The sequence below is a fragment of the Shewanella sp. genome, assembly GCF_047975355.1.
In the GTDB taxonomy this organism is placed as follows: Bacteria; Pseudomonadota; Gammaproteobacteria; order Enterobacterales; family Shewanellaceae; genus Shewanella.
On the sequence record NZ_JBKEDJ010000011.1, the window covers coordinates 1 to 57671 of the forward strand.

A 57671-nucleotide genomic window follows, 5' to 3' on the forward strand; every position below is an offset into this window, starting at 1 on the left:
AGTGAAGAACTTGCGGCTCTTCATGCATTTCTTGGCCGATCCCAGGGCCGCAATAATCTTTGACTATGCTATAACCAAAGGAGTGTGCATATTGTTGAATCGCATGGCCAATATCGCCCAATGTGGCTCCGGGCTTAACCTGTTTGATCCCTTGCCACATGGCTAAATAGGTGACATCTGCCAGCTTTCGGGCCGGGGCGGGCGCCTGTGGCATCACATACATTTTACTGGAGTCGGCAATATAGCCGTCTTTCTCGAGGGTAATATCTAAGTTAATGATATCTGTGCTTTTGATGATCTCATTCGCTGAGGGCACACCATGGCAGACCACCTCGTTAATGGACGAATTCAACACATATTGATAGCCATACTGACCTTTACTCGCGGGACGCGATTTTAGCTCATTGACTATAAAGGCTTCGACCGTATCGTTGATGTCCATGGTGGTGATGCCTGGGCTTACATAGGTATCAAGCATTTGAAATACTTGAGATAATAATTGTCCCGCATTACGCATCAGCGCAATTTCTTCGGCAGATTTAATCTTCACCTGATTATTCATCGGTCATGTCCTTCACCTGAGTGACGTTGGCTAGGTTCACATCCGCAGATTTCATCAGATCGGCCACTAACTGATTAAAGGAGAGTTGCGGGTGCAGTTCTGCCAGCATACCAATTCTTATCCAGAACTCCGCCTGCGAGTTGATTGAACGTGACATGACCGAACTGGCTTTTCTCAGCTCATCATGCAGTTCTTCGGAAATTTTAACTATGCCCATAAGTATACTTTATATATGTTTCGTATATTTATTGTATTCGATCTATACGGTGATTCGTCAATAATAAATCGACATTGGTTTGCAAAAATGACAGCCGAGCCTCTTCTGAAGCAGTAGCTGCAAGCACAATACAGGCGCAAGATAAGTGGCTAGAAGGCTATGGTTTTAAATTGACGCACTTCATATTTGTGCGGCGCGAGTTGAGGCTATTTAGCTGATTTAACGAAATAAGGTGAGTAAAAAAGCCCAGCGAACCACAGTGATCCAACGGGCATCATTCATAGAAGTGACTAACAGTGATGCAGTGTGCTCGCTTATCGGCGAGCACACTAGCGCATTACGCTAAGGGCTAAAGAAGCCGGTTTCTTGGCTAACGCTTTGTTTAGGCTCGCTGACATCTGTGACCGAAAATTCGATAATCTTGCGTCCCGCAGGGATTGCATCCTTGTCGGCTAAGACTGTCACAGGGTAATCCGATTGCTCGCCTGGTGCGAGGGTGATAACCGGGTCGGCAATTAAGCTAAAGGGCATTTCGCTATTGACTGCGAGCTGATATTGCTTGGTTTGCTGAGTCTTATTACGGATCTTCAGCTGGTAGGTATTTTCAACTTTGTTATCGGCGGTTTCACGGTACAGGCTCTGTCTGTCGCGGATCACGTTAAGCTGAATTTCACTGCGACTGGAGAGATCTAAACTTATCACAATCAACATGATAACCACCGCTGCGCCATAACCTAAAAAGCGTGGTGAGCGCCAGTTGGAATGGCTGATGCCCTTTAATTCATTCTCGCTGACATAGCTGATCAGGTTTTGTTTGTAGTCGAATTTTTGCATGGTTTCATTACAGGCATCGACACAGGCGCCGCAGTTAATGCACTCGTATTGGAGGCCTTGACGGATATCAATACCTGTAGGGCAGACTTCGACACATAAATTACAGTCGACACAATCACCTAGTTCGGTTTCTTGCTTGCGTTTACGTGGACCGCGTGCTTCACCACGCGCGGCATCATAGGTCACGGTTTTGGTATTAGCATCGAACATCACGGCCTGAAAACGCGCATAGGGGCAGCAGTGCAAACACATTTGCTCGCGCATCCAGCCGGCATTTAAGTAAGTACAAATCGCGAAAAACCATACCCAGCAGGTTGTCCAAAAGCCGGCATTGCCGGTAAAAATATCCAAGTAGAGTTCGCGTGCGGGGATGAAATAACCGATAAATCCACAACCAGTGATCAAGGCTGCTAAGCCCCACAGGCTGTGTTTGAGGCTTCTTTTACCGATTTTATCGGCAGACCATGGTGCCTTATCGAGCAACTTACGTTTATTGCTGTTGCCCTCAATCCGGCTTTCGATCCAGACAAACATAAAGGTCCACGCGGTTTGTGGGCAAAGATAGCCACACCAGACGCGCCCCCAAAACACGGTAATGAAAAACAACCCGAAGGCGGCGGCAATAAATACCCAAGCGAGTAAGGTGAAATCCTGTGGCCAGAGCGTGAGGCCAAAAAAGAAGAACTGTTGCTGACTTACATCCAGTAATATCGCTTGCCGACCATCGAAGGAGATAAAGGGCAGGGCAAAAAACAGTAGCACTAACAGGCTATTCATCGTGGTTCTAAGGCGTTGAAAATAGCCCTTCTGTTCTCGGAAATGAATCTGGCCACTGCTTTTTTGTGCTGGCTTATCGCCTACCTGGATATTTTTAATGGGGATAAATTGCTCGGCAGAGGGACGTTTTGCGTTCTCACTCTGTAGGGTGTCACTCTTGGGCATATGCTGTCCTAACGGCTTAAAATAGATTCGGCTCCCTATAGCAAGCATTAGGCCAAGATAATTTATATTTAACTGATTGATATTTAATGGTTAAAATTATTTGTAATTTTATTCAGGTCGCGATATATCGCTAATTGGTGATATGTCGCGTTTTTTGAGTCTATCAATCATTAGTAGTTTGACGTGAAATCCCTAACTTTTTCATCCGTGATCTGAGTGTGCTTGGGGGGACTCCGAGCACATGGGCTGCGCCATTGGGACCCGAAATACGCCAGTTGAGCTGCTTTAATGTTTGTTCGATATGTTGCGCTTCCGCCTCGGCCAAGGTTTGTAATGGTGAGGCCGCAGTCTGAGTCTGTAGGTGATTCGTGGGCATGGCATGGATTTGCAAAATGTCCGTTTGGGATAAAATGGCCTCCCGCTCGAGGATATTTTGTAATTCGCGCACATTTCCCGGCCAGCTGTAGGCCATCAGTTTTTGTAGGCCTTTTTGGCTCACACCGCGCAGTTTCTTCCCTAGTTTGCGGTTTAGGGAATGCAAAATGTGGCTGACAAGCTCGGGCATGTCCTCAAGCCTTGCCCTTAGTGGTGGCACTTGAATTGGGAACACATTCAAGCGGTAATAGAGATCCATCCTGAATAAGCCCTGTTCAACGCGCTTGAGTAAATCATGGTGACTGGCGGCGACTAAGCGAATATCGACCTTAATGGTTTCACTGCCACCAAGCCGTTCGAAGGATTGCTCCTGTATCACCCGCAGTAACTTGGATTGCGCCTCTAAACTTAATTCGGCCACCTCATCGAGAAACAGTGTGCCTCGATGGGCGAGTTCGAAGCGGCCTTTGCGCTGCTGAGTCGCGCCAGTAAAGGCGCCTTTTTCATGACCAAAGAGTTCACTTTCTAACAAAGAGGCGGAAAACGCCGCGCAGTTAACGCTGATCATGGGTTTATCTTTACGACGACTCCGTTGATGTAAGTTGCGGGCAACCAGTTCTTTGCCTGTACCATTCTCGCCACAAATCAATACAGTACTGTCGGTATTGGCCACCATATGCAGTTGCTGGATCATATGGCGGATCACCGCACTACTGCCCGAAATATCCACGTCGCCGGTCTTATCGGCTAACTCGGCTTGGAGATAGTGATTCTCGCTGGCAAGTTGTTCCGATAGCGCCTGAACCTGTGCTAAGGCTTGACGTAGCGATTGCTCGGTTTGTTTTTGAATGCTGATATCACGAAATATCGCGACTACGCCGATAAGTTTGTTGTCTCTATAGACGGGCGTAGAGCTGTAATGTACTGGAAAGCTGCTGCCGTCCTTGCGCCAAAACACATCGTGGGTGATTTCTCTTGCAATCCCATCCTTTAGCGTGTTGTAGATGGGGCAATCCTCCTGAGGATAATGACTGCCATCCGCATGGCTGTGATGGTGGCAATTATGGATATTTTTGCCGAGTAATTCTTCATTTTTCCAGCCCGTCATGCGTTCGGCTGCGGGATTGATAAAGACAGCATTACCATTTAAATCGAACCCATAAATGCCTTCACCCACGGCATTGAGCAGTAATTGGTTTTCTGGCAGAAAATGTTTATCTAAGGGCATTGCGGTGGGTTCCGTTGATGTCATTCAGTAGAGTCCTTAAAACGAATGAGTTGCTAGAGTATAACTTGCCAAGGACTGTCGCGATATATCGTGAGTTAAGTTGTGATGATTGAATTGAATGCTTTAAAGATGAGCTTAGAGGTCTGACTATTAAGCTGTTGATAATAAAAAGCTTATATTCTAATCGACCGAAAGTTGTATTTAGTGCTGGCTTAAAATATTAAATTGTTATAAAAATGTTTCATAAATATCTTTGGCTAAGTTGACATGAAATAAGAAGTCTTGCCCTTAATACTGGGAAATTCACGGCAACGCAAGGATGTTTATTTAAGAAAAGTGGTAATGATAAAAGCGCTTTGGGGTTAGACGGCTGTTAAGAGTACGGAGTGATTTTCTGCCCACCTTTCCGGAAGATTGCTTTCTACTGATTTGAAGTGTGCAAAAAGGCTGCGATGCAGCCTTTTTTATTGCGCGAGTGTTTTACCTTTACCACTTCGTCTTTTAAGGTTTAATCCAATTAAATAAAATGCTTATAGTGCTTTAGCTTGGGCTAAGCCATTAAGCACGGCATCTATGGTGAGTGTTGAAGGCAGCACTATGCCGTTAGGTGCCCTTGGGCCATAGACCTTATTGTAAGGCGTGCCCGGTACGCCTTCATGCTTCATGTAACCCGCAATAGTGGAATCGGCTTCGCTCCAATTTCCCTGCATCAAAATAACCTTGTCGGCCATCAGTGCATTCACCACTTGTTCCCTATGCGTGACTTCAGCCTTGTTGGTTTGGCAAATGCTGCACCAGTCTGAAGTGATATCCACAAACACTGTGTAACCCTGTGCAACCAGTGGCGCGATTTTTTCAGGGGCTAGCGTGTGCCACTGCAGCTTTTGATAGGCTTGATAATCTTCGCCTTTGTGTACAAAACCGATAATTCCGCCTAGGCCGACGGCGAAAAATCCTAAGACAAAAATCACCGCCAGTGGAATGCGTTTACCTTTGCTACGTTGCCAGATTAGCAGGCCAATCGCGCCCAGGAGTAATGCGAGAATGACCAGACTGATGAGAGTGATAGTGCCCATAAATGCCTACATAAGTTTCCGATAATCCATTCTATCTTAGCGGCTAACAGCTTAAATCTGCGTGAATTTATGCTTTAAAAGTCGATTAAACCTTTGAAGCATTCAGTTGCAATTGTGCTTTTGCGCCTAGAGAGCACTCTTTGTAAGCTGGTGCACCGATACGAATACGACAAAATTAGTACAACAGAAGGGAAGGAAAATCGATGCGAGCGCTAAGAGAAAAGCAAACACCCATAAGGCTGACATGGGCAAGTGTGTTGCTGCCCTTGTTATTCACAGTGTCCATGGCCGGTCACGCTGAGCCTGCTAAAAAAAGTGAAGGTAAAGTGGATAAGCTGGTGCCAGAAGTGGTGACCACTAAGCAGAGAATAACGATTCAAAATCAGAAGATCAGTTATCAAGCCATTAGTGGGGAAACCATTTTAGAGGATGATAAGGGTGAGCCTCAGGCGAGCATCTTTTCTATTACGTATTTACGGGATGATGTGCAGGACAGCAGTAAACGTCCTGTCACGTTTATTTTCAACGGTGGCCCAGGTTCTGCCTCACTGTGGCTGCACATGGGCCTCTTTGGGCCAAAACGCGTGATTGTTCCCGGTGATGCCAAAGATGATGGCGCAGCGCCTTATCGGATTGAGGCCAACGATTATTCATTGCTCGATGAGTCTGATCTGGTGTTTATCGACCCTGTTGGTACCGGTTTTAGCCGCGCCCTCGGTGAGAAGAAGGGCACCGATTTTTGGGGCGTGAAAGAAGATGCCCAATCCATTGCCGAGTTTATGCGCCGCTGGTTGATTGAACATAAGCGTTGGAATTCGCCTAAATATCTTGCTGGTGAAAGCTATGGTACGACGCGAGCGGCAGCATTAGTGGATGAACTTCAAGGCGGTTGGACCGATATTTCAGTCAATGGCGTGATGCTGATTTCATCGATTCTCGATTTTAGCCACGCTCGCTATCAACCGGGTAATAACCAACCCTATATTGGTTTTTTACCGACTATGGCGGCAACCGCGTTTTATCATAATAAAGTCAGCGATGCCGACAAGGAATTAGGACTCGAGGTGTTTGTCGAGCAGGCACGTCAATTTGCCATCAAGGATTATGCCTTAGCCCTATTGCAAGGCAGCCGTTTAGCACCGAGTGACTATCAAGCCGTGCGCAAACAGTTAGCACGTTTTATAGGCCTGAGTGAGTCTTACCTCGACCGAGTGAATTTACGGGTGAGTGCTAGCCGCTATACCAAGGAGTTACTCAGGGATCAGGATCTCACGGTTGGGCGTTTAGACAGTCGCTATACAGGAAAAGATTACGATAGTGGCGGTGACTCAACCGGTAATGACCCTTCAGGTTATGGTATCGATGGCGCTTATACGGCGGCTATCCATCAATATTTATACGAAGATTTAGGGGTTAAATTATCGCGTCCATTCAACGTGCTCTCCACCGATGTGAACCGTGGCTGGAACTGGAATATCAGCGGTAAACAAATGCATTATGTGAATGTGGCGCCCTATTTAGGACAGGCGCAACGCGAGAATAAAGATCTGCGTATTTTTGTCGGTAACGGTTATTTTGATTTTGCGACTCCCTTCTTTGCGACCGAAAATACCTTTGCCGATAATGGCATAGATAATAGCCGCGTCACCATGCATTACTACAAGGCGGGCCACATGATGTATGTAGAGCCAGCGTCGCTTGCGCAACTGGTGCAAGATATCCGCGCTTTTTATCATCCTAACGCGGCTAAATGAGAGTGACCGTATTGTTTGGCCAGTGTTAAACTGCCACACCTGTGAAGGCCCTATAGAGGGCCTTTTTATGCTTTAAAGGGTTAAAAATGAGCTTTAGTACTTGGTTAGGACTATTGGCGATTTGTTGCTTGGGCGCTATGTCTCCCGGGCCGAGTTTGGCTATGGTCGTGCGTCATACCTTGGGCGGTGGTCGTGGCAAGGGGATTGTTTGCGCTTGGGCGCACTCGATTGGCATAGGTGTTTATGCGTTAGTGACACTACTCGGCCTAGCCGTTGTATTGAAAAAAGCACCGTTGATTTTTAATGGGATCGCGATTTTAGGCGCGCTCTATCTGGCATGGATGGGGATCCAAGCACTGCGTTCAAATGGCGGCATGCAGGCAAAGCTTGCGGCAGGGGAGGCTACGGATACGCTTACGGCTGCGCGCGATGGTATCGCGATTTCCCTCTTTAATCCTAAGATTATGCTGTTTTTTTTAGCGTTATTTAGCCAGTTTGTGATGGTGGCCGATAGCTTAACGGGTCAAGCCCTTATCGTGCTAACGCCGTTAGTGGTTGATGGACTCTGGTACACTCTAATTGCCTTAGTGTTGTCCCATTCGAGTATATTACCTAAGCTACGGGAAAAAGCGGGGCTTATCGATAAACTCTCTGGTGTGGTATTGATTCTGTTAGCAATACGAGTGGTGTATACCCTCTAACTTATCGCTATGCACAGAGATAAATGCGCAGAGATAAAAAACGCCATCACAGGATGGCGTTTTTTATGGGATGTTGGCGGGCGATGTTTGGCCTTTAATGCAGACTCAGTCTTTAACGCGTCGCCTGTAGAGATCAGCCTTTAAAAATTTGTACCGAATCATCCACTGCGGCTGTTTCTTCCTGCACCACTGGTGGATTGGCGATATGGTCGTCTAAGTTGTCACTCAGCATTTCGCGGTATTCGGCGCTAAACCATTCGAGCGCATTGTCCTTTTCGGCCCCTAAATCGGCTGATTTGATCGCGGCTTCAAAGGCGTTAAAACGGGCCGCGGCAAAACGCAGGGCTGTGCCTACTTTACCGACATCACCTTCTTGCTGGCTTAGCTGATTGGCTAAGGCAATAAATTGATCGGCAAGTTCAAAAATCGTGGTGTTGCTGGTATCAGTCATAGCGCTTACTCAAAATAATTTATTGGTGGGCGATTCTATCCTAAATTAAGCAGGAAGGAATCGTTAACGCTTAACTATTGAGATCTAAATCTGTTGTAACGGACTCAATTGTTAGCGCGTTATCTATGGCTTACGGTTAGCTAGCGTATTTATTGATGGGCTTTTTATCTGCGATTCAGCTATATGGTGAGCATTCACAACAGAAGCAGAGACTCTTAACCGAGTCCTGCCGAATATTAAGTTGATGCTGATTTATTGATGCGGGTATTTTGCCTAAAAAGTGTCTGTATGACAGTGTAAAGCGAATTAAAAAACCAATGCAGCCCTCTGCGATAATTCATCTTCTGTTCAGTTAGCGACTCGCATACTGCCTCCATCAACAGGAGAAAAGCCATGAAAGCTATTAAACTCACTCTGTCAGCCTTACTACTCACAGCAGCTTCATCTTCGGCCATTGCGGCAGATGTAGGTGTGTCGATTAACATCGGCGACCCAAACTTTTACGGTCAGATCAATATCGGTAATTTTCCTCGTCCGCAGGTTATTTACGAAAAACCTATTATCATTGAGCAGTCGCGGGTTGTGTATGAACCCATCTATCTGCATGTACCACCAGGTCATGCGAAAAAATGGGGTCGCTACTGTGCATCCTACGGCGCCTGCGGCCGTCCTGTCTATTTTGTTCAGGATGGCTGGTATCGTGACGAGTACGTACCACGTTACCGCACCTATAAACACGACAAACATCACCACAAACATTACGACAAACATGAACGCCGTAAAGATAGGGATGATGACCGCGGTCATGGTCATCGTGGTCACGATTAACGCAGAATGCTTGAACAAACGCCCCTGTTAAAGTAAGTGGTGTCTCAGCAGATTATTTATTGCTGAGTTAAAGCGTCTTGGTACAAAACGTGGTTTTGCTAGATTGAGCCTTCGCAATACGGGGCGTTTTTTTGACAGTAACCGATGCCTTTGTTTAATACGAAGTTGACTCATAGAGGCGTAAATTAGCTTGAGATACATCAATACAGGGGAATAAAAAAACGGACTTGGCTTGTCATGTCGCGCTATCACTTTTAAGCTAACGGCATTGTAACTTAAGCAAGAGAAACAGATTTTGGCGACTTGGCAGGCATTTATCGACCAACAACGTACACAACCTTATTACCAACAGCTGATTGCTTTTGTGAATCAAGAGCGGCAAGCGGGCAAAGTGATTTATCCCCCTAAAGAGGATGTGTTCAATGCATTTAAGACAACGCCATTGGATCAAGTGCGGGTAGTGTTAATTGGCCAAGACCCCTACCATGGTCCCGACCAGGCCCACGGTCTGTGTTTCTCGGTTAAGCGCGGCATTAAACCGCCGCCATCGCTGGCCAATATGTATAAAGAATTGGTGAACGATATTCCCGGCTTCCAAATTCCCAATCATGGCGATTTAACCCAATGGGCGGAGCAGGGGATCTTAATGCTCAATACCGTGCTGACGGTTGAGCAGGGGCAAGCCCACTCCCACGCTAATGCGGGCTGGGAAACCTTTACTACAGAGGCATTAAAGCTGCTTAATGCGCAGGAACGGCCGATTATTTTTGTACTTTGGGGCAGTCATGCCATCAAAAAAGGGGCGGTGATTACCGCGCCACAGCACCAAATTCTCTCTGGGCCACATCCATCACCGCTATCGGCTTATCGCGGATTCTTTGGTTGTGGGCATTTTTCTAAAGTGAATCAACTGCTGATGGCTCGGGGCGAAGCACCAATTCAATGGCAGGTTTAAGTTTAGTTTTGTAAAACACCTTAAAAATAAAAAGGCCTTGCTAAGCAAGGCCTTTTTATTGATTTATCGCTGCTAATTAGTGGTTGCGATCAACGGAGATTTTCGCCAGCGAGATTAATGCGGTTTTGAAATCACTGTCCGGTAATACCGCCAATGCCGTAATCGCCTTGTTTGATTCTTCAATCGCTTTTTGTTGAGTGTAAGTCAGCGCGCCGCAGTGATGCAGGGCGGCAACAATTTTCTCAATGGCGTGGGTGCCATCACCTTGTTCAATCGCTTGGCGGATGAGTTGTTGCTCTTCTTCTGTGCCATGGGCAATTGCATAGATCAGCGGTAAGGTCGGTTTACCTTCAGCAAGGTCATCACCAATATTTTTGCCTAACTCTTCGCTGTCAGCTGTGTAGTCGAGCAAATCGTCGGTCAACTGGAAGGCTGTGCCTAAATATTTACCATAGTCGCCTAATGCCGCTTCTTGCTCTGGTGTGGCTCCGGCTAAAACGGCAGCAAGTAAGGTGGCCGCTTCGAATAGCTTAGCGGTCTTACAGTAAATGACCCGCATATAACTTTCTTCTGAGGTATTAGGGTCATTACAGTTCATCAGCTGTAACACTTCACCCTCGGCCAATACGTTGGTGGTATCGGCTAATACTCGCAATACGCGCATGTTGTCGAGCTCGGTCATCATTTGGAATGAACGGGTATAAAGGAAGTCACCCACTAATACACTGGCACTGTTACCAAAGAGGGCGTTTGCGGTTTCGCGGCCACGTCTGAGGGTCGATTCATCGACCACATCATCGTGCAGTAATGAAGCGGTATGAATGAATTCAATAATCGCAGCAAGCTTAAGGTGGGCTTCACCTTGATAGTCGACGGCGCGCGCTGCGAGGACGGACAGTAAAGGACGAAGACGTTTACCACCACCATTGATAATGTAGAAACCTAACTGGTTAATCAGGGCGACATCTGACTCCAGCTGTTTATAGATCAGCTGATTGACTGCTTGCATATCAGTGTCAGCCAGTTGACGAATAGCGTTTAAATCCATAATAGACTCTGGTTGTGGGGCCATTACGTACCCGGCCTCTATTTTAGGCTCACGTGTTATATAGAATGAATTTTACCTAAAATTCCGACATATGACAGTACTCACACTACTAATGTGCGAGTTATTCCGGCCTTTTTTTATTCTTTCCTAATTAGGGCTTGCCAGATAAGGATTCTTCGCGTAAACTCCGCGCCCATTGTCAATAAAGTTTTTGTAGCGCCCTGCCTCCCATAGTGTGAGCCAGCGTGTTAGGAATATCGGAGTAAAATAGCTATGTACGCTGTTTTTCAAAGTGGTGGTAAACAACACCGTGTAGCCCCAGGCCACACAGTTCGTTTAGAAAAATTAGAAGTTGCTACTGGTTCAACTGTTGAATTCGATCAAGTATTACTGATCGCCGACGGTGAAAAAGTGCACGTTGGTGCTCCTTTAGTAGCTGGCGGTAAAGTCGTTGCTGAAGTAGTAAGTCATGGTCGTGGCGAGAAAGTAACTATTGTTAAGTTCCGTCGTCGTAAGCACCACGATAAGAAGATGGGCCACCGTCAGTGGTTCACCGAAGTTAAAATTACTGCTATCAACGCATAATAGGAGTCTAACTCATGGCACATAAAAAAGCTGGCGGTTCTACTCGTAACGGCCGTGATTCAGAAAGTAAACGTCTAGGTGTTAAGCGCTTTGGCGGTGAATCAGTTCTAGCTGGTAACATTATCGTTCGTCAACGTGGTACTAAATTCCACGCTGGTGTAAACGTGGGTATTGGTCGTGACCATACTCTGTTTGCTCTGACTGACGGTAAAGTAAAATTCGAAGTTAAAGGTCCTAATAACCGTAAGTTTATTAGCATCGAAGCTTAATCTTCGAGTCTAGCTTATACTGTAAAGCCCCGCCATTGGTGGGGCTTTCTGTTTTTTTATGCTTCTGTTTACCTGCGTTTCTGGTGAGTTTGGTAAATCTTTATCAAATTGAGGGCGTTGACTGGTAAGATTGGAGCACGTATCTCGAGTTTTTTGGCGACCGATGAAGTTAAACGGTATAATTCCTTCATTCAGTGATGCCAGGAGTAAGTATGAAGTTTGTCGATGAGGCAGTAATTAGGGTCGAAGCAGGCGACGGCGGTAGCGGTTGCGTTAGTTTCAGACGCGAAAAATATATCCCTGATGGTGGTCCTGATGGTGGCGATGGTGGCGATGGTGGCAGTGTTTATCTGCAGGCCGATGAAAACCACAACACCCTGATTGAATACCGATTTGAACGTTTTCACATGGCTGAGCGCGGTGAAAATGGTCGTGGCCGTGACTGTACCGGCCATAGCGGTAAAGATTTGATTTTAAAAGTGCCTGTAGGTACTCGTGCCATTGATGATGAAACCGAGGAAGTACTCGGCGATTTAACTACTCATGGCCAAAAGCTATTAGTGGCTAAAGGTGGATTCCACGGCTTAGGCAATACGCGCTTTAAGAGCAGTACTAACCGTGCCCCACGTCAAAAGACCTTAGGTACTCCGGGTGAAGTCCGCAGCCTGAAATTAGAGCTACTGCTGTTAGCCGATGTTGGCTTGCTCGGTATGCCTAACGCGGGTAAATCGACCTTTATTCGTGCAGTATCACGTGCAACACCAAAGGTTGCCGATTACCCTTTCACGACATTAGTACCTAACCTAGGTGTGGTTAACCCTCGCCCAGGTCAAAGCTTTGTGATCGCCGATATTCCTGGTTTGATCGAAGGCGCGGCAGAAGGTGCGGGTCTAGGTATTCGCTTCTTAAAGCATTTAGAACGTTGCCGTATTCTGTTGCATATCATCGATATCGAGCCAATTGATGGCACAGATCCTGTGGATTCTGCCCGTGCGATCGTCGGTGAGCTTGAAAAATATTCGCCAAAATTGGCAAGCAAGCCACGTTGGTTAGTCTTTAACAAGGCCGATCTGTTGCTCGAAGACGAGCTAAAAGAGAAGGTCGCTCGCGTTGTTAAGGAATTAGGTTGGGAAGGTGACGTTTACACTATTTCTGCCTATAGCCGCGATGGCACTAAAGAATTAGCGACCAAGCTACTGGACTTCATCCAAAGTCTTCCGCCAGAAGACAAAGATGCGAACCCAGATGCAGAGGTTGAGTTCAAGTGGGACAATTATCATCAAGCCAACATTGATGCTATTAATGAAGACTATGACGATGAATTCGACGAGGACTTTGATGATGACGACTACGATGTAGAAGTGATCTACCAAAGATAATATCTCTCCCTAAGTTTTGAGAGTCCCGTGTACGCAGATACTCAAAATGATATTACTCGGCAGGTTGTGCGTGTCGCACAACTGCTACTGGCCTACGGCGCTGAATCTGATTTAGTTGAAGAAATCAGCCAGCGCCTAGGTCAGGCCTTAGGATTGGCAAGTGTTGAGCTTTCCATCTCCTCTAATTCCCTCGTGTTAACCAGTTTAGTACATGGTCGCTGTATCACGACGACGCGTCGGATCCGCGAGCATGGCATCAATATGACCATAGTCTGCGAGTTGCAACGCATCTGTTTGTTGGCGGAAAAAGGTCTCTATGGCCCCAACGAAGTGCGTAAACGCTTAGCGCGGATTGAACCTAAGACCTATCCGCCGTATCTCGTGATATTGATGATAGGCCTGTCCTGCGCCAGTTTTTGTCACCTGTTTAATGGCGATGTTGCCGCATCAGTTATCACCTTTTTTGCCTCTGCGGTCGGGATGTCGGTGCGCCTTGCGATTGCCAAGCGGCATTTTAATTTGCTGGTCAATTTTGCGGTGACGGCATTTGTCACTAGCATACTGGCGCAGACGGGTTATGTATTTCACTTGAGCGAAACCCCGCAGGCGGCCATGGCGGCCAGTGTGTTGATGCTGGTGCCGGGGTTCCCGATGATCAATGCGATTTCTGATATGGTCAAAGGCCATATGAACGTGGGAATTTCCCGTTGGGGTCATGCCACCTTACTCACTGTGTCATCTGTTATTGGCATTACCATTGCAATGCAGCTCGGAGGGATCTTCCTATGATCGCCTTGCTGTGGACCCTGCTGCACGATGCCTTTTTCTCGGCGATCCCTGCCGTGGGGTTTGCTATGGTATTTAATGTGCCGAAACGTTTCTTACCTTACTGCGCGCTCGCTGGCGCCATAGGACACAGTTCCCGCACGTTAATGCTGCAATTTGGCTTGCCTATCGAATGGGCGACCTTTGCCGCCGCGGCTTTAGTCGGCACTATCACTATCGGCTTTGCCAAGCGTCACCTCGCGCCGCCCTTGATGTATGCTGTTGCGGCGATTATCCCGATGATCCCTGGGACCTACGCCTTTAATACCGTAATAGCCCTAGTGCAATTAACGGCGCAGTCGCAGGTAAGCCAAGAGTTAACCGGACAAGTGATCAGTAACGGTTTAAAAACCGTCTTTATCTTAGGCGCGCTGTCGGTAGGGCTTGCCTTACCGAGTCTGTTATATTTTAGAACCCGCCCCGTTATTCAATAAAAACAATACCAAAGGAGTGCCCATGCGCATTGCTATGATAGCCGCGATGGCAAACAATTTAGTCATCGGAAAAGACAATAAAATGCCATGGCATCTGCCCGAAGATTTACGCCACTTTAAGGCCATGACCTTAGGCAAACCCGTAGTGATGGGGCGTAAAACCTTCGAGTCCATCGGTAGACCTCTGCCTGGACGCCATAATATTGTTATTTCCCGCCAAGCGGATTTACAGATAGAAGGTGTGACCTGCGTAACCTCCTTTGAAGACGCCAAACTGGCGGCTGGCGATTGTGAAGAGTTGGTTGTTATCGGTGGTGGACAGTTGTATCAACAATTATTACCTCAAGCAGACAGACTCTACCTGACGCAAATCAACTTAGATGTTGAAGGTGATACCTTTTTCCCCGCATGGGACTACGATAAATGGCAAGAAACCGAATCGGTAACCAGTATAAATGGCGAAGGGCTGGAATATCGCTTTATCAATTTGACAAAAAAATGTTAAATTACGTTTTTATGTTGTTTACCCTGTGCGTATGGATTGTCAATATGTCTAAGGTATTAGATCCGACAGGCCTGACTTAGTTGAGATAGCGGTGTTTTATGGCTTCTTTACTGATGACTCCTAGGAGGCCTATATCCGCTAGAGATAGACGCAGACCATACAAAACATAATAAAACTATAAGAAAGTATTAAGGAGTATCGGATGCGTCTTATGCCTGTAGCTTTGGCTGCACTAATCGGATTTAGCTATGTTTCTGTGCCAACCACGGCGAAAGCCGAAGCAGATCCACTTGTCGCGAGTATTTGTGATTACGTAAAAGCGAACGATAAAAACCGTTTACGTAAAAAACTAAAAGAAAGCCGTGTTAAGTTACGCCAAGTGTACAGCGGCATTAGCTGTGATGGTCAAAGCTTGTTACGTACTGCCTATGCCACTAATGCGAATGATGCCGGAGAGTTTGTGGCTAAGCGTTTATCTGTCAACGAGCTGAGCGTACCTGAAGCTGATGGCATGACGATTCAAGCTTGGGCTGAAGCGAATGGTCACGGTGCTAGCCCTATCACTGCTGCAGTGAAAGAGCGTTTAGGTGCAGCCGCTGGCGGTGAAGAAGAATAATCATTTCTCCTATCATTTTTTAATGTGCTTTTACACAAGGAAAGAATGATGCCTAAAAATGCCGAACTGAGTTCGACATTTTTTATGGGCGCTTTTTACCAGTTCTCTACTGAAGTAGAGTTTTTCGTCTTCCATTATGTGGTTAAGCCGCGGGATGAAACTTAAAGCTAAATGCAGGGGAAAGAAAAGGGCCGCGATTGCGACCCTATTTATACCTGAGTGTTTGCTTATACTCTAAATTCACCGACAGAAGCTTGTAGCTCTTCGGCAAGCTTAGCCACCTGATGGCTCGATTGCGCGGTTTGATCGGCACCAATTGCCGTTTCTTCCGAAATTGCAGCGATATGCTCAAGCTTCTCAGACACTTGCTGGCTCACCAGATTTTGCTCCTGCGCAGCATGGGCAATGTGCGTGCCCGCATCATAGGCCTTGTGCACCGACTGACTGATGGTCTCTAGGGCGAGGTTAGCTTGCTCTGTCTTATCGACGCAGGCATTGGCTTGGGCACGGCCCATATCCATTGCTGCCACGGCTTGCTGGGCTCCCTGTTGCAGCACTTCGATCATTTGCTGGATCTCGCGGGTCGAGACTTGAGTTCTTGAGGCTAGGCTGCGCACTTCATCGGCAACCACCGCAAAGCCGCGACCCTGCTCACCGGCGCGTGCCGCTTCAATCGCGGCGTTTAATGCCAACAGGTTAGTCTGCTCGGCAATACCACGAATAACATCGAGAATAGAGCCGATAGAGGCGCTGTCCGATTGCACTTTATTGATCACTTGGCCTGCTTTGGCGACTTCGTCAGCCAAGGCTAAAATCGTGCGCTTATTCTCTTCGGCTATAGTGCGCATGTGTCTGGCTTCTTGATCGGCCTGTTTGATTTGTGCCAGTGCATCATCGGCGCTCATCGACACTTGTTGTGCACTGGAGCTTAACTCGGTCGTTGCTGTAGCAACTTGGTCTACTTGGTTCTTTTGCTCTTGAATGCCTGTGGTGGTCTGTGCCGTGATCGCCGAGGTTTGTTCCGCTGCTGCGGCGAGTTGGTTAGATCGGTCTAAAATACCGACGATCAGGCTACGTAAACTGTCGACTAAACGGTTACAGTTTTTCGCTAGTTCAGCAAATTCATCATGGCCAGAATCATCTAGTTTATGAGTTAAATTGCCCGAGGCTAACACGTTTAATGCATTGTTGACTTGGTAAAGTGAGCGCTTTAATGGCGTAACAACGGCAAAACTGATAATGACAGCAGCGACGATAGCTATAAGCACAACGATAATCGTACGGATACTGGCGGCATCAATCTTAGCTATGGTTGCTTGACTCATTTCGGCAGCGGCAGACTCAATGTTATTGCTCACATCTTCCATATTGCGGTCAATCACTTTGACATCTTTTTCTATGATGGAGAGTTGATTTGCCGCAGCCTGAGCATGGGTTAACTGACTTGCTTTTATCAGTACCATTGAATCAGGTCCCTCTAGCAGTGAGAGCACCTTTTTAACGTCTTCATTGACGGATTTTAAGGTCTCAGCATCCACAATATCCTGCGCGTGGCGGTTAACGTACTCTAGCTTGTTTTTGCTCTCACTTAGAATGTAGTCGAGTTCTTTGGAAATGAGTTCGTGCTTACTCATTTCTTCATTAGTAACTAAATCGCTAATTGTCGTGATGATATTGCCCATGCTGGTATCGATGGCGCTTGCCGACGCGGCAAGACTCTGAGCATCGGGGTTTTGGCTGTTTTCTAGGTCGATAATATCTAGCAATCCCGATGAGGCGTCATCGGCGGCATTTTCGAGCTTTTTCTTCAACCCTATGAGTTGCTCTTGCTTGCTGAGGGTGGCTTCACGCTCATTGAGCATGGCGAGACTGTCTCGTTCGAAAGTAGAAAAACTGTCATCAAGCTGCGAGATCAACGACGACAGATTGGTTTGCCCTTGAACCAGTTGTGTCAGATTACTGATCTCGTTTTTAAATTGTTCACCATGGTCGTTAAAGACTTTGCGTATATCGGGAATATTGGAAGATTTTGGCGCATGAAAAGCGATTAGCACTTGGCGCTGTTGTTCACTCAAAGACTCGGTTAAATGAGTGGTTGCCTTTAAGGCTGGAAGACTCAGCTCTTGCATCATTGCCGAACTATCTTTGAGGCTAATGTTCGTCAGGTACGAGGTAAATCCTAACAACACAAGTAAAAGTGTAACAACACTAAACCCGCCAATGACTCGGGTGGCTACATTAACTTTCATAGGATACTCCGGTTATTATTATATTATTCCGAATGAAAAGATTATTAAATTCAGGGCATAGCGTACTGTCGTATATCGACCACTCACGGGCTTAGTTTAACCCTTTTTTAACTTTTTTTGGGTAATTTTTTGGTCTTTTTCAAGATGCCATAGGGTTAGGTATTCCCCCCAGCAACAGCCCGTGTCTAGTGCTTTTAGCTTAGGATCGTTGACTTTACCCATCAATGCCGCCCAATGCCCAAACACTAAAGTGTGACTTTGGCGTAACGCAGAGGTAAATTCAAACCAAGGGCGCAGCTGTGGATTAGTGCAATCGGCAGGTGGTTGTTTGCAGTCAAAATCGAGATGACCATCGACATACAGATAACGCATGCGGGTCAAGGCATTGATACAAAAACGCAGACGGTTTAAGCCAATGGCGCTAGGGTCCCAACGCTCAGCGGTGTCGCTGTACATTTGGCTTATCAGTGCTTCGAGGTAATCACTCTGCTTGAGGGCTTGGCTGACAAGTTGCGACTCTTGCCTTAAAACCTCTAATGACCACTGCGGCGGAACACCGGCGTGGGTCATGATGACCTTATGCTCTGGCAGTTCACGCATTAACGGCTGTTGTCTTAGCCAATCAATCAAACCCGCAACATCGGGTGCGTTTAACAGTGGCGCGAGGTTATCGCTGGGTTTATCCCGTTTGAGTTTGCCATGGAGAGCGAGCAAATGCAGATCGTGGTTACCGAGGACGGTTTTGCCCGCATCACCTAGGGATTGAAAAAAGCGTAGTGTCGCTAATGAATCAGGACCTCTCGCGACCAAATCGCCTACAGCCCAGAGTTCATCGCGGGATGGGTTAAAGTCGACTTCTGCGAGTAATCGTTTTAATTCGGCAAAACAGCCTTGGACATCACCAACAAAATAATGGGCCACAATATCCTTTCTATTTATAAATCAGTGTAATAAACCGGGTAGTGCTAAACGGAAGGGCTTAATGGTTGCCTTAAAACGTTCGCCAGATTCGCTGACCATACCATAAGTGCCATACATAATGCCAAGGGGCGTATCGAGCACTGTGCCACTGGTATATTGGTAGGCGGTATTGGGCGGAATAGTTGGGGTTTCACCGACAACGCCTGCGCCTTGTACTTCAGTGATTTTGCCGTTCGCGTCGGTTATGATCCAGTGGCGGGTTTCGAGTTTGGCTGCTTGCTCACCGAGGTTGATGATGGTGATCGTGTAGCTAAAGAGGTATTTCTGATCCTCGGGCGAGGACTGTTGTTCAATGTATTCGGTTTTGACTTCGACTCGGATTGAGTCATCCAATGCGCTCATGCTGCTCCCTTTAATGAGATAGGGCACCTAAGTGCCCATCAAACTGATTGCTTAAGCCTGCTTATCACACACCATATTCGCCATGGCGACATATTGTTCAACGCTGATTTGTTCAGGGCGCAGATTAGGGTCAATGCCTAATTGCTCGAACTCTTCATCGCTTAGCACTTGCTTGAGGTTGTTACGCAGTGTTTTGCGGCGCATGTTGAAGGCCGTGGTGCAGAGCTGGCGCAGTACATTCACATCCTTACAGGGGAAAGGCTTTTCAGCATAGGGCAGTAGACGTACCACAGCCGAATCCACCTTAGGCGGTGGCGCAAAGCTATGGGGCGGCACTTCGAGAACCGGAACCACTTGGCAGAAGTATTGTGCCATCACCGTTAAGCGGCCATAGGCTTTGTTACCTGGGCTTGCCGATAAACGCAGCACCACTTCTTTTTGCAGCATAAAGTGCATGGTTTCAATCTGCTCGGCAAATTCGAACAGATGGAACATCAAAGGAGTTGAAATGTTATAGGGTAAGTTACCAAACACTTTGAGTTTTTTACCCGGTACTACCAATTGGCTAAAGTCGAACTGCAGCGCATCGCCTTGGTGAATCGTGAGCTTATCCTTAAGTACAGGGTGATTCTGCAAGCGCTCAACCAGATCGCGGTCTAACTCGACAACGGTCAGGTTATCTATCGCTGTGGCGACAGGTTCGGTTAAGGCGCCAAGGCCGGGGCCGATTTCGACCATCACATGGTCATTATCGGGGGCGATTGCACCTACAATGCGGTTAATCACATTATCGTCGGTTAAGAAGTTTTGTCCGAAACGCTTTCTGGCCGTGTGGCCTAAATGTACTTTGCTACTCATTAATATCTAATCGTTTAGTTTTTTGAGGATAACTCAATGGCTTTATTCAAGGCGCAGACAAAACTGCCAATATCGGCTTTGCCAGTTCCCGCAAGATCGAGCGCCGTACCGTGGTCAACCGAGGTACGGATATAAGGTAAACCCAAGGTAATGTTCACCGATTTGCCAAATCCCTGTGACTTGAGAACGGGTAAGCCTTGGTCATGGTACATGGCCAATACGACATCCGCGTCCTGTAAATATTTAGGTTGGAACAGAGTATCGGCGGGCAGAGGGCCGACAATGTTCATTTGATATTCTTCACGCAGTTCATTCAGTGCCGGAATAATCACGTCGATTTCTTCCCGGCCAAGATGGCCATCTTCACCCGCATGTGGGTTTAAACCACAGACATAAATCTTTGGGGAAGCAATGGCAAACTTGCTGATAAGGTCAGCGTGTAAAATCTTGATAATATGATGCAAACGCTGGCGAGTAATGGCTTTTGCCACATACGCCAGAGGGATATGGGTGGTCACCAGTGCTACCTGTAAACCTTGGGTTGCTAACATCATCACCACATCGGGGCAGTTGGCCTGATGGGCAAAAAACTCAGTATGGCCGCTAAAGGAAATCCCTGCCTGGTTGATGATCCCTTTATGGACTGGGCCAGTGACAACGGCATCAAACTCGCCGCTCATGTTTTTTTCACCCGCATAACGCAGGGTTTCCACCACATAAGCACTGTTCTGTTCGTCGAGCTGGCCACAAACTGCGTCGGTCACCAGTTTGAAAGGTGCAATGGTGAGTGTGCCTGCCTCTTGTGGCTTGGGTGCTTGCTCGGGCAAGTAAGGGCGAAACGTGACATGCAGGCCGAGTCGTTTAGCTCGACTGGCTAATAATTCGGGATCCGCACAAACGACTAACTCAGCAGGCCAAGCCTGCTGAGCGAGTTGCACGACTAAATCGGGGCCGATACCCGCAGGCTCTCCGGGAGTAACGGCAATACGTTTAGTGGTCAATTTACCTTAACCTCGGTTCGACTCAGGCTGAAAGACTTCAATGTATGCGTCGGCACGCATTTCGTCTAGCCAGTTTTGCAGTTCTTCATTAAATTTGCGACGGAAGATCAGTTGGTGCGCACGGTTGGTATTAAATTGATCCGTGGCATCGGTTTTTCTGCGCTCTTCAAGCTGAGTGATATGCCAGCCGTGAGTGGTACGGAAAGGCTCACTGATCTGATCTGGGCTTAAGCTATTCAGGGTTTGCGCAAACTCTGGCACATAAATGCTTGGCTCTGCCCAACCGAGTTCACCACCTTTAGTGGCCGAACCTGGATCTTCAGAATACTGACGGGCTAAATCTTCGAACTTAGCTTCGCCAGAGCGAATTTGCTTCAGGAACTGCTCTAGCATGGCCTTAGCACGGTCTTCCGACAGAATTGGCGATGGCTTGAGCAGGATATGACGCGCTCTCACTTCTTCAATTTCTTTAGTCTGTAAGCCACGGGCATCCATGATCTTAATGATGTGGAAACCGGCGCCACTCTTAATTGGGCCGATAATATCGCCTTTTTTCGCACCGTTGATCACTTCGGCAAACAGCGTTGGCATCTCGTTGATGTTCATGTAATCCCAAATACCGCCTTCCAGCGCTTTAGGGCCCGATGAAGATGCGATAGCGGTGCGGCGGAAATCCTCGCCACTCTTCAAGCGCTCGAGTACAGCGTTCGCGCGTTTGCTTGAGGCTTCTAATTGTTCACTGCTTGGGTTATTAGGCACGTCAATCAGGATATGGCCGATTTGATATTCGACGTCCTTCATACCTTGTTCTTGGATCAGTTTCACAAGGCCGGTGATTTCCTGTGGCGACACTTGGATACGGCGTTGTACTTGAATACGTTGGATTTCACCTAACGTGATTTCTTCACGCAGTTGCTCGCGGTATTGTCCGAAGCTTAACCCTTCGCTCTCGATTTTTTGCTGCATTTGCGCCACGGTCATTTTTTGTTCGCGGGCAATATTTTCAATCGCTTGGTCTAATTGTAAGTCACCGATATGCAGACCGATACGATCCGCCATCTGCAACTGTAAACGGGTAAGAATGAGTCGCTCGATTACCTGAGTACGCAGTGCGCTGTCGGATGGCAACGATTGATTCGCGGCTCTCGCATTGGCTTTTACAGTGTCAATCATATTGGTGATTTCACTTTCGAGCACAATACCGTCGTTGATTTGAACGGCAACACGGTCGATTGGCTGGGGAGCGGCCATAGTAGGCTGGCTGATAGCGAGTGCAAATAAAGCAAAAATCAGATGTTTACTGGGTTTCATCCACAAAATCCTTGGCACGTTCTAAGGTCAAATTCGACGGCTTATTTAAGTTAACTTTACCATTTATATCGAAATTACAGTGAGTTGCCTAAATGTTCTTTTGTTAGTAACTCTAAAATCGTACGTTCCTAAACTCTTTTTGGGGGAACGCACGGCTTTCATTAACCTGTTTGGACTCTCAGTCCTTGTTGAGGTTCAGCAATCTACCACAAATCTTTGCTAATTCCTCAGATAAAGCGGTTTTCTGTAGTTAAACAGACCATCATTGAGCATATCCGATACACCTAATGGGCCAGAACCACCGAGTCCTTTGATGACTAAGTTCAAGTAGACACCGCTTTCAAACTGCTCGCGCTCATCGATAATGGCCGAACCAATGTTGTCATCGTAGTTAGTTTTAATACGATAGTGATAGCTGAGGCGAATAGCATAACAGCATGATTCATATTGGAAACCTGTGTAGGTTTCTATGCTGCGGCTCTTGTTAAGGTCGTAGTACCAGTTACCAACAAAATACAGGCTGTCGTTGATGGGCCAAGCACCCCGTACACCTGCTTGGGAGATGTTCACAACATCGTTGGTGTTGGAGTTAAATAGATCCGGCACATAACGATAACTGAGCTGCAGCAGCTTGTTGGCTTCAGGGCGGAAGTCTAAGGTGACTTCGGTCTTCTTATTATCGCTTGAGTTAGTGTCGTATTGAATCGCGGCACCTAAATACCAGTCATGGGTTAAGCGGGTATCTAACTCGGCGGCCAACACAGAGGTCGATTGCTTTTGCTCGAAGAGATCATCTTCGTAACCCAGTTTACTGTCTTGAATATAGAGAATTTGCCCGAGGCTAAACTTAGTAGCTTCTTGGTTGTGATCATCGAAGAAACGTGTGGTCACACCTAAGGTGACTTGGTTTGCATCGGCGATGCGGTCAAGGCCGGAGAAGCGACGGTCACGGAATAGACCAAAATAGTCATCCTGCAATTGCGCGGTATCGTAAATACCAATGCCACGCTGATCTTCATAACCGACGTACAGATACTGGAACTGGGGTTCGAGTGTCTGACGGTAGTTTTGATCAAATAGCTCGGTAAAGCGCTCGAAGTTGATCTGTCCATTGATCCGCACCTGTGGAATGGTGCGGCTGACAGTGTCGTCTAACCCATCGAATGCACTATTATTTTGTTCCTGCCAATAGTTGGTTTGCATCAGTTTGACTTGGCTGGTCAGCGAACCCGAAGGGCCATGAATTGGCAGCGTCAGGCTCGGCGCCATATGCAAACGGGTGGCGGTATTCATATCGCTGTCTTGATGGGCGAAGTTGGTCAGCTCTGAGTTAAAGCCAAAGTCCAAGTTGCTCCAAAAGTCGGCGGCGCGGTAGTTAAAGTTAACCTGCGGCATCACTTGATAAGGCTTTTCGTCCTCACCCAGCACTTTAATGTCTTGCACCCGAGTGCTGATATCCCAGTTACGCTCAAAGTAGCTGACTTCACCTATCCGCGATAATTGGTTATCGGTTGCGCGGTTTACATCAGACTTTAAGTCGTTGAAATAGTTGTTGTCAGACACTTCGGTAAAGTTAGCGAGTACTCGCCAGTTTTTATCGATGGCACCCTGGTGTTGCCAGTTATAGAGGTAACGACTTGGGCTACCGCTGAGCATTTGATCATTACCCAAATACTCTAGATTCAAACGACCATTTTGGGCCTCACCCGCGAGATAGCGAAACTCTGTCTTGGTAAATAAACCACGGCTAGACATATAGTTAGGCGTAAAGGTGAGGTCGTATTCCGGCGCGATATTCCAATAATAGGGTGCGGATACTTCAAAACCGTTGGTGGTACTGGTGCTAAAGCTAGGGTAGAGGAAGCCCGTTTTACGTTTATCGGAAACTGGCACCGTCATATAGGGAATGTAGAACACCGGAATATCGGCGACTCTAAGCTTAGCATTCCAAATCTCGCCCCATTCTTCTTCACTGTTAATCTTAATTTTTTCCGCTTCTAGCAGCCAAGAGACATTGTCCGGCGGGCAGGTCGTGAAGTTAGTGTTGGTTAAGATCAGGTTGTTATTCATGGTGATTTGCAGCTTTTCGGCATCGCCATGGACCTGCTGACCATGAAGCCAATACTGGGCACCTTTTAGGGTTGCGCGGTTGCTGCGCATCTGTGCCTGTAGCGAATCGGCAGTAACGGTAAAAATACTGTCTTGGAAGACGAGGTTGCCATTGGCATCGAACTGTTCTGTCGCTTGGTCGAGAATTGCCTCATCGGCGGCGATGTGTCTGTCGCCCTGACTGAATACCACATCACCGGTAAAAATTGCCTGTTTGCCCATTTCGGCATTTGAGCGATCTGAAACAATACGAATTTTCTCTTGATCCGCGGCGTTTAGACCGGGTTGAGATACGATACGAGGTACTGGCGGTTCGATGACACATTGTGACCCTGAGGCTGTTGGAGATTCGTCTGCCAGGACTAGTTGCGGTAACAGGCTCAAGGCCAGAAAGTAACGGATCTGCATCTTAGGTCAATAATAATGATTTCTTAGTCTGGACAAGTATCGACGGGGAAAGTTGCAAACTACAAATGCAACGCAGCAAATAAATCTCTCAATTTCTTAGCTGTTTCCAAATTATATGCCAGCTATAATAAAGCAATTTTTCTATAAGAGCCATGAAATGACCTTATCCGACTCGAGATTTATTTCCCTTAATCAGTGGCTGAACCGTTATTTTTCCTATGATGTGACCCCGATTCTGATTTCCGGTGACGCCAGTTTTAGGCGCTATTTCCGGGTCACTGGTCACGATACTAGCTACATTGTTGCCGATTCGCCGCCCGCCTTAGTGCCTATCGCGCCTTTTATCGCCCTCGCCAATGCCTATGCGGCGGCGGGACTGACAGTTCCAAAAGTCATCGCATCCGATGCCGAGCAAGGCTTTATGCTACTGAGCGATCTCGGGGATACTCAGTTGTTGTCTGTGCTGACCGAGGCGAATGTGGCGGACTACTATCGCCGCGCCTTGGCATTATTGCCTCAGGTGGCCTCAGTGGTTGAGAGCCTTGACCCTGTCACTGGCAGCACGCAGCCATTGCCTTTATATGATGAGGCGTTTGTGCGCCGTGAGTTAGGGATCTTTACCGAGTGGCTGTTAGACAGGCATTTGCAGCTCGAACTTAGCGACGAGGAACGCTTGCTTATAGAAGAAAGCTTTGACCTCTTAGTGGAAAATGCCCTCGCGCAGCCTAAGGTCGGAATGCACCGCGATTACCACAGCCGTAACTTGATGCTCAAAGAGGGCGAGTTGTGCGTGATTGATTTCCAAGATGCGGTATTGGGGCCTGTGACCTACGATGCCGTATCTTTACTGCGGGATTGCTATGTGCGTTGGCCGCAAACCATGGTGCAGGAATTAATGCAGCAGCATTATCAGCAAGTGCTTGAGTTAGGGCAAATTCCCGCACAAACATCCTTTACCCAGTATCAAACTTGGTTTGATTTAATGGGATTGCAGCGCCATATCAAGGCCGCAGGGATTTTTGCGCGTTTACACTATCGTGATAACAAGCCCGCCTATATGGCCGATATTCCGTTAACCTTGTCCTACATTGTGGATATTGCCAGCCTTTATCCAGCGCTCACGCCGTTTTCCGCTTGGGTGCAATCGCGCGTTGTGCCTGCGTTTGCGACTAAGGAAAAGGATTCTCAGCAGGGAGATAAGCAATGAAGGCCATGATTCTTGCGGCAGGCAGGGGAGAGCGTTTACGCCCCTTGACCGATATGCTGCCAAAACCCTTAGTGCCCGTCTTAGGTAAACCGCTGATTGTCTACCATATCGAGAAGTTAGCGGCGGCAGGGATTGTCGATATCGTGATAAATCATGCTTGGCTTGGGCATAAGCTGGTCGAAACCTTAGGGGATGGACACGCCTTTGGGGTCAAGATCCAATATAGCGCCGAAGCATCGGCCCTCGAAACCGGAGGCGGAATAAAACAAGCCTTGCCTCTGCTGACTGACGGCGACTCGGATGCGCCGTTTTTAGTGCTCAACGGTGATGTGTTTATCGATGCCTTGCCGACGATTGCTCCCTTAGCGGATACTGCTCTGGCGCATTTATGGTTGGTGCCGAATCCCGAGCAACATCCTAACGGTGACTTTGCCTTGGAGCAGGGTCTTGTACGTGAGCAGGGTGAGCAGAAATACACTTTCTCTGGTATGGGTTTATATCGCCCATCATTATTTAACGGCACGCCGGATGGCGCCTTTGCCCTTGGGCCTTTGTTGCGCGCTAAGATGGCCGATGGTTTGCTCACCGGTGCACACTTTAATGGACTCTGGTGCGATGTGGGGACGATTCCACGTCTGCAAGCATTAGAGTCAGCGCTAGCGTAATGGTAAGACATATCGCCTAACGTTTAGCGCCTTGAGTGAAAGGTTTCACTCGCTATGTCGATTGAGTGACTGAATAAATTATCAAATTGGGAATTAAGATGCGCCTTTGGGGTAAGTTTTTTGGATTTGTTATCGGGTTTATGTTTGGCCGTATTTTCGGTGCGCTACTGGGCTTATGGCTTGGGCATCTTTACGACAAACGCGCCGGTGGTGGCGCCAGTTTTAGTCAGATCTTAGGTCAGGCCAAGAATCGACAGGGGATATTCTTTAATACCACCTTCGCCGTGATGGGCCATGTGGCTAAAGCGTCGGGGCGAGTGACTGAGACCGATATCCGTATCGCGACCCTGTTGATGGACCAGATGCGCTTAACGGGTGAAGCCCGTAAAGAGGCGCAGCAGGCGTTCCGTCAGGGTAAAGAGCCAGACTTTGACCTACGCAGCAGTCTGCAAGCTTTTCGCGCCGTGACCCAAGGTCGCCAAGAGCTGGTGCAGATGTTTATCGAGATCCAAATTCAAACCGCCTTATCGGACGGTGAGCTCGATCCCGCTGAGCATGCAATTCTGATGACGGTGGCCCAAGAGTTAGGGTATGGTCGTGGGCAACTCGATGAATTACTTAAACGTTGGCAAGCGGAATACCGTTTCCACCAGACCTCTAATGGTAATAAAACTTCGATTACCGACGCTTATAATTTGCTCGGCATTAATGCCGAGGCGACGGATCAAGAGGTGAAACGGGCCTATCGCAAGTTGATGAATGAACACCATCCCGATAAGTTAATCGCTAAGGGATTACCACCCGAGATGATGGAAATTGCCAATCGTAAGGCGCAGGACATCCAAGCTGCGTACGACAGGGTGAAATCGGAGCGCGGCATGCGCTAACGCTTCGGTTAACGTTGTCGACGCAAGGAATAATAACGATAGATAAGGGATTAAGATGAAATACGTTAACCGATTAACTGTGATAGCAGGTTTGTTATCTCTAACCCTCGCATTACCAACCTATGCCGAACCCGAGCTGTTTGTTGCCCCCTACGGGGGTTACAGCTTTGGTGGTAGCTCGTTCGATATCAATGAACTCGATGCTGACAAGGCTGAAACCAATAATAAGCAGAGTGTGGGCATCGAAGAGGCGAGCCATTACGGCATCATGTTAGGGATTGGCACTAACGATCCCGGCAATATTTACCTGCTCTATAGCCGTCAATCCTCCGAGCTGAAAAGCGGCGGCCTGTTTACCCCTGACTTAGTCGCTTCCTTAGATGTGGACTATATCCACCTTGGCGGCACCTTATTTTTCCCAAGTGGCGATTTTCAGCCCTACATTACCGCCAGTGCCGGGGTAACTCGGATGATGCCCGATGATTGGTCAACGGAAACCCGTTTCTCCATGGGCATTGGTGGTGGCGCCGAATACCGCATGACGCAAAACTTTGCGCTGTTTGCGGATCTGCGTGGCTACGCGACCTTTATCGACAGTGACAGCTCACTTTTTTGTAATGAAGACCAATGCCTATGGCATGTGACATCGGATGTGATGTGGCAAGTGCAAGCCAATCTTGGGGTCAAACTCAGTTTTTAATTCTCCTGCTTTATGGGCAAGGCGCAAACGCAGTTAAGAGGTAAAGATGAAAATAGTCGTACTCGATGGTGAAACCTTAAACCCTGGGGATTTAACCTGGCAAGCGGTCAGTGTATTAGGGGAATTTAGCTGTTTTGCTCGCACGCCCTCAGCCGAAATTATCCCCCGTGCTCAGGATGCCGAAATTGTGCTCACCAACAAAACGCCCCTCGATGCCAACACCTTAGCCCAACTGCCTAAGCTTAAATATATCGGCGTGCTCGCTACCGGCACTAACGTGGTGGATCTCGCCGCTGCAAAAGAGTTAGGCATAGTAGTCACCAACGTGCCCGCCTATGGTCCCGATGCGGTCGCACAAATGGTGTTTGCCCATATTTTGCATCACACGCAAGCGGTTGCGGCGCACCATCAAGCCGTTGCCGCAGGGCAATGGAGCAATTGTAGTGACTTTTGTTTTACCTTAATGCCGCTGCAATCCCTTAAAGGCAAAACCTTAGGCTTGATTGGTTATGGGGATATTGGCCAGCAGGTGGCTAAACTCGCTTTAGCTTTCGGCATGACGGTATTAGTAAATACCCGCACTGAACCTAGCGATTTGCCTCAAGGCGTGAGTTGGACATCCCGTGATACGGTATTTAAGGAGTCCGATATTCTCTCGCTCCACTGCCCACTCACCCCTGAGACAACCGAGCTGATTAATGCCCAAACCCTCGAATTAATGAAGCCGCAGGCGCTATTGATCAACACCGCGCGCGGAGGCTTAATCGATGAAGCGGCGCTAGCGGCGGCATTAACGCAGGGCAAAGTCTTTGCTGGCGTCGATGTTCTCTCAACCGAACCACCGAGTGCGGATAATCCGCTACTAACAGCGCCCAATATCAGTATCAGCCCACACAATGCCTGGGCGACGAAGGAAGCGCGGCAGAACTTACTCAATATCGCAACGGCAAATCTCAGCGCTTATTTAGTTGGCGATAGAGTGAATTGGGTGAATCCATAAGGCTTATGGGTTAGCTTGTTCCTGTTGAAAGGGAATACGCTTCTACTCCTGAGTAAATCATGCTGGGATCGAAGGGAGTTAAAAATGTTGGCACCAACTGATAGGTGCGCCATGGTATTCGCTCACCGACACGCAGCAAGTCCATCCTTGGATGCTCGACCGCCCCGTCCATGGGGCGGACGGTCGTCTCGCAAACCACTATGGCTCACCTGTTTCGCATCGGCGTAATCTGTAAGTTTTAAAAAAAATACACAGCATGTTTTGGGACATTAAAAGCATGTTAGATTCCCAACTCTAATTATTGAGTTTCAGATTAATATTTCTATGGAGATAACGTTTGAATAACGGGCGTTTACTAACCTAAACTGATGGAGACGCCTGAATCACTGCGTTTCTATAAAAAAATGCGCCACGAGTAAACGTCCCTCGTTCATTTTCTTGTTATAGCTGCAACAACTCGTTTGCCCTTTTCTGCACATCTCTCAACGAATCGAGGCACTGCATGTAGGGTATAAGATTTGCAAATGAGGACGAAGACATTAGGATCGCTAATTTAAGTAGCTCATCCCTTTCTTCGCGACAATGAGAGCATGATAGGTGTCCATCACAGCCATATTGTCGAACAATACTTTGAACACCACCATGGGTAAAATCATGCATGTTAGCCATTATTGGCTCTATAGTCGATTTCAAGCTGTGGAAAGGGTCTCCCCCATCAACAGCATTTGCAATATCATCAATTAAAACCTCTAACTTCTTGGGGAAATGAAGCTGTTTACACCCTTCCTCGATCTTAGATTCATCTAAGCAGTGTTTTACCCACATAGCTCTCAAGTAACTCTCAACCATTGGGCGAGCAAGAGCAAATGCAGAGCCAGTCAATTCTTCTTGGTCCAAAACGTGAATAGCGATACTGTGTTCAATAGAACCAGAAAATAAAGGGATAAAAAGTTTATTCTTTTTGTCAGAGGTAAATTCAATCGTATTACAGCCGTCATAGATAACTTTAAAATAATCGATAACACTTTTATCTAGTTTCACTGAACTCTCCTAGAATTATAACGCCTCGCGCATGCGTGCGAACTTGTGAGCATCGCTCAAAAAACAAAAAATGAATCGCCACTGTTACCGTAAACACTTTCTAACATTACTAAAATTAGGTCAACAGGCCAGTACCAAGCTGAGTTAGTTAAGTCATGCGAAACAAGGAAAGGGGCAAAAGCCTTTAGCCAGATGAACAGTTCAATGGTCGTTAAAATTGCCATTGTTGCAACAGTGACCGTTGGCGGCATGGATGCCGCCGTCGAGCCTATAGGGATATATTCACGGCGTGTCATTGGGGAAACAGTGGCAATGTATATAACGTCTTATACTATGCAGAAATCTTGCTTTGGGTAAAAAGCTTTATGCCTGAATGGAATGTTTAATGGCGATGTATTCAGTGAACTATTCGATTCAGAGTTTAGTTCCAGCGCCTTTCTTTGGGTATATAAGAAAGGCGCTTTGTGTTTTTACTGTTTACGCTTTCTTCTGCGCCACGCGTAAGCGCCGAGTAGGGCTGCGATGATGGCAAAGCTAACAGCCACGGGCTTTTTCAGTTTGTGGTAAATCGCATTCCACTCGGCAATTTGGTTGGCTTTTTCCCGTTCGATTGCGCGGTCAAAGTCTGGGGTTTCACACTGCGTACCAAAATTCTCCGCCCAAGGCACAAAGGGGCCGTTGGCGACGTATTTTTTATAGTAGCGTTGGGCGAGTTCATCATCGCGATATAACACCCAACCTGTGGCTTGGCACAATAGCGCCGCATAGGTTTGGCTGTTGTGGGGCACGAGATCGGCAGCCTTGCTTGCCAGCTCTGCTGCTTGGTAGCGATAGTGGAAACGTTTATCGGGAATCGCTTGGCTGGCGCTGATGCGTTGCTGCTCTTTATCGCTGAGCTTATCCGCTGCATACCAATCTCTTAGGTCGAACATCCCAGCATAAATCGAATAATCCGGCGCTAATTCAAAGCCTAAGATTTCCATGCCTTGATGACGCGCGAGTTCGGCGGCAGACCAATAGGCGCGGGCGCTTTCAATGCCCTTGCTACTCTTGGCTGTGGTCAGCGCCTTGCCATACTCCTGCACGTTGGCGTTGAGTGTGGGGTTACTGAAATAAACAGGAGCTTCAGCAATGGCGCCTTCACGCAGTAAGCGACGACCGAGTAAGTAACGTAGACGATTGTTGAGTGGCTCGACACTGTCGTACCAATCGCTGTCCTTGGGATACTCGAAATTCATTACCGGCACATGCTCGTCGATAAACAGCTTAAGTTCGGCGGTGGTGAGCACGCGCTCGGCCACATAGGCGATATCCTGCCAATACTCATCGCCACTGGCGAACAGTTGGCTAAGAGCATCGACATATTCACCACGTTCGAGGGATAACACGCCCTGCTCGGCGCGAATACGGCAATAGGTGGCTTGTTGGGCATCGGCGTCGATGGCCTGTTGTTGGGTATCCTTAGCATTTAAATGCTCAGTACCTGAAGTCGCATCGGTTGGAAAATGATGCACTGCTTGGGCATAGGCCTTAGCCGCTTGGGCTTGATCACCCTTTTGCAGCATAAGCTTCGCCGTGAGCCACCAAGTCAAGCCGCTAGGTTTGGCGAGTGCCAGCATGCGCTCGGCGCTGGCATAGTCACCCAATTGATAGTAAATCGCCGCTAACTTATCACCCTGGCTCAGTACTACACCATCGGTTGGGAATACAGTGAGGATTTTGGCAACCTTTTGGCCCATCTCCATCAGTTGTCCGTCGAAGGCGAAATCATTAGCACTGCTCTGCCAGTAGGCAATAAGCAACTGCTGCACGCTCGGCTGCTGCAATAAGGGCTTAATCTCAGTGATATCTTTCGCCATTAAGGTGCGACTTAACATCAACAGCGAATCATAACCGCTGCTGTCACCCTCGGCCGATTGGGTGGCATACAGCTCGATAATCTTATCCAGCGTCGCGGGATTTAAGGCCACATCAATTTTCGGCGGTTCATATTCCCCACGAGCCACTTGGATTTGAGCTTGGCCTTGATGCAGCAGAATATAAGCCTGTTCGCCAAGGCCGGCTAAGCTCAAGCGCAGCGGATCGGCGGCGCCTTGGGTCACCTCAGTCTGTAGCTGCTGCAAGTAAGCATTGGCTTGGACAAAATGGCTATTATCGCTGGCGGTTTTGCTCTTAATCAGCTCGATACGAGACAAGCTATACAGCGCCCACAGGCTGCGACCCGCACGCTCACTCTCAGGTAGGGCGATGACTTTTTTAAAGTAATCGCTGGCTTTATCGTACTCTTTGGCATCAAACGCCATGGCGCCAAGGCTATACCACGTTAAGGCGGGCGCTAAGCTCTCTTTTAACTGCGCGGCGATTTGCTCGGCCTCTGCCAAGCTTTGGGCATCACGCAGACTATTGACGAGCGCGAGCTGCGCCTCGGATAACTCGCTGTTTTCATAGGCGCGAGTCTGGGAAAGATAACGACTATGCACCTCGTCCCAGAGGTATTCCTGCGCCGCTGGCTCATCTTGAAACTGCCAAGCTAACGGCTTAGCAAGCCCATTGATTTGCTGGCTAAAGCTGGTTTGCGGTAAATAGCTTAAGTTGTATTGCCTGTCTTGGGTTAATTGCAGCGGAAAGTCTGGGCCACAGGCTAATAGCGCAGGGGAGAAGAGACTTAACCCAATCAGACTGGTTTGTTTGAATTTGGTTTTCCAGCAAGGGAGAGGATTCGCTGGCAATGAATGTGGCTTATGGCGCATAAATTCCCTGTAAATGTAATGACTCACAACGTGCCCAACCGATAACTCTACGCCCGTTTGGGCTTAGCTCGACCGCTGAGATTAAATTCGGCGCAAACTGCGAGGAGGCAGGCTCTGCTGCGCGCTCCGTTGAGGTGGCTTGCGGTAACTGCCACACTAATGTTCCTTGGGTTAATTTGGCTTGATAACCGTTTTGCGCATCATACCCGCTGCACGATTGTGCCGCTAGGGACAACTGGCTCGGTAATTTGCCCGCAAGGTTGCCCTTATTGACTAACACCAGTTGAAATAAGGTGCTTTTAGGCGCTTCGTTAGGAATGAGTGCTAACGAAGCGTTGGCTTGGCTTACTATCTCAAGCTCAATGTGCGGAGCGAGTGCTTGCTGCTTGGCGACCGCAATCAGGGTCGAGAGTGGCCAAACCCGTTTATCCCCTTCGAGGGGTAATCGAAACCAAATCATCCCCTTAAGCTTGGGGTCGGCAAAGGTGTGCAGTTTTTTAACGAAGGACTGCAATACCTGTGGATTGGCCATTAGCTCCTGGCGCGCAACATGCTGCGAAGATGCCGTGTCTGCCAATGGCATTCGCATCGGTACTTCATTCTCCACCCGATAACCCGATGCTGTGCTATACACCGCCGAGCCGTAGGAGGGGAGGGCAATCAGATAGGGCACCTTAGTTAACCGTGATAGCTGCTCGACCCATTGCCAACCTTGCGCGGGGTCGAACAGCCCTAAACGTGGGTCACTGACACTGTGAATTTGCAGTACCAGCTCATCGATATTATCAAATAGCGGCGGAAACGCCGGGCTGCTCAACCAAGCGGGCAATGAGGTAATGCTGAGTTTAAGCGTGTGGGGTAATTGGCTTTTTAACTCACGTAAAAAAGCGTTATAGGCAGCGAGTTTACTGCTGGCGCTATCGTGGTCGATTTCAATTCCCGCAAGCTTGGTGCCCTTTGCCTGCCAGTCTTGAATGAGCGCGAGAATTTTTTGGAGAGCTTCGCGATTATTTAGACGCGTTAGTTGGCCATCTAATCTTATTACCGCCACTTTAGGGCGTGGATCGGCCTGTAACCATTCATGGTTGACCCGCACTTCGAACCAGATATCCGTGCCATTGGGTTTGGGATGGGCTTGCAATGCAAGAATGCGCACGCCATTAAATGTGCTTTGGCTTTCGACCAAGGCGCTTTGATTGGCATCGCGCCATTGCCGCTGCCAGACATACACTTCTTGGCTTAATTCACGCTGGGCGACGGTGTCTGCCTTGCTGCTCGATGTATCTTGATTTGCTGGCTGACAGGCGCCAAGGGACACTGAGCCAAAGGATAACGCCAGTAACAGGGAAAAAGTGCGATGTATCGCTTGCAAGGATTTTGAGCGCTTGAGCTCAAAGTGCTTGGACTGAAAGCGCTTAGAGTGAAAGAGAGTGGAATAACGACTGCGTAAATCCATGGGATAAGAGTAAAAGCCTAGCGTGGGGCATGCCAAATAGAGGACTACTATGCCTCAAAACCGCCTTGGATTGCATCAGGCTTTTGCATTAGACGCGAAATCAATTAGGGTAGAAGTGGTATGGCCGTTAACTCGGCTTAAATGCCTTAATAATGCGCCCAGTAATAGTGCTGGGCGCGGTGCTGATCACGGTACTGAACACTAAGTTGCCGGTGACAAGTCGTTATGCATTCATTCCTAGAAAATCACTTTTACCTTAGATGCGCTATCCAGCGCTTTGTTGACCGCGCTTTCGATATCTTTATCCCGGGCGAGGGCGACACCTAAACGGCGGCGACCATCGATTTCAGGCTTCGCGAATAATCTGAGCTGAGTATTCTCTGCGGCCAAGGCATCGGCAAGACCTTGATAGCGAATGTTTTTCGATTTGCCTTCCACCAATACTACTGCTGAGGCGCTGGGGCCATGTTGGTGGATATTCGGGATCGGCAGACCAAGAATCGCCCTGACATGCAGTGCAAACTCGGATAAGTCTTGGCTAATTAAGGTCACTAAGCCGGTATCGTGCGGACGAGGCGAGACTTCAGAGAAGTACACATCACTGCCCTTCACAAATAGCTCTACCCCAAATAAGCCGTAACCACCGAGGGCTTCGACTACTTTGCTGGCGATTGCTTGGGATTTTGCCAGCACGTCGGCTGACATGGCTTGAGGTTGCCATGACTCGCGGTAGTCGCCATCTTCTTGTCTGTGGCCAATTGGCGCGCAGAAGTGGATGCCATTCACTGCGCTAATTGTCAGCAGGGTAATTTCGTAGTCGAAGGGGATAAAGCCTTCGACAATCACACGGCCACCGCCCGCGCGGCCGCCTTCTTGGGCGTATTGCCAAGCTTTGGCGCTTTGGGCCACATCGCGGATAACACTTTGGCCTTTACCCGATGAACTCATCACAGGTTTGACCACGCAGGGCACGCCAATTTTGCTAATCGCTTGATTAAACTCGGTTTCAGTGTCGCAGAAGAAATAGGGCGACGTCGGTAAACCTAAGGTTTCAGCAGCGAGGCGGCGAATGCCTTCTCTGTCCATGGTCAGCTGAGTCGCACGTGCGGTCGGCACGACATTGAGGCCTTCGGCTTCCATCTCGACTAAGGTTTGAGTGGCGATGGCTTCAATTTCTGGGATCACTAAGTGGGGCTTTTCTAGCTCAATAATGGCGCGAAGCGCTTTAGCATCGAGCATATTGATCACATGGGAGCGATGGGCAATTTGCATGGCAGGGGCATTGGGATAACGATCGACGCCAATCACTTCAACGCCTAAGCGTTGTAACTCAATGGCGACTTCTTTACCTAGCTCACCGCAGCCAAGCAACATGGCGCGTCGAGCGCCCTCGGTGTAAGGAGTTCCTATCATGGTGTGGGTACCTTTTTATATTGGGATAATTGACGCCTTCGGACGTTCTTGGGCCATAGTCTACCCCGATTGGCGGCAAAGCATGAGACTGAAATTAACAACTGTGTTTTTGATCAAGCTATTTAAGGGTGATTAGTGCTCGGGTGTGGTAAAAATCCTGTTTGTAGCGGTGTTTTATGTTAACTTTTGGTTTCATAACGGATTATGGACTTAAGATATGCAAGACATTCGCGATTTGACCGCTGTACTACGTTCTAAAACGCCCATCGTGGTGATTGAAACCTATGAAGAATATCGTGTTGTTGACATGCTTAAGCGAATCGCGAATGTACTCTATCAGCCGCTATTTACTTGGAGTATTACCCAAGGGCTCACGCGGGTTGATAAGCCAATGCCTGCACAGAAATTTAATACTGAACCTGGCGATATCCTAGGGCAGATTAAAGCGACAACCCAGCAGGGCATCTATGTGCTCTGTGACTTTCATCCCTTTGTGGTAGACGCACCCAAGAATGTCCGCCTACTGAAAGAAATTGCCCTCGAATACGATGCTTTGCAACATACCTTAGTGCTAGTGAGCCATGCCTTTGAGATCCCGCCCGAAATTAAGCGTTATTGCGCCTATTTTCAGCTTACCTTGCCGAGCACCTCCCAGCTTGAGAACTTGATTTACCTTGAAGTGGATAAAGTGCGTGGCCAAGGCATGCCGCTCACTGTGGATGATAAAGCCGTGGTTAAACTGGCGGAAAACTTGCGCGGTGTGACCTTAGATGATGCCAGACGATTGATCCACAAGGCTATTGTGGATGATGGCGCCATTACCCATTCGGATGTGGACCTTATTAACAAAGCCAAATTCCAGCTGCTCGATCTCAACGGTGTGCTGCAATTTGAGTACGACACCAGTGATTTTTCGCAGATTGCCGGATTACATAATCTCAAAAAATGGTTAAAGCAGCGCGCGCCCGCGGTGCAGGCAACCACTGATACCAAGGCTGCCGTACAACCCGATACTCCAAAGGGCGTGCTATTACTCGGGGTGCAGGGCAGTGGTAAAAGCCTTGCGGCCAAGGCTGTAGCGGGTGTGTGGCAACGGCCTTTGCTCAGACTTGATATGGGCGCCTTATATAACAAATACATAGGCGAAACTGAAAAGAACTTGCGCAACGCCCTCGAGCTGGCCGATATGATGTCGCCCTGTATCCTTTGGATTGATGAAATAGAGAAAGGCTTAAGCGGCAGTAGCAGTGATGAGGGCACTTCGACCCGCATTCTTGGCACACTGTTAACTTGGATGGCGGAGCGTAAGTCCGAGGTATTTGTGGTCGCCACCGCCAACGATATTCAAGCGCTGCCGCCCGAGCTGATGCGTAAGGGGCGAATGGATGAAATCTTTTTTGTTGATTTACCCGACGAAACCATCCGTAAGGCGATTTTCTTAATCCATTGCCAGCGCCGTGGTATTGATGTAACACGGCTCGACCTTGCGCAGCTATCGCGGCATAGCCAAGGGTTTTCGGGGGCTGAAATTGAGCAGGCGGTTATCGCCGCCATGTACAGTGCCCGCAGTTTAGGGCGTAGTCTTGACCAAGATATGTTGCTAGAAGAACTGACCAAAACCAAACCTTTATCCATAGTGATGGGCGATAAGATTAATGCCCTCAGGCAATGGGCCGCAGGGCGCACAGTCAATGCCCATGAGTAGCAGCTTAACCCGCTATCACTGACAATCTGGCGGCGTATTGGGCGGCTTAGCCTTATCCTCTTCGAAACCACTTTAAATGTCGTGCGTGTTTCGGATTAGATAATAGAGTTGGATATCAGCGCCGTCGGTGTTAACTTGCTGGTCGATATGGATTATTTTTCAGTTTCTAATCGCAAGTTTTTAGTGTGAGTAATATTCGCCGTTTGCGTCGTATAGCCTGATAAGCAGGGAAGAGATGAGTTTCGAGCAAGAGTTTACAGAAAAAGTCGGTGGCTACTTAGACAATCTAACCGATGAGTTACAACCCATTCTTAAGCAATTGATTGAGCATGACTATCCCCAAGAGGTAGCCACGCTAGCATTTGAAGTCTTTGTCGATAGTTTTTCATCCCAATTCCCAATGCGGGTATTTTTTATGGATAAAGATAACGCCGAGCACTTTATCTACATCGATGGCAAAGCCGCATCCCCAGTGCCAGTCAATCCGAATTTACTCGATATAGACTATGTCTATCCAGATGAGTTTGAAGAGGAATATATCGACAAAGATGAAGACCTTGACCCTTGGCATATCGCGGCAAACGAGCTAATAGCGTGGTTCTCCAAATGCTGGATTGCGGCGGGTGGCCAAGACTTTAAATTAAAGGCCAATATCGCGCCCCATGACAGTCACTTTGAGTTCAATCTAGTCGACAGTCACTGGCAAGAACGATGCTAACTCAGTTTAAATTAAACACTCGGGGATTGTGAAACTAGGCATAGTAAAGCCGTTATGTTTTATCCTCCACTCCTTGGGTTTAGGTAATAGGTTTTAAAACCATGCATCCGTACTAATAAAATCTTAATGGTATTTATGAAGCTAACCGTAATTTTACTACTTCTAGTAAGCTACTCTACGTTTGCAGAGAATATAGATAACAGACTGTGCAGTGATTGGTCGAAACGAGAGGGAAAGATTGGAAGATACGATCTTTCATTGTTATCAGAAGATAAAGCCAAAGAAAGCATCAAGATTATTAACGACCTATTAGAAAATAAAAGTTTTAATCCAAAGTGGTTCTGGGCATACGATGAGGCTGAATTTTATGTAAAAGGGTATCTGCTAAAAGTTGAGCTCGAAAAAGCATGGAGAAATCGACAGCATGATGCGGATGAGATTGGCGCCCTGTGTATGCTAAAAGTTGAGCTCGAAAAAGCATGGAGAAATCGACAGCATGATGCGGATGAGATTGGCGCCCTGTGTAAACATTGGATTGATCATGAGCAATACCATTAACAAGTGCGGGTAGACCCACAACCAGTTGCTCAGCTTAGCAGAGGGTGTGAATGATTATGGATTGGTATCAAGTGGAAGCATTTAAAGGTATCGATCTCACCGATTCTTTTGTTTTAGATTGGAGTTATGAGAATGATCGCTTGCGCTTTGAGTTGGAAGTCAGCATCTGGCCGGAGTCAAAATATTATGCCGAACCAAAACTAAATGAATATACATGCTATCGAAAAGCAACGCTTCAATTCATTAATGCAATTTCCGTATCTGGTTTAAAGCCAAAACCTGCTGTAATGTCATCAATTGATCCGGACGGCTCAATTGATTACGGCAACATTGATATTTTTCAGGTGTTCGACGGTGGATTTGAGCTTAAGGGAAATTTTGGTTCTGTAAAAATATTTGGTGGTGAGCTTCTATTTGAAATTCACATATGACGATTCGTCTCATCAGGGCTTGCTGCCTTTGATGGACTCGAATAGCCTCCATGATTAACAGCCAATTTGCCATTTATGGCTGACCTCTTGATGTTAATGTCGTACGAGGCTAATTATAAAATAATCAATACTATAGTATGCTTTAACTTACGTTGTTGCCATACAAATATTGTTATATAAACTTCATCTTTACCTGCACTAAGTTGTACTAATCTACGATAAATTCCTTAGCTCGAGACAAAGACGGGTGATACCAAGCTTGTCGTTTTCATTTTTCGATAAATCATTAAGTCACACCTTGGCGATAGCTATCCGTCGTCACTTTCGTCCTTCCTTGGATGCCATATGTAGCATCGCGATAAACAATTGTGTTTTTGATCAAGCTATTTAGATGGATTTGTTGCGAATTTGTCATTCTGGTGTAGATCTATATTGTGTCTCAAATCGTAAGACACTGCGGGACAAAGCACGATTTTGGTAAGGGCTGTTTTACCAAAATAAGGAACGGGAAGGGAGTGGGAGCAGAGCATGTTTTTGGATTATTTTGCCTTAGGTATTTTGTTTTTTGTCATTATAGTGATTTTTTATGGTGTGATTGCCATTCACGATATCCCCTATGAAATTGCGAAAAAGCGCAATCATCCCCAGCAGGATGCATTGCATATCGCAGGGTGGGTCAGTTTATTTACCTTGCATGCCCTTTGGCCGTTTCTGTGGATCTGGGCGACCTTGTACCGAGAGGATCGAGGTTGGGGTTTTACCACTGTGATGAAGCGCGAACAGGCGTTGGAGGATGTTAAAGCGTTAAGGGAAACGGTATTGGCCTTACAGGCAAAGCTTGAGCGACTCGAATCGACAGCCACTCCTGCGGTTGTAAACCATCAAGCCGCCAAGACAACAGAAGCTAATGTGACCGAAATTAGCAAAAAAGCTGAGGTGTAACATGGATTTACTACTGATATTAACCTACGCCTCGATCTGTATTGTGATTTTTAAAGTCTTTAAGATCCCAATGAACAAATGGACTGTGCCTACCGCCGTATTAGGGGGCGTAGTGCTTATTGGGGCGTTGTTATTGATAATGAACTACAACCACCCCTATTCACGTTTCGCGCGGGAATACTATGTCACTATCCCGATTACACCTGCGGTAAAAGGCTTAGTTATTTCGGTAGACGCTAAGCCTAATACGCCAATAAAACAAGGGGATGTGCTATTCCGAATCGATCCGGCCCCCTTCGAAGCCGTGGTTAAACGTAAAAAAGCAGCGTTGTTAGCGGCGGAGCAAGAAGTGCCACAACTCGAGGCCGCTTGGGAGTCTGCAAAGGCGAATGTGGCCAGAGTTGCAGCGGATAGAGAACGCAACAAATCAGCCTATGACCGTTATGAACAAGGTCATCGTAAAGGCGGGGCTAACTCTCCCTTTACTGCGCTGGAATTAGACAATCGACGCCAACTATTTTTAGCCTCTGAGGCTCAGTTAACAGCTGCGCAGGCGGAAGAATTACGCGCGCGTCTTGCCTATGAGTCCAATGTGGATGGGGTGAATTCAAAAGTGGCGGGGCTACAGGGCGATCTTGAAAGCGCGCTTTATAATCTCGAACAAACCGTGGTGCGAGCGCCTGCCGATGGCATAGTCACCCAAATGGCGCTACGCCCAGGTGCTATGGCGGTTCCCTTACCTTTACGGCCGGTGATGAGCTTTATCCCCGACGAGCAGCGTTATTTTGCTGGTGCATTTTGGCAAAACTCTCTGCTGCGTTTGCAAGAAGGGGATGAGGCCGAAGTGGTATTAGACGCGGCGCCAGGACAAGTGTTTAAGGGCAAAGTGGCTAAGATCCTCCCCGCAATGGCCGAGGGGGAAATTCAGATGAATGGCACGTTGCAATCGTCCAATCAATTATTTCAGTCTGGGCGAGTGATAGTACTGATTGATGTTGAAGACGATGCGATACGCCGTCAATTCCCTGCGGGTGTTGCGGGACAAGTGGCTGTGTATACTGAACATTTCCACCATGTAGCCGTGATGCGTAAAGTGCTGCTGCGGATGCAGGGTTGGTTAAATTATCTGTTCTTCGATGGTCACTAGTGGGAACGATTTAATTTAACCACTGTGTTTGAGTCTAGGTTTTAAGCTGAGAGAAGATTAAAAAAGCGCTGACATTCTACTGTCAGCGCTTTTTTGTTATTACCGCGAGGCGAGTGATTGCATGAGCGATTAAATATCGAAAGCCAAGCTGCCCGGCGGGAGGAAGGGCCAGCTTTGACGCACAGGCGAGCCATCACCTTGTTCACCAAAGAAATAAGCCGTTCTTGGGGTGGCGTAGACCACACTGCCTTTTTGCAATCCCAATTCTTGCAGATGGTGGTGGGTAAAGGTGGCTTCCCACAGTTCTTCACTCTGCCAGCCGATAGGCGCCAGTTCGACACGCACTTCTGCGCCAACCGGTGTTATCGCTACAATGGTAAAGGGAATATGGGCTTGGCTGTTGGGTTTATCCGCCAGTGCCAGCTCATGGCTACGCACATAGAGCGCGCCGTTTTGTTGCAGTAGCGTTTGCTCTGGCGGCACTAAGTAGGCGTCTCCATTGGTCCAACGATTCTGCTGCCAGCTTGCCTCAAACCGATTGACGTTTCCTAAGAAATCAAACACAAAGCGACTATTCGGTTGGGCATACAACTCAATAGGGGTATTGACCTGTTCAATATGGCCGTTGCTCATTACCACCACTCTATCGGAAAGCTCTAAGGCTTCGTCCTGATCGTGGGTCACAAACACGCTAGTGAATTTCAGCTCATCGTGAAGGCTGCGCAACCAGCGGCGCAGTTCTTTACGCACCTTAGCATCGAGGGCGCCAAAGGGCTCGTCGAGTAATAGCACTTCGGGCTGAGTCGCTAAGGCGCGAGCCAAGGCGATACGCTGTTTTTGTCCGCCCGAGAGCTGCTCAGGATAACGCTGTGCTAAGTGACCAAGTTGCACCATTTCGAGTAAATGGCTGACGCGCTTTTGGATTTCAGCTGCCGAGGGCCGCTGTTTTTTCGGAATAACTTCGAGTCCAAAGGCGACGTTATCGGCCACCGTCATATGGCGGAACAGGGCGTAGTTTTGGAAGACAAATCCGACTCTGCGGTCGCGCACATGCACTTGGGTCACATCGCGATTGCCGAAATGGATTTGGCCGCTATCTGCGCCCTCAAGGCCAGCAATAATCCGCAATAGGGTGGTTTTTCCTGAGCCGGAAGGGCCAAGCAGGCCTATCATCTCGCCTTCTTGAATATCCAGATTGAGCGGCGAAAGCGCCTGAAATTGGCCAAATTTCTTGGAAATATTAGTTAAACGAATACTCATAATGATTGGCTCTGCTCTTGGTTGTCATTGGCGGATAAGCTGCGTTGTTGGCGCCACTCTACTAAGGCTTTTAGCAGTAAAGTACAAAGGGCGATCAAGGCAAGCAGTGACGCGCTCGCGAAGGCGGCTTCGGCCTGATAATCTTCGTAAAGTAATTGCACATGCAAAGGTAAGGTGTTGGTTTCACCACGGATATTGCCAGATACTACGGCAACGGCACCAAACTCACCTACGGCTCTGGCGTTGGTGAGGATCACCCCATAAATCAGTGCCCACTTGATATTGGGTAGAGTCACGCGTCGAAACAGTTGCCACCATGAGGCACCAAGAATAACTGCGGCTTCCTCCTCCGATGCGCCCTGTTGCTGCATTAAGGGGATTAATTCACGGGCAACAAAGGGGCAGGTCACGAAAATGGTGACTAACAGAATTCCCGGCCAAGCAAACATGATCTGTAAATCGTGCTCAAATAGCCAAGCACCGAGCCAGCCACTGTTGCCGTAAAGCAGTAGATAGAGCAAGCCTGCGACCACGGGTGATACGGCAAAGGGAATATCAATCAAGGTGATGAGTAACTTACGCCCAGGAAACTCAAAGCGCGTTACGCTCCAGGCGAGCAGTACCCCAAACACTAAGTTAATCGGCACGGTTAGCGCTGCGACCATCAGGGTCAGCCCTATGGCGTGGAGTGAGTCAGGTTGGCTCAGATGCTCGATATAACGCTCCCAACCACCGACAAAGGCCTGCTGGAAAATACTGACTAAGGGCAGCAGCAATAACACCATGGCCAAGAACACGGCTAGGGTGATTAGGCTCCATTTGATGAGGGGCGCTTCACCGACTCTTAACGGTTTAAATGAGTTCATGGTGGCTCCTTATCGGCCGTGAATGCGGCGTAAATAACGCGCCTGCCACAGGTTAATCAGCAGTAGCAGCAACAGCGAGGTCAGCAGTACGACGGAGGCAATCGCGCTGGCGCCGGCAAAATCAAATTCCTGTAGACGAACGAAAATCATCAGGGAGGTGATTTCACTGATATAGGGCATATTGCCCGCGATAAAGATCACCGCACCAAACTCACCCAGACTGCGGGTAAAAGACAGCGCCGTACCGACCACTAAGGCTGGCCAGAGTGAAGGTAAAATCACCCGCCAAAACACGGCGCCATCGGTTGCGCCTAATGTCATGCCGGCTTCTTCTTCATCGTGGGATAACTCCTCCAGTACGGGCTGGACGGTTCGCACCACGAAGGGAATGCTGGTGAAGATCATCGCAACCACAATCCCCAATGGTGTGTATGCCACTTTGATCCCGATTTCTGCCAATAGGCTACCAATCTGGCCGTTCTCGGCGTACAGGGTTGCTAAGGTGATACCCGCCACTGCTGTGGGTAAGGCAAAGGGTAAATCGACTAAGGCATCGAGGATGCGTTTACCCGGAAACTCGTAACGCACCAACACCCAGGCGAGTAACAGGCCGAAAAGGCAGTTAAACAGGGAGGCGGCCAGTGCAGATAAAATAGTGACTTTATAACTTGCCAGCACGCGGGGATCGGCAATCACGCCCCAATACTCGGCCCAGCTCATCTGGCTGGTTTGCATAATCAGGCCTGTGGTGGGGAGTAAGAGAATCAAGCTGACAAACAGCAAAGACACACCTAGGCTGATACTAAACCCCGGCAAAACCCGCTTGTGGCGTAAGCGCCCATTATTAAATATCACTGAATAATCACCCGATAAGGTTAATGGAGTTAATCCAATATTATTATGCCATTAGCACATTATTGCTCAATCGCGATAAAGACAACTTGTGATAGCGACCTTGTCCGTTGCCGCAATATAACCACAAAACCCGGGACATTGCCCGGGTTATGGATTTGGTGACTTAGGTACCCAAGCGGATGATCAACGTTTTAATAACTGATCCAGTTTGGCGCCATTTGCAAATTGGGTCTTCATGGCGTTGTCCCAGTTACCTATGATTTGCTCAACGGTCATTAACTCAACCGCTGGGAACTGTTTGGTAAATTCGGCAACAACTTTCTCGTTGTGAACGCGGTAGTTAAATCCGGCTAACAAACGTTGTGCTTCTTCGCTGTAAAGATAGTTTAAATACTCGGTCGCTAATTCTTGTGTGCCGTTACGCTTAGCATTTTTCTCAACAACGGCAACGGGGAATTCTGCCAGAATCGAGGTTTTAGGCACGACAACTTGGTAATCATCGGCACCATATTGCTGGCGAATATTGTTCACTTCAGATTCGAAGGTGATCAGCACATCGCCGATACCACGTTCAACAAACGACGTGGTTGCACCACGGCCGCCCGTATCGAATACGGCAACGTTACCGAGGAACTTCTTCAAAAAATCATCTAATGAGGCTTGATTATCTTTGCCATAGTTTTTCTGGGCATAACCTAAGGCCGCTAAGTAAGTGTAGCGCGCATTACCCGAGGTTTTTGGGTTCGGGAACACCAGCTTAACGTCATCTTTAGCTAAATCATTCCAGTCACTGATTTGCTTTGGATTGCCCATACGCACCAGAAACGCGATGGTGGAGTAATAAGGTGAGCTAGCATTAGGCAGCAGTTGTTGCCAGTTTTCTGGGATCAACTTGCCGCGGTCATGGAGGATCTGCACATCGGTAACTTGGTTAAAGGTCACCACATCGGCGGGTAAGCCCTGGAGAATCGAGCGAGCCTGCGCTGAAGAACCGGCATGGGATTGCTTGATTTCAACGGTTTTGCCGGTTTTTTCTTGCCAATGTTTAGCAAAAACAGGGTTATAGGCGTTAAATAATTCCCGCGCGATATCGTATGACGAATTTAATAGTGTCTGATCGGCGGCTGCCACATTGAGGGAGGTTCCCAGTAATAGGGTTCCCAGCAGGGCTTTAGTCAATTTTACTGGCATTTTGTACTCCTTAATCTGGCAACTGTGTCAGTGTATAGGAATAGAGTAATAGAAGAATTTATTTATAAAAAGTCAAACAAATAGAACTTTTTTGAATAACTATGAGCGAATAATTGTATGCCATTGGTGATATTCACGTGTTTGTTGCGTCCAAGCATCTTAAAATACCCGAATATTGAGTCGCTTTTATCAAATAAAGGATAACCTAGTGTCTGACTTTCCGACTATTGAAGCCTGTATTGGGCAAACTCCGCTGGTACGTTTGCAGCGGCTTGATTGTGGTAGTTCAACGGTGTTGTTAAAGCTGGAGGGGAACAATCCTGCTGGCTCGGTAAAGGATCGCGCAGCGCTGAATATGATTATTCAGGCGGAGCTTCGCCAAGAGATTGCCCCAGGGGAGACCCTGATTGAAGCCACCAGTGGCAATACTGGCATCGCCTTAGCGATGGCGGCGGCAATTAAAGGTTACAAGATGATCCTGATTATGCCGTCGAATTCAACTCAAGAGCGTAAAGATGCCATGCAAGCCTATGGCGCCGAACTGCTGCTGGTGGACAATATGGAGGCCGCGCGGGATTTAGCCTTAGCCCTTCAGGCAGAAGGCAAAGGAAAGGTATTGGATCAGTTCAATAATCAAGATAACGCCAACGCCCATTTTCAGACAACTGGCCCCTAAATTTGGCAGCAGAGCCAAGGTAAGATCAGCCATTTTGTCTCCAGTATGGGCACCACGGGCACTATTATGGGCGTGTCTAAGTACTTAAAGAGCCGTAATCCCTATATCACTATTGTCGGGCTGCAACCCGCCGATGGCAGTTCGATTCCGGGGATTCGTCGCTGGCCGCAGGAATATCTACCGGGTATTTTTGATGCCGCCCGTGTCGATCTCGTGATGGATATTGAAGAGCAAGATGCCAAAGCTATGGCAAGAACCTTGGCCCGTGAAGAAGGCATTTGTGCTGGCGTGAGTTCCGGCGGTGCTGTGTTTGCTGCGCTTGAAATAGCTAGACAGAATCCGGGCTCTGTCGTGGTCGCTATTGTGTGCGATAGGGGCGATCGTTATCTGTCATCTGGGCTATTTTCTTAACCCTTTTCCCAAGCACCTCATTTGGTCTTTCTTGGGTAATAAAAATGGGCTTAAATCGCCCATTTTTGTTGCTTATCGTTTGAACCACCACGGGTTAAGCATCACGACTTAACTCAACATCACTTAAATCATCATGGAAAAGAGGCTTATGGATGCGGTGGAAACTGCGCCAAAATCCGGCTTACGGCTTTTGCAGTATCTTGCGCTTTTTTATCCCCGCCGCCATCAAAATCGAAACTATCTGTGCCGCGCCAAATCAGCTTATTGGTTTTAGTGTCGATAATATCAATTTGAATGGTTTGGATTTTTGCCGTGTCACTCCCAAGTGGCACGCCGACGCTCGTTCCTACGCCAATGCCGCCAGAGCGACCAAAACTGCCCGTGCCTAAGCCAATCGATAGGCCTGAGTCTTTGGGCTTATCTTGGGTCAGTAAGCCATAGGCGACTTTAAAATCGGGGGAGGACGGATTTTCGGTAAAGCCTTTTTGGCTTAATTGCTGGGTGATCTCACTTTGAATACGTTGGGCGCTGAGTGGATCGTCGCTGGGCTGGGGAGCGAGCTGGGTGAAGCTTTGTAATGCCTTAAAGTCGTAATTGAGATCGTAATCGTTTTTCGGCTTACTGCTGCAGGCGCTGACTAAGACCAAGGCGACAAACAGACTGACGATATTTTTGTATCCCATGATAGCACTCCAAGTTGTACAAACTCTGTTCAATGTGCCTTGATTAACAGTAAGACTGCAAGTAATTTAGTGAAAAGTGTTTAATTTTTGTATTGTTTTACTTGTGTATCTAAGATCACGCATTTTTGATGCTTAAACAGGCAGAGTCGCTCAACACTATGGAACAGTTAGCCTTTTTCGAAATACCTAGCCCCTGCATCGGTGTGTGCCAAACCGATGCCCGTGGCTATTGCAAAGGTTGCCTGCGTAATCGTGAGGAGCGATTCAATTGGTTGCACTTCACCGATGCCCAAAAATACGATGTGATCCGTTTATGCCATCAACGTAAACGTCGGCGGCAGTTGGCCTTATATAAAGCCCGTCAGCAGGCACTTGAGCAGGAGAGGGCTGCGCTTAACCCGCAACTCGATTTTGAGCCGCAAGACGCCGCTGAGTTGGACCTTGGGAATTTTGACCTCGAGGAGTAATCTTATTTTAAGAGCATGATTAAAGGCGTTAAATTTCCCGCTTCTTCGGCCAGCTTAAGGTAAAACACGTTTGAGTGGGATTGCTGCTAACGCTCACTTCGCCCTGATGACGCTGCATAATTCGTTTGATAATCGCCAGACCTAAACCATGACCCTTATTACCATTTTGCACCGATTGGCTGCGATAGAAGGGCTCGAACACCATAGGTAAATCTACCTCGGGGATAGGTTCTCCATCATTACTCACACTTAAGGTTACCCTTTGCGGGGTTTGGCTGACTTCAATCAGGATTTGCTGGCGAGCAAAACGCTGGGCGTTGGTCAGCAGGTTTTGTAGGGCGCGTTCAATCAGTGCGGGTTCGCCGACCAAGGGGAGGCTCGTCATCTCCGCCTGTAAGCGGATGGGAGTATCACTTAGGCTGCTTAAACGTTTAATGCACTGGTTAACTAAGCTGAGCAAATCGTATTCATCCAACGGTGTGCCTTCGCGCTGTGATTCTAAACTCGCGTAAGTCAGCAGTTCCTGCAGCAGGTTTTCCATTTCCTTAATGTCGAGCTGCATCTCATTGAGAAAGTCCTGACGCTTTTGCTCGTCGGAATCGGGCTTGCAGTACATGGGCATTAAGGCGAGGGCGAATTTCAGCCGTGCGAGAGGTGTGCGGATCTCATGGGAAACCGCATTAGATAAATGCTTTTGGTTTTCAATTAACGCGCTGATATGGCGCGCCATTTCATTAAAGGTGTTCGCTAAGGGTTTGACCTGTGAGCGGTTTGAGAGGTTAATGCGTGTATCCCATTTTGCCTCGCCAAAATCCTTGGTGGCCTTACGCAATATGCTCAAATCCCGCGACAGCGGGCCAACCCAAATTAATGCTACCAGCGCCAACGAGAGATAGAAAAACAGCGTAAACAGATTACGCAGTGGGGCTCTTGGGTCTATCTCTATGGGGCCTGCCATTAATACTTGTTCGCCCACCTGAATAAACTGAAATTGCTCGCCTTCACTGGTAGTGGTAGTCACCACACGATTGGGGGTGAGCTGTTGATCCTTGGCTAGCGCAATTTGATCGGGACTGAGCAGATTGAGAGGCAGTTGAGCATGGCTCGGTAATGCCTCAAGATAGGCGTTACGGCTGTCCTCTGGCAGCTGGGTTAGCAACTGGGCTAACGCAACCAGAGGAGCATCTAAGGCATTATTTTCATCCACATTTTTCTGCCACAGGCTGTCCAGTGTCCAACCTATGCCGAGAAAACTGAGGCTCAGCAATAAATATAAGCTGATAAAGAGACGTTTCACGGGAGTTCTTAGTTGTTCCAAGCCTCTGGGGCGAAGAGATAGCCCTGTCCCCAAACAGTTTTAATTCTGAAGGGGGTCTCGATATTGTCGTTTAGCTTTTTACGTAGCCGAGAAATGCGTACGTCTATCTTTCTATCTTTACCATCAAAATCAATGTTAAGCAGTAATTGATAGATGTACTGACGGCTCAGTACTTGTCCCGCCTGCGATGCCAGTAACCAGAGGAGTTCAAACTCATGGCTGGTGAGGTCGACTTCTTTGTTGTCGAGGCGGATCGCATGGGTATGGGGATCGATACTCAACTTGCCAAAGGTCAAACAGTGGGATTCGGCCTGAGGCGGTTGGTTTTGGCGACGTAACAGGTTGTTGATACGGGCGACGAGCAGTGCAGGATCGACGGGTTTAACCACATAGTCGTCGGCACCGAGTTCTAAGCCTTTGATCTGATCTTCGCTCGAACCGAGGGCGCTCATCAGCAGGATCGGGCCGGCAAAGTAATCGGGGAGCTTTTCACATAGACTAAGGCCGTCTAAACCGGGCAACATAATGTCTAACAGTATGATATCTGGCTTGTAGTTGATTAAGCGGGTTAGGACTGTGTCACCACGGCGCTCGACTTCAACGTGCATACCGTGGGATTTCAAATAATCTACGATTAAATTCGCAAGACGGACATCGTCTTCAACCAATAACACTCTGTGGGGTGATTGTGGATTCGTCATTAAAATAAACTCCAAGGGTTACGGTAACGTCTGCGCACCTGAGGCTGCGAGGTTGACGTGATTTTTAATTTGGCTCCAGCCAGTGTTTGATTGGTATCCTTACTCACTAAGATAAATTGAATATCGTTTAATGTGCTGATATTCAGAGTGATTTTATGCTGTTCCAGTGATTCGCTGCACCATTTAGGATAGGCATTATTATCGGACAAGATACAGACTAGCTCGTCATTTACGAGTTGCCACTGTAACTCGACGCGGATCTCGCAGGCTTGACTTTCATCCCCAGTGATACAGATTTCGGGGGTCAGTTTTAATTTTGACTCTTCATCCGGTGCGGCAAGTACATTACCGGGCCCCATCAAGCTCACGCTTAGGCCTAACAAGCACAACATCCTAATATGAAGGGGAGTCACTAGTGTCAAAACCTGTATGCTGCGCCAATAAAATATGTGCTGCTATAGTCTTGATCGAGCAAGGGGCTGGCGGCAATTTCATCTGCAATTTGTGTGTAGCGGAACGCAAAAAGCATATCCCAATTATCAGTCAAGATATAACGGGCCGTCATTTCTATCCCTTTATTCCAACCAGCATCTGCATGGTAATGTTGGCTCCAATACGCATTTTCACTCGGACGTACACCATAGTAATAGTCGACGACATTAGTACTTTTCCAATCAAATACGAGCGACATATCCATGACCCAGTGGGTTAAATGCCAGCCATAGGTCCATTTTATTTGTGCTTCGGCGCCTTGGTGTACGTTAAACATATCATGGGTGTAGGCTAATCTAACTACGCCTAACGGGCTATAAATAAAGGCTTCAGCACCGCCCAACATGGTAAAATTTCGCGACTCTAACGAGTTGAATACGGAATCGGGTTCGGTGCTGAGGGTTGTATTGGTTGAGAGCAGTCTGGCCTCTTCCTGTGTACTGCGTTTTAGGAAGATGTTGGATGGATCCCAACGGTAAAAGTAGGCCCTATCTAAGCTATAGCTGGTCACTAAGTTTAAACTGAAGTACTTCTGCTCGGTTAAACTGTAGCCCAAGTTGCCATTATCAAAAAACCAATGTTCACCATAGTAAGCCACTGTAGGGATAAAAAAGACGGGAATATCATCAAAATCCCGCAGTGGATTAGTCTTTTGTCCCCAGCCGACCGCTACGCCTAAATCCCAGTTACGCATTTCGATGCATTCATCTTTAGTGACGCAGGCTTCTTTGGCCATTCCTATTGAAGGTAGGCTAAGTGCGGCGAGTAAGATAAACAGAGTTCGATACATGATTTTGCGTTCGGGTTTGATGTTGGTCGGTAATGGTCAACAGATTAGCATTTTATGCTTAAATCCACAGTGCTTTCACCTGAAGGGATGCAAAATGATACAGATATCATATAAATAGTATGTATGTAGATTCCCTAATCAGTTGAAAGACAAAAATAAAGGTCTGAAATGCCTTTGTTTCGTCTTTTGGGTTTTGTTGATTTTTGGTGGTTATTTTGCAGCGTTTTATGGTGTAAAAGTTTACGGGTTCGAGTTGTTTGCCTCAATAAAAATGCCATTCAGGGTTTGAATGGCATAAGCAGAGCGCGCTAAAAACCTAATCGAGCTTATAGGCTAAAGGAAGGTAAAATCGATCAGTTAAGCTCTTTGACGGTTTGGTAGCCCATTTCAGTGAGTTGGTCATTCACGCAGTCGAGCACATATTGTTTAAGCTCTGCATTTTCGACCTGATCTTCAGAGGCCATTTGTTGGCACACTTCTGTCAGTTGAGCGATATCATTTGCAGGTGCAGGAGGAAGTGTCGATTCATCGGCAAAGGCTGCGAAATTCATAAGTGCCGAGAGTGTGATAACAGCTGATAACGTTTTCATTTTATTTCCTTTAGTTATTGATAGTTAACAACAGCCTAACTGGTTTCCCATCATGCCGCTGCGTCAACAGATAGCAATCTATCACTGCTATTATTTTTTAGATATAAATAATTTTTCGCTAATTTGGTGAGCCATTTTCACCAGCTAAACTTGGCGATTTTATGGGCGATTTAGGACTTCACTTTGGCCTGTTTTACCAAAGATGAATGTGCTGCAAAGTGTCACTTTATCTTTATCACTTTTACGCCAAGATCTGGCTCCTTTCATTAAGACGGTTTAAATGGCTCGAAGTTTCATTGCCGAATACGAGTAAATGTTATCAATTTGTCTAAAGCTAGACTTATGTCACCTTTTAACGGTTTATGGGGTGAAGTTAATATTTTTCAGGGTTTATCTCTGTGTGGTGCAATCCACTTTTAAAGAAGGAAGATAGGAAATTTGAACCTTAGCAAAATTACACAATAAATCGGATTTGGCGCACTATTTACACTAGTTTTTTGTAGCTATTTGAATCTTAAAAGATTAATTTTTTAATTATAGCTTTAATTTAAATTTAACTTTTTATGATTTTGATTTTAAATGATTAATTTGTGATTTTATCTTCTATTGATATTTTTATTGTGATTGCGTTGTTAGTTATCTAAAATTCGCCGCTTTTTATAAAACCATAAGTACCTAGTCTTTATCTATGTACTGAGATTAATTTATTTATTTTGGGGACTTTCTGTGTCGACAAAACTGGCGAATCCTGCTCCGTTAGGCTTAATGGGCTTTGGTATGACGACTATCCTGTTGAACATTCACAATGCGGGTTACTTTCCGATTGATGCAATGATCTTAGCGATGGGCATTTTCTATGGCGGACTCGGCCAAATCATTGTCGGCATTATGTGTTTTATGCGTGGCGATACCTTTGGAACAACTGCATTTACCTCTTACGGTTTATTTTGGCTAACTTTAGTCGGGCTGATTTTAATGCCTAATGCAGGGATTGCGGCGAGTCCAACCCACTTTATGGGATGGTATTTAACCCTGTGGGGGATTTTTACGGCCTTTATGTTCGTGGGATCGTTACGCTACCCAAGAGCTAAACAGTTTGTGTTTGCCTCGCTCACCATTTTGTTCTTCCTGTTAGCGGCAAGGGATTTTACCGGCAGTGCGCTGATTGGCACTATCGCGGGTTTTGAAGGGATTATCTGTGGCGCGAGTGCGATTTACTTTGCCATGGCGCAAGTGCTTAACAATGAATATGGCCGCACGATTTTGCCGATTGGCGAGTTAAAAGCTAAGGCTTAAGCGTTAATTCTTGGTTGTTACATTTAACAAAAAGGCTGAATGATTCAGCCTTTTTGTTTTTGTGCTTGCCGCTTGGGTTAGATTTTGGTCTTTATAAACGAGGAGCAGGCATCATCTAAGCTGCGATTAGAAATATAACTGGTGCCGGTTTTATGGGTGATCAGAAATCCCTTTTCCGTTGGCACAATACGGTAAATATTCGTCCAAAGAATTTGGCTTTTAACGTATTGTGATTCGGTGCTGATCCCTTGCTCATCAACAATAAGCGTGACTTCATTATTGGCGGCCTTACTCATCATCTGCCGCATCAACCACCAAGCTTTGTTGTATTTCACATTCAAGGCTTCAATCACCCCGAGTCCAACAAAGAAATAGGCCAGATAGAGGCTGATATCCGCAAAAATCAGTGCAATACCAATGAGTCCAAACCCCATGGCTTTATAGTAAGGTTTGAGAGTGGGATCTGACTTGACCGACTGGGTATAACACTCGTCAAAATGTACTTTATCTAAGATATAAGTAGTGGAATAACAATAAGGTGTTGTCATCGAGTTATCTAATATTGGAAAGCCTGATTGTGCGCTAGTTTAGCGGTTTAGCCTCTCAATGTAACGATTTTTAGACTGGCGTCTAAGTTGATGACGAAGCGAGGAATACAGGGCTTATGTATCCCTCGCCATTAACCTTATGGCTTAATAACGATTGCGTTCGCAGGGTAGGTCACTGAGATACTCTACAAACTCGACCTCAAATCCGTGAGCATCAAAGAAGTAGATATTGCGGCGGAAAGGATCTTCCATGCCATCTTTGGCTATCGGGAATCCTGCCTGCGTCAATCTTTCAATGACGGCATCTAAATCACTCACCACAAAGGCAAAATGGGCTAAGCCAATTTGATGGCCTGTGAGGTCGCGGTTTTCGCCCTCACCGTTATCACTAAAGGCAATGTACTGATAATCATCGCCAAAGTGGATCCAGTTGCGCGGTTTACCATACCAAGTGCCTTTATCTCCGCCACGAACACGCCAATGGGGAAAGGCCGCTTGATAAAAAGTGAGTGCTTTAGGGATGTCGTCGACGACTAGGTTGATATGCTCTAAATGGATCATGATGCGTTCCTTGTAATGATTTTAGTAGTGTTATTCATCCAAGCTGCTTACATACCGTAGCAGTATTCCTGTTGCTTGGGGTAGGGTTGATGAATATGGCGTTGGCGAATTGGCGCTAAGGCTTGGGCGTATTGATGCAGCATAAACAGGCTATATTGCACTCTTTCCCTAAGGGAGATATCTCGCGCGCCTTGGGGCGTTGTATTGAGTACATCCTCGACATTGCGAATAATCAAATGGTCAGGAATAGGTACTAACTTATTGTTTTTGAGTGCGTTCATTTTGACTTCAACAATAGGGTAAGTTCCGCTAATGCCACTGCAAACCGAAATCAACAATACGGGCTTATGGGCGGTTTCCTGACGGTTACACATCAGCAGAAAGTTCTTAAGCAGTGGCGATGCCATCCCACCCCATTCGGGCGTGATCAAAACCAGAGCATCCGCAGTATCCACCCTTTGCTCTATTTCAGGCCAATGTTCGCCCTTGTTGTCTTCTTCACCATCCCAAAATGGTAGGTTGAACTGGCAAAGTTCTAAGTGATGTATGGCGTCGTACCCAACAGAATGGGGCGATAAAAAACTGGTTTTGGTAATGTATCTCGCGACTTTGGCGCTTTGCGAGTTGGCTCTTTGGCTGGTACTGATGATGAGTAACTTCATTATGTAAACCTATTTGTTCATAAATTATTTGTAAGGTAATTACTTTATTTAATCTTGTAAAGGATAAAATAAATAAAAAACTTTATTTATTCTGTTAAAAGGTGGTCGATTAAGGGATAATCCGAGGCGAAGAGCGGAGAGCGCATATGAAAACCACTGATAAGATTATTCAATTACTCAAGTTGCACGGCCCATTGACGGCTAAGACCTTAGCGGAAGAATTAGCGCTGACCACCATGGGAGTTCGGCAGCATCTGCAAGCCTTAGAGGATGCGGGTGATGTAGATATTGAAGATAGAGTCGAAGGCCGTGGGCGTCCAACCCGATATTGGGGATTAACGGAGCAGAGCCGAACCCACTTTGCCGATCGCCACAGTGAGCTAAGTTTGCAACTAATTGATTCTGTTAAAATGATTTTTGGCGATCAAGGCTTGGATAAACTGATCGAGCATAGGGAACAAACGGCCATGCAGCAGTACAGTTCGGCTATGTCGGGCATGCCAGATATTGCCAGTCGGCTTGCTAAACTGGTGGAGCTGCGCACTTTAGAGGGCTATATGGCGACGCAGGAACAAGCGGATGGAGTTTTTTGGTTGCTTGAAAATCATTGTCCTATCTGCAGCGCAGCGACCAAATGCCAAAACTTTTGTCGCTCCGAGCTGCAACTGTTCCGGCAATTATTTGCCGATATCGCCAGTGTGAGTCGTGAAGAGCATATCATCGACGGCGCCCGCCGCTGTGCTTATCGCATTGCGCCTTTATCTTAACGTTGAGTGGTTCATTAAACTATGCAATCAAAACGCGGTCGTCTCGACAGATATCTCGCCGTTAAGCTGCAAATTCACCGTAAAGCTGTGCGAGAACTCTTGCTGGCGCAGCGAGTGTATGTAAATGGTGCACTAGCAAAAGCGCTCGATCTGCTGGTGGATGAATTTTCTCACATAGTGTTTGATGGGCAAGTCTTACAGGCCAATCAGCCTGTGTATCTTATGCTTCATAAACCCGTTGGCGTTGTGAGTGCCACCAAGGATAAAGAGCATCGCACTGTGATTGATTTACTCGACTGCGATGTTCGCCATGAGCTGCATATTGCAGGCCGGTTAGATTTAAACTCTTCGGGTTTATTGCTGCTGACCAATGATAGTCGTTGGTCTGAGACATTAATGTCACCCGAGCAAAAAGTGGATAAAGTGTATCGGGTGACCTTGGCCAATCCCTTGAATGAGGAGTATATCGCGGCATTTGCACAGGGCATGTATTTTGGCTTTGAGGATATCACGACTCAACCCGCAAAACTTACTATCCTCGACACTCATATTGCAGAGGTCACTCTAAGGGAAGGAAAGTATCATCAAATCAAGCGGATGTTTGGCCGTTTCCGTAATCCTGTGGTAGGATTACATCGCCTCTCTATTGGTGAGATTACTCTAGATCAAGGCTTAAGCCCTGGTGAGAGCCGAATGCTGACAGCGCAGGAGGTGGCATCTATCTTGCGGCGAAGTCAGTTTCGGTCAGTGCTTATGGATAGGTGTTAAGCCACCTTGTCTTACGAGAAAGTGGCTTTGGTTTGTAGCCAGTTATCTATGGATGATTGATAACTAAGGTGCGGCCTTAGAGCTCGGCATGTGGACCGAAGACTTCATAATGCATCTGTTCGGTAGGTACACCAAAGGCGAGTAACTGCTGCTTGATAGACGCCATAAATCCAATCGGACCACAGAAGTAGTAGTGTGCATTAGTTGTGATTTTATCGGCTACGGATGATAAGTTCATTGTGCCTTCAAAATCATAATCTTGGCCTAAAATATCAGCCTTTGCAGGCTCCCTATACCACACATGGCTGGCAAGATTGGCATGTTGACCGAGTTTGCTTTTGATTGCTGATTTAAACCCGTGTACTCCACCGTGCTCGCAGGCATGTAACCAAGTCACAGCGCTTGGGTGTTGTAGTTTGAGCAGCTGATTCAACATACTCTTCATCGGCGTTTGCCCAACTCCTGCTGAAATCAACACGACAGGCGTCTCTGGTTGAGCCGCTAAGATGAAATCGCCAGCAGGCGGCATAACTGAAAGCTTGTCACCGACTTGCAGTACATCGTGCAGTAGATTTGATACCTGCCCATTAAGCTCACGCTTTACCGTGATCCGATAGCTTCGACCATTTGGCGCATCAGAAAGCGAATACTGGCGAATTTCATCGAAGGCGAGCTTAGGATGTTGTAGCTTAATGCTCAAGTATTGCCCAGGAGTGAAGTCTTTTACCGCTTGCCCATCAGTTGGCGTTAAGATAAACGAGGTGATTTCGCCAGACTCGGCTTTTTTCTCGCTAATAATAAACTCACGAACCCCAGACCAACCGCCATCCTGTTGAGCACTTTCTTGATAAATTTGCGCTTCACGCTGAATAAAAATGTTGGCTAAAAACTGATAGGCATCGCCCCATGCTGTGAGCACTTCTTCAGTAACCGCTTCTCCACCCAGCTCTTTGAGTGTAGCCAGTAGGTGCCCACCGACGATGGCATATTGTTCAGGTTTAATTAAAAATCCTGTGTGCTTTTGGGCTATACGCTCAACAGCAGTGCCCAGCGCGCCTAAGTTATCAATATTTTTGGCATAGGCGGCAACTGCGTTAAATAAGGCAACGGGCTGGCCGCCTGAATGTTGATGAGCCAAGTTAAACACATCTTTTAACTCAGGATTGTGGGTAAACATTCGTTGGTAGAAATATTGAGTGAGTGCAGGACCTGCTGATTCGAGAAGGGGGATAGTGCTCTTAATGATTTGGATGGTACGGCTATCCAACATAGTGAATCCTTAACATGCTTTATTTATGAATGTTAT

The 57671-nt window shown here is 47.4% G+C and carries 59 protein-coding genes and 1 pseudogene; 27 read left to right on the plus strand and 33 right to left on the minus strand.

Annotation, left to right across the window (positions count from 1 at the left end):
* From map to ACK5NH_RS04785, 5 genes are all read right to left on the minus strand, one after another.
* A partial coding sequence (map, locus tag ACK5NH_RS04765) for a type I methionyl aminopeptidase (protein ID WP_416918028.1) occupies positions 1–562 on the minus strand: 562 nt, incomplete at its 3' end.
* Positions 555–779, minus strand: coding sequence for a ParD-like family protein (locus tag ACK5NH_RS04770; protein WP_416918029.1), 225 nt, complete (start codon positions 777–779; stop codon positions 555–557). The genes map and ACK5NH_RS04770, both read right to left, overlap by 8 nt.
* Positions 780–1121: 342 nt before the next feature.
* Positions 1122–2555, minus strand: coding sequence for a cytochrome c oxidase accessory protein CcoG (gene ccoG / locus ACK5NH_RS04775; RefSeq protein WP_416918030.1), 1434 nt, complete (start codon positions 2553–2555; stop codon positions 1122–1124).
* Positions 2556–2718: 163 nt separating this feature from the next.
* Entirely contained in the window at positions 2719–4182 is a 1464-nt protein-coding gene (locus ACK5NH_RS04780; RefSeq protein ID WP_416918031.1) for a sigma-54 interaction domain-containing protein, read from the minus strand.
* A gap of 506 nt (positions 4183–4688) precedes the next feature.
* Complete coding sequence (locus ACK5NH_RS04785; protein WP_416918032.1) at positions 4689–5234, minus strand: thioredoxin family protein; 546 nt, start codon at positions 5232–5234, stop codon at positions 4689–4691.
* Positions 5235–5437: 203 nt separating this feature from the next.
* On the opposite strand from ACK5NH_RS04785, the gene ACK5NH_RS04790 reads away from it, so the two are divergent.
* Positions 5438–6988, plus strand: a complete 1551-nt coding sequence (locus ACK5NH_RS04790; protein WP_416918033.1) for a S10 family peptidase — start codon at positions 5438–5440, stop codon at positions 6986–6988.
* 86 nt (positions 6989–7074) lie between these two features.
* The gene (locus tag ACK5NH_RS04795) at positions 7075–7689 is read left to right on the plus strand and encodes a LysE family translocator (RefSeq protein WP_416918034.1); all 615 of its coding nucleotides are present in this window, start codon (positions 7075–7077) and stop codon (positions 7687–7689) included.
* A gap of 133 nt (positions 7690–7822) precedes the next feature.
* Here ACK5NH_RS04795 and ACK5NH_RS04800 read toward each other — a convergent pair whose 3' ends face one another.
* On the minus strand, positions 7823–8140 hold the full coding sequence (locus ACK5NH_RS04800; RefSeq protein WP_416918035.1) for a DUF3144 domain-containing protein: 318 nt from the start codon (positions 8138–8140) through the stop codon (positions 7823–7825).
* A gap of 393 nt (positions 8141–8533) precedes the next feature.
* On the opposite strand from ACK5NH_RS04800, the gene ACK5NH_RS04805 reads away from it, so the two are divergent.
* Positions 8534–8968: a hypothetical protein gene (locus ACK5NH_RS04805; protein WP_416918036.1), complete on the plus strand. Its 435-nt coding sequence runs from the start codon at positions 8534–8536 to the stop codon at positions 8966–8968.
* Between the two features lie 295 nt (positions 8969–9263).
* Positions 9264–9923, plus strand: a complete 660-nt coding sequence (ung, locus tag ACK5NH_RS04810; protein ID WP_416918037.1) for a uracil-DNA glycosylase — start codon at positions 9264–9266, stop codon at positions 9921–9923.
* Between the two features lie 76 nt (positions 9924–9999).
* On the opposite strand, the gene ispB is transcribed toward ung, so the two are convergent.
* Entirely contained in the window at positions 10000–10971 is a 972-nt protein-coding gene (ispB, locus tag ACK5NH_RS04815) for an octaprenyl diphosphate synthase (RefSeq protein ID WP_416918082.1), read from the minus strand.
* A 273-nt stretch (positions 10972–11244) separates the two neighbouring features.
* Here ispB and rplU point away from each other — a divergent pair, with 273 nt between their 5' ends.
* The 7 genes from rplU (at position 11245) to ACK5NH_RS04850 (ending at position 15584) form a co-directional block, all read left to right on the plus strand.
* The gene (rplU, locus tag ACK5NH_RS04820) at positions 11245–11556 is read left to right on the plus strand and encodes a 50S ribosomal protein L21 (RefSeq protein WP_011621690.1); all 312 of its coding nucleotides are present in this window, start codon (positions 11245–11247) and stop codon (positions 11554–11556) included.
* Positions 11557–11570: 14 nt separating this feature from the next.
* Positions 11571–11825, plus strand: a complete 255-nt coding sequence (rpmA, locus tag ACK5NH_RS04825; RefSeq protein WP_007650346.1) for a 50S ribosomal protein L27 — start codon at positions 11571–11573, stop codon at positions 11823–11825.
* A 212-nt stretch (positions 11826–12037) separates the two neighbouring features.
* On the plus strand, positions 12038–13204 hold the full coding sequence (cgtA, locus tag ACK5NH_RS04830; protein ID WP_416918038.1) for an Obg family GTPase CgtA: 1167 nt from the start codon (positions 12038–12040) through the stop codon (positions 13202–13204).
* 27 nt (positions 13205–13231) lie between these two features.
* Complete coding sequence (locus tag ACK5NH_RS04835; RefSeq protein WP_416918039.1) at positions 13232–13993, plus strand: threonine/serine exporter family protein; 762 nt, start codon at positions 13232–13234, stop codon at positions 13991–13993.
* Positions 13990–14463 carry a threonine/serine exporter family protein gene (locus ACK5NH_RS04840; protein ID WP_011621694.1) on the plus strand — a complete coding sequence of 158 codons (474 nt, stop codon included), beginning with the start codon at positions 13990–13992 and terminating at the stop codon, positions 14461–14463. The genes ACK5NH_RS04835 and ACK5NH_RS04840 overlap by 4 nt, the downstream gene beginning before the upstream one ends.
* A gap of 22 nt (positions 14464–14485) precedes the next feature.
* Positions 14486–14968 (plus strand): type 3 dihydrofolate reductase, encoded by a 483-nt coding sequence (folA, locus tag ACK5NH_RS04845; RefSeq protein ID WP_416918040.1) that lies wholly within the window; start codon positions 14486–14488, stop codon positions 14966–14968.
* Positions 14969–15170: 202 nt separating this feature from the next.
* Positions 15171–15584 (plus strand): DUF3718 domain-containing protein, encoded by a 414-nt coding sequence (locus ACK5NH_RS04850; protein ID WP_416918041.1) that lies wholly within the window; start codon positions 15171–15173, stop codon positions 15582–15584.
* 227 nt (positions 15585–15811) lie between these two features.
* On the opposite strand, the gene ACK5NH_RS04855 is transcribed toward ACK5NH_RS04850, so the two are convergent.
* The 7 genes from ACK5NH_RS04855 to lptD form a co-directional block, all read right to left on the minus strand.
* A complete protein-coding gene (locus ACK5NH_RS04855) occupies positions 15812–17833 on the minus strand; it encodes a methyl-accepting chemotaxis protein (protein WP_416918042.1) in 2022 nt (673 codons plus the stop codon).
* Between the two features lie 96 nt (positions 17834–17929).
* Positions 17930–18754, minus strand: coding sequence for a symmetrical bis(5'-nucleosyl)-tetraphosphatase (locus ACK5NH_RS04860; RefSeq protein WP_416918043.1), 825 nt, complete (start codon positions 18752–18754; stop codon positions 17930–17932).
* 21 nt (positions 18755–18775) lie between these two features.
* Positions 18776–19156, minus strand: coding sequence for a Co2+/Mg2+ efflux protein ApaG (gene apaG, locus ACK5NH_RS04865; protein ID WP_416918044.1), 381 nt, complete (start codon positions 19154–19156; stop codon positions 18776–18778).
* A 51-nt stretch (positions 19157–19207) separates the two neighbouring features.
* Positions 19208–20014 carry a 16S rRNA (adenine(1518)-N(6)/adenine(1519)-N(6))-dimethyltransferase RsmA gene (gene rsmA, locus ACK5NH_RS04870; protein ID WP_011627022.1) on the minus strand — a complete coding sequence of 269 codons (807 nt, stop codon included), beginning with the start codon at positions 20012–20014 and terminating at the stop codon, positions 19208–19210.
* Positions 20015–20028: 14 nt separating this feature from the next.
* Positions 20029–21015, minus strand: coding sequence for a 4-hydroxythreonine-4-phosphate dehydrogenase PdxA (gene pdxA / locus ACK5NH_RS04875; RefSeq protein WP_416918045.1), 987 nt, complete (start codon positions 21013–21015; stop codon positions 20029–20031).
* 6 nt (positions 21016–21021) lie between these two features.
* Positions 21022–22326 (minus strand): peptidylprolyl isomerase SurA, encoded by a 1305-nt coding sequence (gene surA, locus ACK5NH_RS04880; protein ID WP_416918046.1) that lies wholly within the window; start codon positions 22324–22326, stop codon positions 21022–21024.
* Positions 22327–22545: 219 nt separating this feature from the next.
* Positions 22546–24843: an LPS assembly protein LptD gene (lptD, locus tag ACK5NH_RS04885; RefSeq protein WP_416918047.1), complete on the minus strand. Its 2298-nt coding sequence runs from the start codon at positions 24841–24843 to the stop codon at positions 22546–22548.
* A 115-nt stretch (positions 24844–24958) separates the two neighbouring features.
* Between lptD and ACK5NH_RS04890 the strand changes: the two genes are divergently transcribed.
* The 5 genes from ACK5NH_RS04890 to ACK5NH_RS04910 all read left to right on the plus strand — a co-directional run bounded on the left by ACK5NH_RS04890 (position 24959) and on the right by ACK5NH_RS04910 (position 29302).
* Positions 24959–26050, plus strand: coding sequence for an aminoglycoside phosphotransferase family protein (locus ACK5NH_RS04890; protein ID WP_416918048.1), 1092 nt, complete (start codon positions 24959–24961; stop codon positions 26048–26050).
* Positions 26047–26715 carry an N-acetylmuramate alpha-1-phosphate uridylyltransferase MurU gene (gene murU / locus ACK5NH_RS04895; protein WP_416918049.1) on the plus strand — a complete coding sequence of 223 codons (669 nt, stop codon included), beginning with the start codon at positions 26047–26049 and terminating at the stop codon, positions 26713–26715. The genes ACK5NH_RS04890 and murU overlap by 4 nt, the downstream gene beginning before the upstream one ends.
* A 98-nt stretch (positions 26716–26813) precedes the next feature.
* Positions 26814–27602: a co-chaperone DjlA gene (gene djlA, locus ACK5NH_RS04900; RefSeq protein ID WP_416918050.1), complete on the plus strand. Its 789-nt coding sequence runs from the start codon at positions 26814–26816 to the stop codon at positions 27600–27602.
* Positions 27603–27657: 55 nt separating this feature from the next.
* Positions 27658–28302 carry an outer membrane beta-barrel protein gene (locus ACK5NH_RS04905; RefSeq protein WP_416918051.1) on the plus strand — a complete coding sequence of 215 codons (645 nt, stop codon included), beginning with the start codon at positions 27658–27660 and terminating at the stop codon, positions 28300–28302.
* 46 nt (positions 28303–28348) lie between these two features.
* The gene (locus ACK5NH_RS04910) at positions 28349–29302 is read left to right on the plus strand and encodes a D-2-hydroxyacid dehydrogenase (RefSeq protein WP_416918052.1); all 954 of its coding nucleotides are present in this window, start codon (positions 28349–28351) and stop codon (positions 29300–29302) included.
* 441 nt (positions 29303–29743) lie between these two features.
* Here the strand turns inward: ACK5NH_RS04910 and ACK5NH_RS04915 are convergent, their stop codons facing one another.
* From ACK5NH_RS04915 to purT, 5 genes are all read right to left on the minus strand, one after another.
* A complete protein-coding gene (locus ACK5NH_RS04915; protein WP_416918053.1) occupies positions 29744–30343 on the minus strand; it encodes a DUF6988 family protein in 600 nt (199 codons plus the stop codon).
* A 56-nt stretch (positions 30344–30399) separates the two neighbouring features.
* A complete protein-coding gene (locus ACK5NH_RS04920) occupies positions 30400–30594 on the minus strand; it encodes a hypothetical protein (RefSeq protein WP_416918054.1) in 195 nt (64 codons plus the stop codon).
* A gap of 219 nt (positions 30595–30813) precedes the next feature.
* Positions 30814–33093 (minus strand): tetratricopeptide repeat protein, encoded by a 2280-nt coding sequence (locus ACK5NH_RS04925; protein ID WP_416918055.1) that lies wholly within the window; start codon positions 33091–33093, stop codon positions 30814–30816.
* Positions 33083–34549, minus strand: coding sequence for a DUF3142 domain-containing protein (locus ACK5NH_RS04930; protein WP_416918056.1), 1467 nt, complete (start codon positions 34547–34549; stop codon positions 33083–33085). The genes ACK5NH_RS04925 and ACK5NH_RS04930 overlap by 11 nt, the downstream gene beginning before the upstream one ends.
* Positions 34550–34786: 237 nt before the next feature.
* Positions 34787–35962: a formate-dependent phosphoribosylglycinamide formyltransferase gene (gene purT / locus ACK5NH_RS04935; RefSeq protein WP_416918057.1), complete on the minus strand. Its 1176-nt coding sequence runs from the start codon at positions 35960–35962 to the stop codon at positions 34787–34789.
* A 217-nt stretch (positions 35963–36179) separates the two neighbouring features.
* Between purT and ACK5NH_RS04940 the strand changes: the two genes are divergently transcribed.
* The 6 genes from ACK5NH_RS04940 to ACK5NH_RS04965 all read left to right on the plus strand — a co-directional run bounded on the left by ACK5NH_RS04940 (position 36180) and on the right by ACK5NH_RS04965 (position 41463).
* Entirely contained in the window at positions 36180–37667 is a 1488-nt protein-coding gene (locus ACK5NH_RS04940; protein WP_416918058.1) for an AAA family ATPase, read from the plus strand.
* 235 nt (positions 37668–37902) lie between these two features.
* Positions 37903–38385, plus strand: coding sequence for a hypothetical protein (locus ACK5NH_RS04945; protein WP_416918059.1), 483 nt, complete (start codon positions 37903–37905; stop codon positions 38383–38385).
* 135 nt (positions 38386–38520) lie between these two features.
* Entirely contained in the window at positions 38521–38943 is a 423-nt protein-coding gene (locus ACK5NH_RS04950) for a hypothetical protein (RefSeq protein ID WP_416918060.1), read from the plus strand.
* Positions 38944–38999: 56 nt separating this feature from the next.
* A complete protein-coding gene (locus ACK5NH_RS04955; RefSeq protein WP_416918061.1) occupies positions 39000–39374 on the plus strand; it encodes a hypothetical protein in 375 nt (124 codons plus the stop codon).
* A 528-nt stretch (positions 39375–39902) separates the two neighbouring features.
* Positions 39903–40316, plus strand: a complete 414-nt coding sequence (locus ACK5NH_RS04960) for a DUF3302 domain-containing protein (RefSeq protein ID WP_416918062.1) — start codon at positions 39903–39905, stop codon at positions 40314–40316.
* Position 40317: 1 nt separating this feature from the next.
* On the plus strand, positions 40318–41463 hold the full coding sequence (locus ACK5NH_RS04965) for an HlyD family secretion protein (RefSeq protein WP_416918063.1): 1146 nt from the start codon (positions 40318–40320) through the stop codon (positions 41461–41463).
* A gap of 129 nt (positions 41464–41592) precedes the next feature.
* On the opposite strand, the gene ACK5NH_RS04970 is transcribed toward ACK5NH_RS04965, so the two are convergent.
* The 4 genes from ACK5NH_RS04970 to cysP all read right to left on the minus strand — a co-directional run bounded on the left by ACK5NH_RS04970 (position 41593) and on the right by cysP (position 45635).
* The gene (locus ACK5NH_RS04970) at positions 41593–42723 is read right to left on the minus strand and encodes a sulfate/molybdate ABC transporter ATP-binding protein (RefSeq protein ID WP_416918064.1); all 1131 of its coding nucleotides are present in this window, start codon (positions 42721–42723) and stop codon (positions 41593–41595) included.
* The gene (cysW, locus tag ACK5NH_RS04975; protein ID WP_011627003.1) at positions 42720–43589 is read right to left on the minus strand and encodes a sulfate ABC transporter permease subunit CysW; all 870 of its coding nucleotides are present in this window, start codon (positions 43587–43589) and stop codon (positions 42720–42722) included. Before cysW ends, ACK5NH_RS04970 begins: the two co-directional genes overlap by 4 nt.
* Positions 43590–43598: 9 nt before the next feature.
* A complete protein-coding gene (gene cysT / locus ACK5NH_RS04980) occupies positions 43599–44444 on the minus strand; it encodes a sulfate/thiosulfate ABC transporter permease CysT (RefSeq protein WP_088210373.1) in 846 nt (281 codons plus the stop codon).
* 183 nt (positions 44445–44627) lie between these two features.
* Positions 44628–45635, minus strand: coding sequence for a thiosulfate ABC transporter substrate-binding protein CysP (gene cysP, locus ACK5NH_RS04985; RefSeq protein WP_416918065.1), 1008 nt, complete (start codon positions 45633–45635; stop codon positions 44628–44630).
* 208 nt (positions 45636–45843) lie between these two features.
* Here cysP and cysM point away from each other — a divergent pair.
* A pseudogene (gene cysM, locus ACK5NH_RS04990) lies at positions 45844–46722 on the plus strand (cysteine synthase CysM).
* A gap of 146 nt (positions 46723–46868) precedes the next feature.
* On the opposite strand, the gene ACK5NH_RS04995 reads toward cysM, so the two are convergent.
* The gene (locus ACK5NH_RS04995; protein ID WP_416918066.1) at positions 46869–47405 is read right to left on the minus strand and encodes a DUF4136 domain-containing protein; all 537 of its coding nucleotides are present in this window, start codon (positions 47403–47405) and stop codon (positions 46869–46871) included.
* 158 nt (positions 47406–47563) lie between these two features.
* Between ACK5NH_RS04995 and ACK5NH_RS05000 the strand changes: the two genes are divergently transcribed.
* Positions 47564–47872, plus strand: coding sequence for a DUF1289 domain-containing protein (locus ACK5NH_RS05000; RefSeq protein WP_416918083.1), 309 nt, complete (start codon positions 47564–47566; stop codon positions 47870–47872).
* A 28-nt stretch (positions 47873–47900) separates the two neighbouring features.
* On the opposite strand, the gene ACK5NH_RS05005 is transcribed toward ACK5NH_RS05000, so the two are convergent.
* The 5 genes from ACK5NH_RS05005 to ACK5NH_RS05025 form a co-directional block, all read right to left on the minus strand.
* Positions 47901–49169: an ATP-binding protein gene (locus tag ACK5NH_RS05005; RefSeq protein WP_416918067.1), complete on the minus strand. Its 1269-nt coding sequence runs from the start codon at positions 49167–49169 to the stop codon at positions 47901–47903.
* Between the two features lie 8 nt (positions 49170–49177).
* Positions 49178–49891 (minus strand): winged helix-turn-helix domain-containing protein, encoded by a 714-nt coding sequence (locus ACK5NH_RS05010; RefSeq protein WP_011718006.1) that lies wholly within the window; start codon positions 49889–49891, stop codon positions 49178–49180.
* Positions 49891–50283 (minus strand): DUF3019 domain-containing protein, encoded by a 393-nt coding sequence (locus tag ACK5NH_RS05015; protein ID WP_416918084.1) that lies wholly within the window; start codon positions 50281–50283, stop codon positions 49891–49893. Before ACK5NH_RS05015 ends, ACK5NH_RS05010 begins: the two co-directional genes overlap by 1 nt.
* Before the next feature lie 26 nt (positions 50284–50309).
* Positions 50310–51173, minus strand: coding sequence for a MipA/OmpV family protein (locus tag ACK5NH_RS05020; protein ID WP_416918068.1), 864 nt, complete (start codon positions 51171–51173; stop codon positions 50310–50312).
* A gap of 353 nt (positions 51174–51526) precedes the next feature.
* Positions 51527–51763, minus strand: coding sequence for a hypothetical protein (locus tag ACK5NH_RS05025; RefSeq protein WP_416918069.1), 237 nt, complete (start codon positions 51761–51763; stop codon positions 51527–51529).
* 726 nt (positions 51764–52489) lie between these two features.
* Here ACK5NH_RS05025 and ACK5NH_RS05030 point away from each other — a divergent pair.
* Positions 52490–53059, plus strand: a complete 570-nt coding sequence (locus ACK5NH_RS05030) for an acetate uptake transporter (RefSeq protein ID WP_011718002.1) — start codon at positions 52490–52492, stop codon at positions 53057–53059.
* A gap of 77 nt (positions 53060–53136) precedes the next feature.
* Here ACK5NH_RS05030 and ACK5NH_RS05035 read toward each other — a convergent pair whose 3' ends face one another.
* From ACK5NH_RS05035 to ACK5NH_RS05045, 3 genes are all read right to left on the minus strand, one after another.
* Entirely contained in the window at positions 53137–53607 is a 471-nt protein-coding gene (locus ACK5NH_RS05035; RefSeq protein ID WP_416918070.1) for a YcxB family protein, read from the minus strand.
* A 144-nt stretch (positions 53608–53751) separates the two neighbouring features.
* Complete coding sequence (locus ACK5NH_RS05040) at positions 53752–54168, minus strand: VOC family protein (protein ID WP_416918071.1); 417 nt, start codon at positions 54166–54168, stop codon at positions 53752–53754.
* Positions 54169–54215: 47 nt separating this feature from the next.
* The gene (locus ACK5NH_RS05045; RefSeq protein WP_416918072.1) at positions 54216–54830 is read right to left on the minus strand and encodes an NADPH-dependent FMN reductase; all 615 of its coding nucleotides are present in this window, start codon (positions 54828–54830) and stop codon (positions 54216–54218) included.
* Between the two features lie 146 nt (positions 54831–54976).
* On the opposite strand from ACK5NH_RS05045, the gene ACK5NH_RS05050 reads away from it, so the two are divergent.
* Complete coding sequence (locus ACK5NH_RS05050) at positions 54977–55597, plus strand: helix-turn-helix transcriptional regulator (protein WP_416918073.1); 621 nt, start codon at positions 54977–54979, stop codon at positions 55595–55597.
* 21 nt (positions 55598–55618) lie between these two features.
* On the plus strand, positions 55619–56365 hold the full coding sequence (locus ACK5NH_RS05055) for a 16S rRNA pseudouridine(516) synthase (RefSeq protein ID WP_416918074.1): 747 nt from the start codon (positions 55619–55621) through the stop codon (positions 56363–56365).
* 76 nt (positions 56366–56441) lie between these two features.
* On the opposite strand, the gene hmpA is transcribed toward ACK5NH_RS05055, so the two are convergent.
* Positions 56442–57635, minus strand: a complete 1194-nt coding sequence (gene hmpA / locus ACK5NH_RS05060) for an NO-inducible flavohemoprotein (RefSeq protein WP_416918075.1) — start codon at positions 57633–57635, stop codon at positions 56442–56444.
* Positions 57636–57671 lie beyond the last annotated feature (36 nt).

Coding starts and splice junctions, on each gene's coding strand:
- ACK5NH_RS04970 (WP_416918064.1), bottom strand. CDS start 42,723: ATGAGTATTCGTTTAACTAATATTTCCAAGAAATTTGGCCAATTTCAG.
- ACK5NH_RS05015 (WP_416918084.1), bottom strand. CDS start 50,283: ATGTTGTGCTTGTTAGGCCTAAGCGTGAGCTTGATGGGGCCCGGTAAT.
- ACK5NH_RS04795 (WP_416918034.1), top strand. CDS start 7,075: ATGAGCTTTAGTACTTGGTTAGGACTATTGGCGATTTGTTGCTTGGGC.
- djlA (WP_416918050.1), top strand. CDS start 26,814: ATGCGCCTTTGGGGTAAGTTTTTTGGATTTGTTATCGGGTTTATGTTT.
- lptD (WP_416918047.1), bottom strand. CDS start 24,843: ATGCAGATCCGTTACTTTCTGGCCTTGAGCCTGTTACCGCAACTAGTC.
- ACK5NH_RS04800 (WP_416918035.1), bottom strand. CDS start 8,140: ATGACTGATACCAGCAACACCACGATTTTTGAACTTGCCGATCAATTT.
- ccoG (WP_416918030.1), bottom strand. CDS start 2,555: ATGCCCAAGAGTGACACCCTACAGAGTGAGAACGCAAAACGTCCCTCT.
- ACK5NH_RS04850 (WP_416918041.1), top strand. CDS start 15,171: ATGCGTCTTATGCCTGTAGCTTTGGCTGCACTAATCGGATTTAGCTAT.
- ACK5NH_RS04910 (WP_416918052.1), top strand. CDS start 28,349: ATGAAAATAGTCGTACTCGATGGTGAAACCTTAAACCCTGGGGATTTA.
- ACK5NH_RS04770 (WP_416918029.1), bottom strand. CDS start 779: ATGGGCATAGTTAAAATTTCCGAAGAACTGCATGATGAGCTGAGAAAA.
- ACK5NH_RS04905 (WP_416918051.1), top strand. CDS start 27,658: ATGAAATACGTTAACCGATTAACTGTGATAGCAGGTTTGTTATCTCTA.
- ACK5NH_RS05050 (WP_416918073.1), top strand. CDS start 54,977: ATGAAAACCACTGATAAGATTATTCAATTACTCAAGTTGCACGGCCCA.
- ACK5NH_RS04780 (WP_416918031.1), bottom strand. CDS start 4,182: ATGACATCAACGGAACCCACCGCAATGCCCTTAGATAAACATTTTCTG.
- ACK5NH_RS04805 (WP_416918036.1), top strand. CDS start 8,534: ATGAAAGCTATTAAACTCACTCTGTCAGCCTTACTACTCACAGCAGCT.
- ACK5NH_RS04930 (WP_416918056.1), bottom strand. CDS start 34,549: ATGGATTTACGCAGTCGTTATTCCACTCTCTTTCACTCTAAGCGCTTT.
- rsmA (WP_011627022.1), bottom strand. CDS start 20,014: ATGAGTAGCAAAGTACATTTAGGCCACACGGCCAGAAAGCGTTTCGGA.
- ACK5NH_RS04920 (WP_416918054.1), bottom strand. CDS start 30,594: ATGCCGCCAACGGTCACTGTTGCAACAATGGCAATTTTAACGACCATT.
- ACK5NH_RS04945 (WP_416918059.1), top strand. CDS start 37,903: ATGAGTTTCGAGCAAGAGTTTACAGAAAAAGTCGGTGGCTACTTAGAC.
- surA (WP_416918046.1), bottom strand. CDS start 22,326: ATGAAACCCAGTAAACATCTGATTTTTGCTTTATTTGCACTCGCTATC.
- ACK5NH_RS05055 (WP_416918074.1), top strand. CDS start 55,619: ATGCAATCAAAACGCGGTCGTCTCGACAGATATCTCGCCGTTAAGCTG.
- cgtA (WP_416918038.1), top strand. CDS start 12,038: ATGAAGTTTGTCGATGAGGCAGTAATTAGGGTCGAAGCAGGCGACGGC.
- ACK5NH_RS04785 (WP_416918032.1), bottom strand. CDS start 5,234: ATGGGCACTATCACTCTCATCAGTCTGGTCATTCTCGCATTACTCCTG.
- rpmA (WP_007650346.1), top strand. CDS start 11,571: ATGGCACATAAAAAAGCTGGCGGTTCTACTCGTAACGGCCGTGATTCA.
- ACK5NH_RS04790 (WP_416918033.1), top strand. CDS start 5,438: ATGCGAGCGCTAAGAGAAAAGCAAACACCCATAAGGCTGACATGGGCA.
- ACK5NH_RS04950 (WP_416918060.1), top strand. CDS start 38,521: ATGAAGCTAACCGTAATTTTACTACTTCTAGTAAGCTACTCTACGTTT.
- ACK5NH_RS04925 (WP_416918055.1), bottom strand. CDS start 33,093: ATGCGCCATAAGCCACATTCATTGCCAGCGAATCCTCTCCCTTGCTGG.
- ACK5NH_RS04855 (WP_416918042.1), bottom strand. CDS start 17,833: ATGAAAGTTAATGTAGCCACCCGAGTCATTGGCGGGTTTAGTGTTGTT.
- hmpA (WP_416918075.1), bottom strand. CDS start 57,635: ATGTTGGATAGCCGTACCATCCAAATCATTAAGAGCACTATCCCCCTT.
- folA (WP_416918040.1), top strand. CDS start 14,486: ATGCGCATTGCTATGATAGCCGCGATGGCAAACAATTTAGTCATCGGA.
- purT (WP_416918057.1), bottom strand. CDS start 35,962: ATGATAGGAACTCCTTACACCGAGGGCGCTCGACGCGCCATGTTGCTT.
- cysW (WP_011627003.1), bottom strand. CDS start 43,589: ATGAACTCATTTAAACCGTTAAGAGTCGGTGAAGCGCCCCTCATCAAA.
- ACK5NH_RS04965 (WP_416918063.1), top strand. CDS start 40,318: ATGGATTTACTACTGATATTAACCTACGCCTCGATCTGTATTGTGATT.
- ACK5NH_RS04940 (WP_416918058.1), top strand. CDS start 36,180: ATGCAAGACATTCGCGATTTGACCGCTGTACTACGTTCTAAAACGCCC.
- apaG (WP_416918044.1), bottom strand. CDS start 19,156: ATGAGCGCATTGGATGACTCAATCCGAGTCGAAGTCAAAACCGAATAC.
- ACK5NH_RS05040 (WP_416918071.1), bottom strand. CDS start 54,168: ATGATCCATTTAGAGCATATCAACCTAGTCGTCGACGACATCCCTAAA.
- ACK5NH_RS04890 (WP_416918048.1), top strand. CDS start 24,959: ATGCCAGCTATAATAAAGCAATTTTTCTATAAGAGCCATGAAATGACC.
- ispB (WP_416918082.1), bottom strand. CDS start 10,971: ATGGATTTAAACGCTATTCGTCAACTGGCTGACACTGATATGCAAGCA.
- ACK5NH_RS05000 (WP_416918083.1), top strand. CDS start 47,564: ATGGAACAGTTAGCCTTTTTCGAAATACCTAGCCCCTGCATCGGTGTG.
- ACK5NH_RS04955 (WP_416918061.1), top strand. CDS start 39,000: ATGGATTGGTATCAAGTGGAAGCATTTAAAGGTATCGATCTCACCGAT.
- ACK5NH_RS05025 (WP_416918069.1), bottom strand. CDS start 51,763: ATGAAAACGTTATCAGCTGTTATCACACTCTCGGCACTTATGAATTTC.
- rplU (WP_011621690.1), top strand. CDS start 11,245: ATGTACGCTGTTTTTCAAAGTGGTGGTAAACAACACCGTGTAGCCCCA.
- ACK5NH_RS05020 (WP_416918068.1), bottom strand. CDS start 51,173: ATGTATCGAACTCTGTTTATCTTACTCGCCGCACTTAGCCTACCTTCA.
- murU (WP_416918049.1), top strand. CDS start 26,047: ATGAAGGCCATGATTCTTGCGGCAGGCAGGGGAGAGCGTTTACGCCCC.
- ACK5NH_RS05035 (WP_416918070.1), bottom strand. CDS start 53,607: ATGACAACACCTTATTGTTATTCCACTACTTATATCTTAGATAAAGTA.
- ACK5NH_RS05045 (WP_416918072.1), bottom strand. CDS start 54,830: ATGAAGTTACTCATCATCAGTACCAGCCAAAGAGCCAACTCGCAAAGC.
- ACK5NH_RS05010 (WP_011718006.1), bottom strand. CDS start 49,891: ATGACGAATCCACAATCACCCCACAGAGTGTTATTGGTTGAAGACGAT.
- ACK5NH_RS04960 (WP_416918062.1), top strand. CDS start 39,903: ATGTTTTTGGATTATTTTGCCTTAGGTATTTTGTTTTTTGTCATTATA.
- cysP (WP_416918065.1), bottom strand. CDS start 45,635: ATGCCAGTAAAATTGACTAAAGCCCTGCTGGGAACCCTATTACTGGGA.
- ACK5NH_RS04840 (WP_011621694.1), top strand. CDS start 13,990: ATGATCGCCTTGCTGTGGACCCTGCTGCACGATGCCTTTTTCTCGGCG.
- ACK5NH_RS04995 (WP_416918066.1), bottom strand. CDS start 47,405: ATGGGATACAAAAATATCGTCAGTCTGTTTGTCGCCTTGGTCTTAGTC.